This is a genomic window from Oceanospirillum sediminis, assembly GCF_014164585.1.
In the GTDB taxonomy this organism is placed as follows: Bacteria; Pseudomonadota; Gammaproteobacteria; order Pseudomonadales; family Halomonadaceae; genus Oceanospirillum; species Oceanospirillum sediminis.
In genome coordinates this window covers 1-57,671 of record NZ_JACJFM010000019.1, presented here as the reverse complement: position 1 = coordinate 57,671, position 57,671 = coordinate 1, and the positions used below count along the sequence as shown (strand labels likewise).

The following is a 57,671-nucleotide window of genomic DNA, read 5'->3' as shown; positions in this document are numbered from 1 at the left end:
GCTTTATCGTTTATGGCCAGGGCGAATCACAACTTTCTATCAGAAAATGCTTTTTTATCAGACGAATACCGTTAGTTCTATTCTGTTTGCCATCAGAATAATACTACCAGGCGATGACTACATCGCCCTGTTGAATACCAATTTTATCCGGCTCGGTAGCAATCACTCCCCGGGCAAAGAATGGCTGCACTTTCTTCAGCGTCATCACCAGTTTGACATTTTCCAGCTCCGTATAGGCGTTTTGCTGATTATCGTAGAAAGTACTCAGACGATAGACATTCAGAGTATCGCCCGGACGTAATCCAGCATCAGCTCCAGAGTCAATATACAGATTCCGCCCATCAGTCCTGGTAATCTTTGCCATAAATGGCTGACATCCCAGTGCAGTCTGCAAATCTTCAGCCGCCTGAGCCATCACCTTATTCACTTCGGTGCCATAATCGCTTTCCCAGAAAGATACCGCACCATAGCCAGGCTTTTCTGAAGGAGGCAGAGGCCATAAGCCACGGGTGTCATAACGCTGGCTATACACCATGGAACCGCTGAAGCCATCATGTACAAAAATATCCATTTGGAACCGACGCTCAAAACGAGCATCTTTATACTGGTACTCATCTTTCATATTCTCGAAGAAAGATTTCGTCCGCAACAGATCCGGACGTACCATAGACATATCCCTGATGATGCCACTGATCACATACTGCACACCCATCTTATTGGCGGTCTTAATGGCATTCGTCAGATTGCCCTGAGTCGTAATAGTGGTAGGGATAGTCTCTGGCCGGTCATACAGCAGAATATCAGATGCATCCATCACTTTAAGACGCTGCATACTGGATAAACGCTGACTCATATCTGATGGCAAACGCTGGCCTATGCGATAAAAACCACCATAAGCCGCAGACTGAGGGTCTGCCAGATAGAAGGAACTGACTGCTGCACTACGAAGATAATTATTACTCATCTCCGTACCACAGGTATTATTCTCAGTAATGACATCTGCACTGATAGTCAGGTACATAACGCCATTTCTGACTTCCTCTTTCAGGATATTAATATCCTGAACGGTGCCATTCGAGCTGACTCTGACATTATCAGCAGTAATAGCACCATCAGTCATCTGCTGAAAACTGCTGACATCCGCACCAGCCTGCAAACTGACCTGACGAACCGCATCACGTATGGCCGCTCTGCGAGCGCTGACCAGATCCTGATGCTGAATCGAGGCCTGGCCGGTTGCCTCAAGCCATTTAGCTTCTGCCTGTACACTGCCCAGAGCCAGAGTAAAGCCCAGGGCTTTCAGGACATTGTGACGGATCTTTTTAGTGAACAACCGACCGCTCCTTGTATTACCTCAGATGATTAATCTACATAATACTGCCCAGGCTGTACTTTCACCAGAGGACGGGTGACCGCACGAGTATCAGGTGACTCACCATGAACTGTCGGAGCAGTACAGTTTGGCGTCTGTAGTGCGTTAACTGAAGACATACAATCATAGAACGTTGGTTCCAGAACCAGTTCCAGAGTAGTTTCGTAGTTTTTGTGTGCCAGCTCGTAAGTAGAGATAACTTTAGCACCACGAATCACGCTATCGACGTAGGTACGGAAACGATCATCACGCAGCACCATCGCTTCTACATTCGAGCTACCGCTTACACGAGTACCGTATACTCGCTCAGCCAGCGCACGATACGCATCCAGTTTCGAAGCACGCATCGCCATCAGCTGATTCTGTCCTTTAGACATACGCGGGTTGTCCAAAAAAGCACCATAGCCCGTCACACGAACCACAATAGGCTCAACTTTTGGTGTATAAACGTGCTCAACCTGCTGATAAATAACCTGAGAGTTACTCAGAGCAGGCATAGATGCACCTGCCAGAACCGCACTTGCCAGAGTAAGAGTAGCCAGTTTAAATTTCATGTCATCTCTCCGGATGTCCGTCACAAAAAAGGTGTTTAGCTGTAAGTAACACATTTCGTCAATGAAATGATTTATTCCTATCGGTGCACACGACGATAATGGATGACATCCGGCTGCATACGACAGCACGGTTCATAAATTACCTGGGGTGTTAACACCCGATGGGTTTCCGTCCGCACAATAACTCTGCGGGGCTGAGCAGGGGCTGGTGGTAATTTCAGCACATAACCCGGTGGAGCCTGATCATGACGTTGCTGGTGTCCGCAACCGACCAGACCAGCAATGAAAAGAATACCTGTTATGACTTTTACGACCTTGCTCATTAAACTGTCCTGCTCATTATTTACCGGAAACACTTGAGCCAATTAATGTAACGGATATTATCGGCTCTGTTGAAAAAAAGTTTAGAAATTAAAAGGTAAACTAACAATGTTGTGTCCGGGAAAAGTTTTTCTGGTCGGCGGACCTGTCAGAGATCGGTTATTAGGCGTTCAGGCTCACGACAATGACTGGGTGGTAACCGGTGCAACACCAGAGCAGATGCTGGCAGCCGGTTTTACTCAGGTTGGCAAGGACTTCCCAGTTTTTCTCCATCCGGAAACACGGGAAGAATATGCCCTGGCCAGGACAGAGCGTAAACAGGGACATGGCTATCAGGGCTTTATCTGTCATACCAACCCGGATGTCAGTCTGGAAGAGGACCTTCAACGCCGGGATTTTACGATCAATGCAATGGCATTAGGTCCGGATAATCAGCTAACGGACCCTTACCAGGGGCAAACCGATTTACAGAATCGTTTGCTACGCCATGTATCTCCGGCATTTTCAGAAGATCCGCTAAGGGTATTACGCGGCGCTCGCTTTCTGGCCCGCTTTTATCATCTGGGATTTCGCGTAGCAGAAGAAACACTGACTCTGATGTCCGAACTCGCCATTCAGGGTGAACTACAACACTTATCCGCAGAGCGGGTCTGGAAAGAAACAGAACGGGCACTGGAAGAAGCCGATCCGGAGCAGTATTTTCAGTTACTGCAACAAACCCATGCATTAGAAGTGTGGTGGCCTGAACTGCAAACCCTCTGCCTACAGCCTGATGCTCTGACGATACCTGATGAGCTGAAAGGCTCAGGACAATCGATGCAGGTATGGGCCTGGCTATTAAAAACACTGAGCTCTGAACAGATTCAGACACTTAATATCCGCTTGAAAAGCCCCAGACGCTATCTTGATTTTGCACTGCTTTACGAGGCATTCCGACATACCCTGTACACACCGGAGAACACAGAACAAGTATTGATGCTGCTTGAAAAAAGCGGAGCATTAAAACAAGGCGGGTTATTCGCCGCCTTATTATCTATGCTGCCTGCAGACGACAGGCTTCTTAAGCAGCAATGGCAATCTCTGGCAGATAACATTCGGCAAATCAGCGCACGCCAGTTCAGTGAGCAAGGGTTGAAGGGACCAGAACTGGGACAAGCCATCCGGCAACAGCGTATTCAGGAGGTATCACACTGGCTGCACAGGCTCTGACCCTTCAGCACCAGGAGAAGACAGGTTCAGGTTACTCCTGAACCTCTGAAATATTACGTCCTTGCCAGAACAACTCTCTCAACCAGAGTTGCTGCTCGGTATGAGGAAAAACCTGCCACAATTGCCGTGCTGTTTTTTCCTGTCCGGGCGGTACCAGGTCCGGCTCCATCAACGACGTCGGATACAGCATATAACCATGTTCAAACAAATCACGGCGCGGCAACCGGATACCATCATGCTCACCACACAGATCATCAATCATGACAATATCAATATCCAGTGTACGCCCACTGAACTTCACCACATGCTCTTCACGCCCATGATCATACTCAATCTGGCGTAGCTGGCGACTCAGTTCTGCCAGCGGCAGATCGGTTTCAATCACCGCCATCAGATTAATAAAGTTATCCCCCTGAAAACCAACAGGCTCACTTTCCACGGCCGGCGACAACTGCAGATCACCATAAGCCTGATAAAGCGCATCCAGACCTTTCAGAATATACTTCTCTGCTTCTATATTACTGCCAAGACTCAGATAGACGCGGGCCATCAGTCATTACCCCGTTCAATCTGTACGGCAACATTCGCAGCTTCAGGCACAGCGCCAGGTTTGCTGACTTTAATTTTCAGCCAGCTCACGCCAAAATCATTCATAATCAAAGCGGCGATCGCTTCAGCCAGGCTTTCAATCAGCTCAAATGATGATTGTGCCACATATTTTAATACCGCCTGACTGATGGCGTAATAATCCAGTGTCAGATTCAGATCATCCTGCTCGGCTGCCGGACGAATATCCGTTGCCATTTCAATATCAAACACCAGAGGCTGAGTAATTTCCCTTTCCCAGTCATATACTCCGATCAGTGCATCAGCCTTGAGGCCTTCAATAAACACCCGATCCAATTTCATCACCTTAAATGCTATCCGTTTACAGTAGACTCTGGCTTACAAACGCCAGAAAGCTGTAAACCATATTATTAAAAAGACGCGCCGCCTGATCCACTCCAGGCGACAACTTCAGATCAGTTCTGCCCTTTAATATCCGGCAACTCTGTCAATGGCCAGCGTGGGCGGACGCTGATTTGCAGATCATTGCGCTGCCCGGCAAGTAAACGCTGGCAGCCAGCATAAGCAATCATGGCACCATTATCAGTACAGAATTCATTTCTGGCATAAAAAACATCTCCTCCCATACCCGTCAGTGTTTTTTCCAGCCTTTCCCTCAGCGCTTTATTCGCACTGACACCACCAGCTATTACCAGCTTTTTTAGCCCGGTCTGCTGTAAAGCCCGCTTACACTTAATCACCAGGGTATCGACAACCGCATCCTGAAACGCCAGCGCAATATCTGCAATATTCTGTTCGCTCAACGCCCCATCCGGATTGTTCGCTTTTTCTGCATCAATCGTATTGAGAGTGAAGGTTTTCAGCCCACTGAAACTGAAATCCAGTCCGGGACGATTGGTCATCGGACGAGGGAATTTATATTGATCAGCAATACCCATTTCGGCCATTCGGGCAATATGCGGGCCTCCCGGATAGGGTAAGCCCATCATTTTGGCAGACTTATCAAATGCTTCACCGGCTGCATCATCAATACTTTCTCCCAGCATCTGATACTCACCAATTCCCTGAACCTCGATCAGCTGGGTATGCCCCCCCGATACCAGCAACGCCACAAACGGAAACGCTGGAGGAGTCTCTTCCAGCATAGGAGCCAGCAGATGGCCTTCCATATGATGAACTCCCAGGCTCGGTTTCCCCCAGGCCAGTGCTAACGCCTGAGCCACAGATGCTCCAACCATCAGAGCACCAATAAGCCCTGGACCTGCGGTATACGCGATAGCATCAATATCATCTGCTTCACAGCCCGCTTCATCCATGACCTGCCGCGTCAGAGGCAAAAGCTTACGTACATGATCTCTGGAGGCCAGTTCCGGGACAACGCCACCATAAGGAATGTGCAGGTCGATCTGGCTGTACAGAGCATGAGACAGTAGCCCCTGCTCCGAATCATAGATCGCCAGGCCGGTTTCATCACAGGAGGTTTCTATTCCGAGTACACGCATGGGATTCACTAACTACTTGAAAGGTTGGCGCATTCTACCTTTATAGCAGATAAATGGCACTAAAAGTCACAGAATACGGGCAGATCCGGTTTGCAAGGGGCTGGTAAACCCTATAGAATTATGCTCCCCCTAAGGCATGCTGCCTGTGTGCAGCATATCTCAATTTTTTTAATCCTATTATTTTTAAGGTGGTGAGTCTTTCATGCCTGCTGTTAAAGTTAAAGACAACGAGCCGTTTGACGTTGCTCTGCGTCGCTTCAAGCGTTCTTGTGAAAAAGCTGGTATCTTAGCCGAAGTACGTCGTCGTGAATTCTACGAGAAGCCGACATGGGTTCGTAAGCGCAAAGCTGCCGCTGCAGTTAAGCGTCACGCTAAGAAAGTTCAGCGCGAGCAGAAGCGTTTCGAGCGTCTGTACTAAGACTAGCGCAGTTCTAAAAGCAACAGCACGGGTATTCTGTCTTTTAAGATAGTGACCTGTACGGTTGTCTTTTTAGGGGTTTAAAGCGGCTGCCTTTTATATAAGGTGGCCGTTTTTCGTTTCTATCGATTCCATAAGACCCGGAAACACCGGGACCCTTATTGCCTGTCAGATGATAATTCGCTATGGCCGGACGTATTCCTGAATACTTTATTGACGATCTTGTATCCCGCACCGATATTGTCGATGTGGTGTCCTCTGTCGTCAAACTGAAAAAAAGCGGTCAGAACTGGCACGGCCTGTGCCCGTTCCATAACGAAAAAACACCGTCTTTTACCGTCAGTCAGGATAAACAGTTCTATCACTGTTTCGGTTGCGGAGCTCATGGTAATGCCGTCGGTTTTCTGATGGAGCATGATCAACTGACATTCGTAGAAGCAATAGAGGAGCTGGCCAAACAACAGGGTATGGATGTTCCCAGAGAGGAAAATGCCCGACAGGCACAGCAACGTAAGATTCAGCAAAAATCCCTGGAGGTTATGGAACTGGCCAGCCAGTTCTATATCCGCCACCTTCAGGACCCGGCCAATGCATCAGCGGCTCAAAACTACATTCACCACCGGGGACTGAATCCGGATACCGTCCAGAAATTCGGTATAGGTTATGCTCCCGATGCCTGGGATGGGCTGAAAAATTATCTGAACAGCAAATCAGTCAATGAGCAGGAACAGATCAACTTCGGTCTACTGGTAAAAAAAGAAGATAGCGGACGAAGCTATGACCGTTTTCGTGACCGCATTATGTTTCCGATCAGAGACTGGCGTGGCAAAGTGATCGCTTTTGGAGGCCGGGTATTAGGTGATGCCAAACCCAAATATCTGAACTCCCCGGAAACAGCGCTGTTCCAGAAAGGCAAAGAACTCTACGGCCTTTATGAAGCCCGTACGTCGGGCTCCCTGGAACGCTTACTGGTCGTAGAAGGATACATGGACGTGGTAGCCCTGGCTCAGGCCGGTATTCACTATGCTGTGGCCACCCTGGGTACTTCAGCCACCTCAGATCATATGGAACGATTGTTTAAACTGGTTCCGGAAGTTGTTTTCTGTTTTGATGGTGACTCAGCAGGTATTAAAGCTGCCGAGCGGGCACTGGATAATGTACTGCCCTATATGACCGATGGCCGGCAGGCTCGCTTTTTATTTCTGCCCCAGGGAGAAGATCCGGATTCTCTGATCGGGAAAGTGGGCAAAAATTTGTTTGAGCAACGCATTGTCAGGGCGGCACCTCTATCAGAATACCTGTTCTGGCATCTGGGCCAGGGCCTCGATCTGCAGCAGCCAGAAGCACGCGCGCAACTGAAACAGAAAGCAATTCCTCTATTGCAGCGTATACCGGCTGGTTTGCTACGCTCACTGCTTATCCAGAAGCTTGCAGAAACGGTAGGCATCAGTACCGAACACCTGATGCCGATGCTGGATCAGACGGCGCATTCGCCGACTGTGGACTATCACTATCATGAGTCCATAGCCCCTGAAGACGACTACCGTCACCAGACAGACTATACTGACCAGTCAGGGACCAGCCATACCGCACAGTATGTACACAAACTGCTGGTCTGGCTGATTCGAAAACCCGATATACTTTCACAATTGGAAAGCCGTGAGCAGGAGACCCTGAATACCCTGATTGAGGAAAATCTGGCAGACTCACACGCTTTTCTGCTGAAAAAAGTGGCCGAATACTTGAATTCTGTCCCGGAAGCCTCCACTCAGAGTATCCTGGCCCACTGGTATGGCACTCCGGAAGGAGAGCAACTAGGCCGATTGGCAACAGAAGATATTCTGATTCCTGCCGATACACTGGCATCAGAATTCACAGCATGGCTCCATGCCCTGGAGCATAAGCGGGCAGAACACAATAATGCCCGTCGTCTTGATGAACTAATGAGCAAAAGTCGCTCCGGTCAGACTCTGACCAGATCCGAGAAAGAAGAGCTGGTGATGCTGCTGCAGGCCAGACACCCTGCCAAAGGGGAATAAAGCCGGGCAGCAGCTAACTGAATGATCTTTATGTTAGAACAAAGTGGAAGTCAAGTGCTTTTTAATGCTATAATTTAAAGCTTAGCATTTTTCTCACCTCGTTCTATGCACTATTTTGAGATAGGGTATCTATGGCTGGAAATGAGCAGCAACAGTCGCGCTTAAAGGAACTGATTGCCCGCGGTAAGGAGCAGGGCTACCTCACCTACGCAGAAGTAAATGATCACCTGCCGGAAGATATATCTGATCCAGATCAGGTTGAAGATATCATTCGCATGATCAACGACATGGGGATTTCAGTTTCTGAAGAAGCGCCCGATGCCGAAACTCTGCTAATGACCGATGGCGATTCATCAACAGATGAAGCCGATGCAGAAGAAGCTGTAGCCGCTCTGGCCGCTGTAGAATCTGACGTTGGTCGTACCACTGACCCTGTCCGCATGTATATGCGTGAAATGGGTACCGTAGAACTTCTGACCCGTGAAGGCGAGATTGTTATCGCCAAGCGCATTGAGGAAGGTCTGCGTCAGGTTATGCACTCCCTGTCCTATCTGCCTGGCCAGATTGATGACATTCTGGCAGCATACGATGAAAGTCAGACAGAAGAAGGTCGCTTGAGTGATCTGCTGATTGGTTATATTGATGCGGACGGGGATGAGGAAGATATCCCGGAAGCAGAAATTGACGCCAGCGATCTGGCTGACGACGATGACGACGATGATGACGACGATGACGAAGGCGACGGTGGACCTGATCCTGAAGAAGCCCGTATTCGTTTCGAGCGTCTGAGAGAATTGAATAATGCAGTATATGCTGCAGCGGAACAGCACGGTAAAGAAAGCGCTCAGTATCGCGCAGCACAATCTGCTCTGGCAGAGCACTTCGCTCCGATCAAGCTGACACCAAAATACTTTGAGATGATGGTTTATCGGGTTCGCAGCAGCATGGAAGGCATCCGTGCTCAGGAACGCCGTATCATGCAGCTGTGTGTGCGTAAAGCCAGAATGAGCCGTAAGGAATTCATTGCCTCCTTCCCGGGCAATGAGACCAACCAGGAATGGCTGGATAATATTCTGTCTGATAAACCAGAATATTCCCGCGCTCTGGAAAGGCAGCGCATTGATATTCTGCGTGCTCAGCGTAAAATCGCTACCGTTGAACAGGACCTTCAGCTGACGCTTAACGAGATCAAAGAAGTTAATCGTCGTATGTCTATCGGTGAGGCAAAAGCTCGTCGCGCCAAAAAAGAGATGGTTGAAGCGAACCTGCGTCTGGTAATTTCTATCGCTAAGAAATATACCAACCGCGGACTGCAGTTCCTGGATCTGATTCAGGAAGGCAATATCGGCCTGATGAAAGCGGTTGATAAATTCGAATACCGCCGGGGTTATAAGTTCTCGACTTATGCAACCTGGTGGATTCGTCAGGCAATTACCCGTTCTATTGCCGATCAGGCTCGCACCATTCGTATTCCGGTTCATATGATTGAAACAATCAATAAACTGAACCGCGTATCACGCCAGATGCTGCAGGAAATGGGCCGCGAGCCTACACCTGAAGAGCTGGGTGAACGCATGGAAATGCCTGAAGATAAGGTTCGCAAGGTTCTGAAAATTGCGAAAGAGCCTATTTCGATGGAAACGCCAATTGGTGATGATGAAGATTCCCATCTGGGTGATTTTATCGAAGATACCGCAATGGAGTCTCCGGTGGATTCAGCCACTGGAGAAGGCTTGGTTGAAGCCACTCGCTCTGTACTTGGCGGCCTGACAGGACGTGAAGCTAAAGTACTGCGTATGCGCTTTGGTATTGATATGAATACCGACCATACTCTGGAAGAGGTAGGCAAACAGTTTGATGTGACTCGCGAGCGTATTCGTCAGATTGAGGCTAAAGCGTTACGCAAACTTCGCCACCCGACCCGCTCTGAGCATCTGAGAAGCTTTATCGACGAATAAAGCCGACAGATGAGCCTGAACCAGGTGTAAAAAACCCCGCAATATGCGGGGTTTTTTATTCAGATTCATTCAACTTTTTCGAAGAAACCAGCTCAGAACAATTCTATGCTATCACTCTCTTTTTCTGGTTTACCCACCTGATTACGCCCACTCTCTTTAGCCCGATACAAACACTGATCTGCAATCCTGAATAATTCATCAGCCTCTGGTACTGCAAAGCCATCATACGGATGGGTATACACACCAACAGAGGTTGTTACACAACCGAACTCCGCATTATTAATATGCTCAATATTTAATGCCTCAATCTCAGCCCTGACTTTCTCAGCAAGAGCAACAGCAGCATCCTCATCAAGTAAAGCAACAATAGCAAACTCTTCTCCGCCAAGACGAAAGCAGGCAGCATCACCTTCATGAGTGCAATACTGCAGCGCTGCAGCAGTCTCTTTCAGTACATCATCCCCTTTCTGATGGCCATAGGTATCGTTATATTTCTTGAAGTTATCGACATCAAAAATCATCAGACTGATTGCCTGTTCATTATCATGAGCATCCTGCAGTAGCTGATCAAAACAATGATTGAAGTGTCTTCGGTTATACAATCCTGTCAGAGCATCTCGGATCGACAGCTCTATCACCATTTTATGATCAGTAATATCCTGATGCACCGCAATATAGCCAATCTTATTACCATACAGATCATAATCAGCCGTGATCGATGCCTGAACCCAGTACGTACTGCCATCTTTACGCTGATTACACATCTCGCCCTGCCAGTCTTTACCACTGGCAATAGAATCCCAAAGCGAAGCATAGGTTTTATTCGCGGTATCCGGGTGACGAACAACAGCATGGCTCTTACCTAACAGTTCATGCCGGTGAAACCCGGATGCCTGACAGAATGCATCACTGACATCCGTAATGATGCCATCCAGGTCAGTTCTGGAAGTAATCACATATTGATTAATAATACCCAGATAAGCCTTAGCCACATGGGTCGTCTCCTCCCTGGTCTGGCTCAGGCGGGATAACCGACGACTGCCATATAGCAGAATTATTAACAAAATGGTTAGTAAACTCAGGTAAATAGGGTCCATATGAACTAGCGATATTTCTTGTTTAAATTATCATCTATTCCGCTCTCAGTTCATTTTTCATCCGGCAATTCATACCCTGTGCCGATATAACATCCTTCTGAAAACAGAATCACTTTTTTTGATTAAGCATAAGTCATACCAAAGAGTCCTCTGGCAGGCATACTTAATACCAGCAGACCTGACATTATCTCACGAAGCCAGCCGCTGAATATGGGACAAATCAATAATTAATTCATAAATAAGGAAAAGTCATTTTAAATTATGACAGATCAGCGTCGTCGTCGCTGAGCTGAAGAGAGTAAACCAGAAGAGGGAAGAGATGCCGCAGGAGCCACATCGGATAACTGAACGCCATGCCGCACCGGATATAAAGGATATAAACGGAAAAAATCTGCCAGCTCAAAGTGCTTCATCAGCTGTTCGCTGTACCGGATTCTCCGGTTTCTGTTCAGGCTGAAGCCTTTGTAACCAAGCAACTCCAGACATACCGGACATACTGATAAACTACGCCGTGTTTTATCTGCCAATACAGGAAAAGGAGAGCTCTGGCAGGTCGTAGCGATCAGAGCGTTATCAGACAATGCTTCCAGCTCAGGGCATAGTGCGAGATGAAAAAAAGCCTTCTTTCCAACAGGCTTTTCCTTTTCAAAGACAACCACCCGGCCATTTTTAATCGCCAGTGTCATATCCGGAAGAAGACGCAGAGTGTCCAGCTTTACAGAGACCCCTCGATTTTCCAGTCTGGACCTTTCTTCACCCGTCAGATGCCTGTCCGGATCAAACAGTTCAAAATGACCTGTCTTAGTTGCGGCCATCTGACGACGCAGATCCAGCACAGGCTCAAACCGATTAAAATCAGGAAGCTTCATTGTTCAGCCACACCTCTGTCATCATCCAGAAACTCCTGCAAAATTTCCCGAATCCTGGAATCCGCGTCTGTCACCAGCCTGAATTCCACTCGCCTTGATCGCTCACCATTTTCTGAGCGATCATCATTAAGCACCAACCGGGAAGAGGATAAACCATTGGCTGTCAGTTGAGCTTTCAGCCACTCTTTCTCATACTCCACCTCAGGCAAGGCCAGCAAATACCCCAGAGTAGAGCGCGTCCGGGCCTGAGACAGGCGCATATTATTGATATAAGCCTGATCAGGTGTTCTGGCATTAGTCCAGTCACTGGATGTATGCCCTTCTATACGCACTTCCGAAATATCATCCCGATATTTTTCTGAAGTAATAATCCGGGTATAACGGGGGAAAAAATCTGCCAGAATCTCTTTAAACTCAGGCTGTAAAGACGATTTACCCAGGTCAAACATGACGTCAGTATTATAGAATTGCAGACTCAGATCTTCAGCTTTAAGCTCAGCCCCCCAGCGTGGCAGATCATCTTTAAATTCCTGATACAGATCCTGGTACAGCTGTTCCCTAAGATTCTGATACAGCAGGGCCACCTGCTTAATTTTCTCAGTCTCCCGTTCCAGAATGACCATATAAGCCACAGCAACCAGCAGAAAAACCATCATCAGCCCGGCCATAAGGTCACTGACCGCAACCCAATGAGCCCCTTCTTCAGCATTCAGGTTATCATCCTCACTCTGAGGCTGATCCAGACGATTCACGACTTACCCTTCCGCTCAGCCTGATCCGGCAAACGACCAGCCATTTCAACCACTTTTTTCAGCTTTTCAGTCAGTGGCAGATAATCACTGACAAACTTCTCAGACAGCGCAGTCAATTGACAACCAAACGTCTGTAAAGCATGAGTCAGTTCTTTCTCCATCGCACTATCCATACGCACCAGCTGTTGTTCATTTCTGTCCAGCATTCTGACAAGCATATCATTCTGACTGGCATTCACTTTCTGCATATCATCCACCAGCTGCTGATTCACTGTAATCACCGTCTGCTCAATAGTATCCGCGGTCTGAGTTAGCAGATGATTCATCTGACGATGGCTTTCACTGATGCCTGCTGCCAATTCTTCTGTCAGTGCCATAACACGCCCCTCCAGTGCTGGCAGACCATCCGATGCTTTACTGACCAGATTAGCCAGACTCTCCAGATATGCACCCAATGAATCAGATTGTTGCTGAAGACCTGACATAACATCACCCAGCTTCTCGGACACATCATTAAACGCCTGGGTATGCTGTACCATAGTTCTGTAGGCATCGGTTGCTTTATCCAGCACATCCCCATTAGCTTTCTGCTGCTCCAGCAGCTTAGCCAGCTCACCTTTATAATTGTCCTGCCACTGTACCATCAGACCAACGGCTTCATTCAACTGACGAAAATTATCACCATACTGCACCGTAATCTTATCGTTAAAGCTATTCATGAGATCAGAAATAGCAGACGTCAGAGCATGACTGTTAGCATCCACCATTTCCTGCTGATACTGACCGATAACCTGTTCAAGTCTGCCCAGATGCCGCTCCAGCCCTTGCGTTGAGGACTCCATTCGCGCCCCGATATCTGCCAGCCCTGAGTTATTAAGAATCAGGCGAATATCTCCCAGCAGAGTCGCCAGGTCATCTACTGTCGCTCCGGTATATTTTGTTTCTGTCTCATAGTTACGTACATGATTCAGAACATGACGTAACTTAATTGTCATCGCTGCTAACAAACCGGCAATAGAAGACCAGAACGCCGTTTTAAGACCTTCAATCAGAGGTGGAACACTGCCTTCAATATCAGTGGAATCAAAATCCATTAAACCCAGTGCAACACCAAGGAATGTACCAAAAATACCAATACTGGTCAGAATAGAAGGTGCCACATTGACCGTTCTCAGAGAGTAAACCGGCCCATGAAAATAGATGGTCAGGCTGACAATAATCAGTATCACCACCAGTGTGAGAGGAGAAAAAGTCGTTAACAGATCCATGACTATCGCTTACTCAGAATGAATGCCTATTATGGCGTTATCTTACCTGAGTGAAAATGCTTAATAGAGTGGATATTCAGGTGTTTTTACAAATCAGACACATAAATAGCAACAGCTATAAACGCAGAAGGCCTCGGAGTTTTCACTCCAAGGCCTTCCTGAGGTTCAGATGATCAGGGTGTTAAATTACCCACCCAGATACTTGATCATCACACCTGCAGCAACGGCGGAACCGATAACACCCGCAACGTTCGGGCCCATAGCGTGCATGAGCAGGAAGTTGTGGGGATTGTATTCCAGCCCCAGTTTGTTGGATACACGTGCTGCCATAGGCACAGCCGATACACCTGCAGAGCCAATCAGCGGGTTCACCGGAGTCGCAACCACGCGATTCATCAGCTTCGCCATGATCACACCACAAGCAGTACCAATACCGAATGCTACGATACCCAGAGCCAGAATACCCAGAGTTTCTACAGCCAGGAATTTCTCGGCCATCAGCTTAGAGCCGACCGACAGCCCCAGAAAAATCGTTGTGATGTTAATCAGTGCGTTCTGAGCCGTATCACTCAGACGATCAACAACACCCGTTTCTTTCATCAGGTTACCGAAGCAGAACATACCCAGTAGTGGCGCTGCATCTGGCAGCAACAAAGCGACCAGTATCAGCAGAACCAGAGGGAATACAATCTTCTCAGTCTTAGATACAGTACGCAGCTGAACCATCTCAATCTTACGTTCTTCCGGCGTCGTCAGCGCGCGCATGATAGGCGGCTGAATCAGAGGCACCAGAGCCATGTAAGAGTAAGATGCTACTGCAATAGCACCCAGCAATTCAGGTGCCAGCAGGCTTGCTACATAAATAGACGTAGGGCCATCCGCACCACCGATAATACCGATTGCCGCAGCCTGCTGCACAGAGAAGTCCATCAGCCCCAGAGCAGACAGACCTACCGCACCCAGTACAGTTGCGAAGATACCGAACTGAGCAGCAGCCCCCAGGAACAGAGTCTTAGGGTTGGCCAGCAAAGGACCAAAGTCAGTCATAGCACCCACGCCCATAAAGATAACCAGAGGTGCAATACCACTGGCAATCGCTACGGAATAGAAGCTGTACAGCATACCATTCGAGTAACCCGCATCCTGGGCTGCCAGCTGAGCCGCCGCATAAGCGCTGGGCTTAGCGTCGTGCACCAGATGCAGCAAAACCTCAGGATCTGTACTATTGGCACCCAGTACCTGAGCAATTGACGCCAGTACTTCTGGCTGGGCCATATGCACAGCCTGCTCTGCAGCAGACAAAGCCAGCCCGGCTTCAGGAATGTTAGCCAGCAGGCCACCAAAACCGATTGGAACCAGCAACAGAGGTTCGAAGTTCTTTACAATTGCCAGATACAGCAGGACCAGACAGATGAGGATCATCGACAGCTGTCCAAAACCCATATTGTAAAGACCCGAGCCCTGCCATAAGCTCAAAAGTTGTTCCATTTAAGTCAACCTCGTTATTTACAGCAGGACTTACAGAGTCAGCAGCGTGTCGCCAACAGCAACCGCATCGCCTTCACGAACATCTACAGAACCAACAGTACCAGCGCGTGGCGCACGTACTTCAGTTTCCATCTTCATCGCTTCCAGAATGATGACAACATCACCTTCCTGAACAGCCTGACCCGGATTAACCAGTACTTTAAAGATGTTACCCGCCAGAGGCGCGGCTACAGGAGCACCACCACTTGCTGGCGCCGCAGGAGCCGGTGCTGCCGCAGAAGCTGCTGCCGGTGCGATATTAGTGATATCACCACCTTCAGTTACCTGAACTACGTAGTTCTGGCCATTAACGGTGATGGTGTAAACTTCAGGACCAGTATTCTTGCTCACAGCTTTAGTACCTTCTTCTTCGGTTGGAACAGGTTCGAATGCATCAGGGTTGCCACGGTTTTCCAGGAATTTCAAACCGATTTGCGGGAACAGGGCATAAGTCAGAACGTCATCAATAGACTCAGAAGCCAGGTTAAAACCCTTCTCTTTTGCCAGATCGTTCAGCTCAGCAGTCAGTTTATCCACTTCGGCTTCCAGCAGATCTGCCGGACGACAGGTGATTGGCTCAGCACCATTCAGTACTTTAGCCTGCAGCTCTGCATTGTAAGCAGAAGGTGCGGCACCGTATTCACCTTTCAGGATACCCTGAGTCTCTTTGGAGATGCTCTTATAACGCTCACCGGTTAGTACATTCAGTACTGCCTGAGTACCTACAATCTGAGAGGTTGGCGTTACCAGAGGGATGTGCCCCAGATCTTCACGTACACGCGGGATCTCAGCCAGCACCTCATCGAACTTGTCTCCTGCACCCTGTTCACGCAGCTGGCTTTCCATATTGGTCAGCATGCCGCCAGGTACCTGTGCCACAAGAATACGGGAGTCAGTACCACGCAGGGCACCTTCAAACTTCGCGTATTTCTTACGCACTTTACGGAAGTAAGCCGCAATTTCTTCCAGCAGCAGCAGATCGATACCGGTGTCGCGGTCAGTGCCTTGCAGGGCAGCAACAACGGATTCAGTCGCTGTGTGACCATAGGTCATGGACATGGAAGAGATCGCCGTATCAACACGGTCAATACCGGCTTCTACCGCTTTCAGGATGGTCATATCGGACAGACCAGAAGTCGCATGCGCATGCAGCTGAACCTCCAGATCTGTTTCCGCTTTCAGGCGAGATACCAGTTCATAAGCATCGTATGGCGTCATAATGCCCGCCATATCTTTGATCGCGATAGAGTCTGCACCCATATCTTCGATCTGCTTCGCCAGGCTAACCCAGGCTTCCTGGTTATGAACCGGACTTGTAGTGTAAGACAACGTACCTTGCGCGTGCTTACCTACTTTCTTAACGGCTTCGAGTGCACGCTGCAGGTTACGTGGATCGTTCATCGCGTCAAAAACACGGAACACATCCACACCGTTAGTCGCAGCACGCTCAACAAACTTATCAACCACATCGTCAGCATAATGACGGTAGCCCAGCAGGTTCTGGCCACGCAGCAACATTTGATGACGGGTATTAGGCATCGCCTTTTTCAGTTCGCGAATGCGGTCCCACGGATCTTCTCCCAGGTAGCGAATGCAGGAGTCAAAAGTCGCTCCTCCCCAGGATTCTAATGACCAGAAACCTACTTTATCCAGCTTCTCTGCAATAGGAAGCATATCGTCAAGACGCAGGCGGGTCGCAAACAAAGACTGATGTGCGTCACGGAGCACAACATCAGTAATGCCTAGTGGTTTTTTGGACTCGGTCATGGGTATTGGCCTTTCCATTAATCATGAGTTTTTATTGGCTAAAAAAGCGTCTGCTCTTATTTGCCTGATCGGAACTTATGAACCGCTGCAGTCATTACAGCAATCAGCTCATCGTTACTGCCAGCAGCAGATGCGCTTGCAGGAGCCGGTTTACTTTTTGTCTCTGCCGGAGCCGGTTTTGCGTATTTCTGGACAACGTTTGACATTGCCTGTGTTGCATAAACCAGCAGGGTCAGGAACAAAAAAACAAACCCCATACCGAAAAGCATCAGACTGATGCCTTCGGAGATCAGCTCAGAAGGTTGCATTAAGCCATTCCTCGTTTAGTTTTCAGATGGGTCAGACTTTGACTAAGAGTCTGCCTTCTCTTTTATTGTGCCTCTTGCAGCGAACCCTGATGAACCTGTGCTCTCGCCCACCACACAGACACCAGGGCGCTGCTAATTTACCCTGATTCCGGGAACCTGGCAATAAAATACCGGGAAACTGCAGACAATTAGCAGGACTAACAGGTCAACTTCGGCAAAACAAACAGAAAAATGCAGACTAAAAGTTACCAGGACTCATTCAGATGATTCCCTTATCCTGAAGACGTTATATCATTGCATCTCCTGAGCAGGCATGACTTCTATCAACATCAGCCTATCTCTTTTACTTAACGACTACAGTGATTTTCAGATGCCCCTTGTTTCCAAAGAGTCCACGGACTCTCATACCAGACAACCGCCTGCAATACCATATACAGACCGTATAGCCCTGGCCCCAATGGAAGGTACCGTCGATTTCCATGTCCGACAGATTATCAGCGCAATAGGTGGCATCAGCTTCTGTGTGACGGAATTTCTCAGAGTCACCAATCAGCTTCAGCCCGCCAGAGCCTTTAAAAAAATCTGCCCGGAGCTACTACAACACAGCAGAACAAATAGTCAGACACCGGTACACCTGCAGCTACTGGGAAACAATATTCCACTGATTGCCCGCCACGCCTCCAAGGCGGTAGCACTTCTGGGAGCTGAAGTGATCGACCTTAATTTTGGCTGTCCGGCCAAAACTGTCAATCGTCATAAAGGAGGAGCAGTATTACTACAAACGCCGGATGACGTTCATCGGATAGTATCGGCTTCAGCTCAGGCTCTGGCAGATACTCACGGACGACTGACGGCCAAGATGCGCCTGGGCTATGAAGATAAAAGCCTGGTGTTTGAAAATCTGGCGGCAATAGAAGATGGCGGCGCATCCGAACTGACCGTCCACGCCAGAACCAAAATCGAAGGTTACAAACCACCCGCACACTGGGAATGGCTGGCACGTATCAGAGAAAAAGCCCGCATCCCTATTATTGCCAACGGCGAGGTCTGGAGCATTGAGGATTACCACAGGTGCCGGGAAGTCAGTGGTTGTCAGGATGTCATGATTGGACGCGGATTACTGGCCGATCCTTATCTGGCCTACAGAATTCGCCATGATATCAATGAAAAGCCCACTGAAGCAGATCTCGCCGCAGTAATCTTGCTCTATTTATGGCAAATTGAGCAGAATCACTGCCCTGAAAAATATCTGATATCCAGAGGCAAACAATGGCTGGCTATGATGAAGAAACAGGACCCCAGGATGGATACTCTGTTTAATCAGGCCAAAACCTGCATCAAAGCAGAACCCATGCTTGAACTGATTGAATCAACAGCCAGAGGGGACAGACTATTTGCCAGTCGCTTGCCAGCTGACTTCAACCAAAGACTAAGCAACTGAATGAGACTTTTCCGTAAAAGCCTCCCCCGATCTCAGATTGGGGAATATCAGACACAAAAAAGCCGGAATCAACAATGATTCCGGCTTTTCAATAATGGCCCGCTCGGGAGGATTCGAACCTCCGACCGCCTGGTTCGTAGCCAGGTACTCTATCCAGCTGAGCTACGAGCGGACAAAACAAACAGATAAAAGTAAATAGCATAAATATAATGCTTTACTTTTATTTCTGATAGTCAGGAATAAATGGCCCGCTCGGGAGGATTCGAACCTCCGACCGCCTGGTTCGTAGCCAGGTACTCTATCCAGCTGAGCTACGAGCGGGCAAATGATGTGGCGGAGAAGGAGGGATTCGAACCCTCGATAGAGCTACAAACTCTATACTCCCTTAGCAGGGGAGCGCCTTCAGCCTCTCGGCCACCTCTCCACAACAAAAACGATGTTCCGTAACAACGGAAAAAAAGCCAGAGTATAAACTCTGGCTTTTCTAAGAATGGCCCGCTCGGGAGGATTCGAACCTCCGACCGCCTGGTTCGTAGCCAGGTACTCTATCCAGCTGAGCTACGAGCGGGCAAAACTTTAAAACTCTGGCACAAGATGCCTGACTTTATTGAAAGTCGTAAACACTACCACATCTGATAAATGGCCCGCTCGGGAGGATTCGAACCTCCGACCGCCTGGTTCGTAGCCAGGTACTCTATCCAGCTGAGCTACGAGCGGGCAAATGATGTGGCGGAGAAGGAGGGATTCGAACCCTCGATAGAGCTACAAACTCTATACTCCCTTAGCAGGGGAGCGCCTTCAGCCTCTCGGCCACCTCTCCGAAACACGGCGCAAACTATACCATAGTTTTCCGGGATGTCTATAACTTTGTTAAAGTTTTTTAGTTATTTTATCGTAACTTATGAATCACCCTGCTCTGAGCCTTCTTTCTCACGCTGAATGCGCTGATAAATCTCTTCACGGTGAACAGCCACTTCTTTCGGTGCATTTACACCAATGCGTACCTGGTTACCTTTAACACCCAGCACAGTTACAGTAACTTCATCACCAATCATCAGGGTTTCGCCAACGCGGCGGGTTAAAATCAACATGGTTGAATCTCCTTATCTCCTCGGGGTACTGCTACCATTCTGAGGCAGCAGCATAAAAAGATGGATGTAGAGGCCATCTTGTCAGATCAAGCGCATATTATGCGTTAAAACACACCTGGCTCAACTGTTTCCTGCATTATGTATCATTAATTTACCCTGATTTCACAGAAAAAATATACTGCTTTGTACAGAATTTACACATAATCAGCAAAGAACAGGGGCTGGCTCAAAAAACAGGGCCTGACTTAATTAAAGTAGACCCTGGATGAAAGTTCAAAAGCTGTTTCAGTCTTCTTCCTTATCCAGACCAAACGCAGTGTGCAATGCACGTACCGCAAGCTCCATAAACTTCTCATCAATCACAACAGAAATCTTAATTTCTGAAGTGGATACCATGCGGATGTTAATCCCCTCATCCGACAGCACCTTAAACATCTTACTGGCAACGCCAGCGTGAGAGCGCATCCCCACACCGACCAGAGACACTTTAGCGATTCCATTATCACCGGAAATTTCACCGGAGCCCATCTCTTCAACAACACCTTCCAGTACACCCATAGCTTTTTTATAATCACCACGGGCAACCGTGAAAGTAAAGTCAGTGGTTTTTCCGTCCGGAGCCACGTTCTGAACAATCATGTCCACTTCAATATTAGCATCGCCTACAGGTCCCAGGATTCGGGAAGCAACACCCGGCATATCTGGCGCATTCAGCACCGTCAGTTTAGCTTCATTCGCCGTAAAGGCGATACCAGAGATCAGAGGTTCTTCCATTGCGTCGACTTCCTCAGCAACAATCAGAGTACCCGGGCCATCCTGAAAACTGGACAGAACCCGAAGTGGAACATTGTATTTACCCGCAAACTCAACAGATCGAATTTGCAGCACTTTGGAGCCCAGACTGGCAAGCTCCAGCATCTCTTCAACCGTAACCGTTTCCAGGCGCTTCGCTTTTGAGCAAACCCTCGGATCCGTGGTGTAGACACCATCAACATCGGTGAAAATCTGGCACTCATCGGCTTTCAGGGCAGCGGCCAGAGCCACACCAGTGGTATCAGAACCGCCACGACCCAGTGTTGTGATATTGCCTTCTTCATCCGCACCCTGGAAGCCTGCCACAACCACGACACGCCCCAGATTCAGGTCATTACGAATCTTATCGTCATCAATTTTCTTAATACGAGCTTTGGTATGGGAGCTGTCAGTCACAATACTGACCTGGGAGCCGGTATAGGAAATAGCCGGACACCCCATATGATTCAGCGTCATCGACAACAGAGCAATAGTGACCTGCTCCCCGGTCGAAACCAGCATATCCATCTCACGGGGAGTCGGATCATCATTAATTTCATTAGCCAGTGCGATCAGACGGTTGGTTTCACCGCTCATAGCCGAGACCACAACAACAACATCATGGCCTTCGTCACGGTAACCTTTTACCTTCTCAGCAACAGCTTTGATACGCTCGATGGAGCCTACAGAGGTACCACCAAACTTCTGAACGTAAAGAGCCATTGTTACACTTTTCCCTTTTCGGGTGATTCAAAAAGCCCGGCATAAAGCCGGGCCCCTGTTGTGATCTTACAGCGAGACCACTCTCCTGTGTCAGAAAACTGCTTTTAAGACAGTTTTTCTTCAACCCAGGCCTGAACGGATTCCAGTGCGCCAGGCAGTGCCGCAGGGTTATTACCGCCCGCTTGCGCCATATCCGGGCGACCACCGCCTTTACCGCCAATTTGTGTCGCAACGTGATTAACCAGCTCACCCGCTTTCACTTTGCCAGTCAGGTCTTTACTGACGCCAGCGATCAGAGCAACCTTGTCGCCATTTACAGCAGCCAGTACCAGAGCACAGCTGCCCAGTTTGTTTTTCAGCTGATCCATCATATCACGCAGAGACTTACCATCTGCACCTTCAACGTTCACCGCCAGCACCTTAGCGCCGGCAATCTCAACCGCTTGAGAGGCCATATCAGAACCTGCCGCACTGGCCAGTTTAGCTTTCAGCTGCTCCAGCTCTTTTTCCAGTGCACGGCTACGATCCAGGCTAGCCGACAGACGCTCAACCAGTTGATCCGGTTTAGACTTCAGCAGACCCGCTGCTTCGCTCAGCTGAGCTTCACGGCTCTGGGTGTAAGCAATGGCTTCAGCACCGGATACCGCTTCAACACGACGTACGCCAGACGCGATACCACCTTCAGACACAATACGTACCAGACCGATATCACCGGTGCGCTTAGCGTGAGTACCACCACACAGCTCAACGGAGAACTCACCCATGCTCAGTACTCGTACTTCACCGGCGTACTTCTCGCCAAACAGCGCCATAGCACCTTTAGCTTTTGCGGCTTCCAGATCCATCAGTTCCGTGGTTACTTCCAGATTTGCCTGGATCTGAGCGTTAACAATCTCTTCAACCTGCTTCAGCTGCTCTGGGGTTACCGCTTCAAAGTGGCTGAAGTCAAAACGCAGACGCTGGCTGTCGCACAGAGAACCTTTCTGCAGTACGTGATCGCCCAGCACCAGACGCAGTGCTTCATGAACCAGGTGAGTTGCCGAGTGGTTATGAGCGGTACGCAGACGCAGATCTGCTTCAACCACAGCATTGATGCTATCGCCTTTGCTGACAGAACCTTCCGCTACCAGACCATGATGCAGAAAAGCACCGCTGGCTTTTTGCGTATCACGTACGTCAAAACGCGCACCGTCTTTAGTCAGGATACCGCAATCACCCACCTGACCACCGGATTCTCCATAGAAAGGCGTTTGATCCAGTACGATCACACCCTCTTCACCGGCATTCAGTGTGTCAACTTCTTTACCGTCACGGAACAACGCAACAACAGAGCCTGTGCCTTCGGTACCGTCGTAACCGGTAAATACCGTTTCAGAATCCACTTTGATCAGAGCATTGTAGTCCAGGCCGAAACTGCTACTGGAACGAGCACGCTCACGCTGAGCTTCCATCGCTACTTCAAAGCCGGCTTCGTCCACTTCCAGATCACGTTCACGGGCGATATCAGCCGTCAGATCCATTGGAAAACCATAGGTGTCGTACAGTTTAAATACCACGTCACCCGGGATCACTTTACCTTCCAGATCGGCCAGATCCTGCTCCAGAATCTTCAGACCCTGCTCCAGCGTCTTAGCAAACTGCTCTTCTTCCGATTTCAGCAGACGCACAATCGTTTCCTGCTGAGCACGCAGCTCTGGGAAAGCATCACCCATTTCGTCAGCCAATGCAGATACCAGCTGGTGGAAGAACAGACCGGTGGCACCCAGCTTGTTACCGTGACGACAAGCACGACGGATAATACGACGCAGTACGTAACCACGACCTTCATTAGAAGGAATCACACCATCGGCAATCAGGAAGCTACAAGAACGGATATGATCCGCGATCACTTTCAGTGATGGGTTACCATCGTTGGCACAACCCACTGCATCCGCTACCGCTTTCAGCAGGTTCTGGAACAGATCGATATCGTAGTTGCCATGAACGCCCTGCATTACTGCACTGATACGCTCCAGACCCATACCGGTATCCACAGACGGTGCAGGCAGAGGCTGCATCTCACCATCGGCAGTACGGTTGAACTGCATAAATACCACGTTCCAGATTTCGATATAACGGTCGCCATCTTCTTCCGGCGTACCTGGCAGGCCACCTTCAATCTCAGGGCCGTGATCGTAGAAAATCTCAGTACAAGGACCACAAGGACCGGTATCACCCATCGCCCAGAAGTTATCTGATGCGTATGGTGCGCCCTTGTTATCACCGATGCGAATCATGTGATCTTCAGGTACACCGACTTCTTTGGTCCAGATATCATAGGCTTCATCATCCGACGCATATACGGTCACGTACAGCTTTTCGGTTGGCAGGCCCATGTAGGCTTTAGAGGTCAGGAATTCCCACGCGAAGTTAATCGCATCCTGTTTGAAATAATCACCAAAGCTGAAGTTACCCAGCATCTCAAAGAAAGTATGGTGACGGGCGGTATAACCCACATTTTCCAGGTCATTGTGCTTACCACCGGCACGCACACACTTCTGGGAAGTCGTTGCACGGGTATAGTCACGTTTCTCCATACCCAGGAAACAATCTTTAAACTGGTTCATACCTGCGTTAGTAAACAGCAGGGTAGGATCATCAGCAGGCACCAGTGAACTACTGGTCTCAATTTTATGGCCTTTAGATTCAAAGAATTTCAGGAAGGCCTGGCGAATATCTGCGCTTTTCATACAACAGGTCCGTTGGCGAATGCATGATCGAAGGCCCGGATGACGGGCATGACAATCACTCTGACAATGAGCGAGATAACTGCCCTAATCTGTACGTAGTCCGGGGGTAAAGGGCAAACATTATAAGACCTGTGCTCAGGAAAGGTAGTATTACTTTGATCTTAGAGCGGATTTTTGTCGGAAGATGGCAACTTATACCGGAACGTTCAGCTCATTAGCTGACATATTTTTGAGAATCATTCTCGAAAAAGCTCATCAAAACGGGATAAAGCCCATCGAATCTGATCACTGCTGAAACCCCGCTGATATAAATGACGTTGCTGCTTCTGACGCATCTTAAAATCATCACTGGGTTGTCGGAATTTTTTCTCCAGCTGGCGACAGGCATACTCATTCCACTGCTTATCACGGCTGTCGATATATTCCTCAATCAACTGACTGTCCAGACGGTACTGATTCAGATACTGAGCAATATACTGAGGGCCATACCCTCGCTCTTTACGAGCTCTGACCAGCATTTCAATATAGCGCTCATCACTCTGATACCCACTATCCTGCAAACGCTGTATCACCTGATCTACCTGCTGAGAAGCTGATAAACCCTTCTCTTCAGTATCATTTATCTCAGAGTGATATTGTCGATCCGTCTCCACCTTTGCCAGCAGCTTCTGCTTCAGCTCTACTGCAGCATAGTCTCTGCGAGACAACAGATCGATAGCCGCCTGATAGATTTCAGATTCAGAGGTCAGTTTTCGGCCAGACATAATGACAGCGATTCCGGTAATTGGAGGACAGGATAATAAAGAGCCAGAAAGTCTGTCAGATTATCTGAAAAACTTTCTGGCTAAGCAGAGCAAAGGAAAATATCTGTTATATTCTGATTCGACTATTTAAGGAAGGTTCCTCAGATCAACCATCTTTTTATTTAAATAGCCAGACCTGTAAATCAGCTTATAACAATTTATCGTCCTGAGGTTCAGCCTTATCCGCTTCAGCCTCTTTAGCATCAGCTTCTTCTTTAGTCGGGATTGATGTCAGCAACAGCTCACGCAGCTTGCCATCAATTTCACTCATAATATTCGGATTATCCAGCAGGTACTGAGCCGCATTCGCTTTACCCTGGCCAATCTTAGTACCGTTATAGCTATACCAGGCACCGGCTTTATCTACCAGCTTATTCTGGACACCCAAATCAATCACTTCACCGGCATGGTAGATGCCCTGGCCATAAAGAATCTGGAATTCAGCCTGTTTAAATGGTGGCGATACCTTATTCTTCACTACCTTCACACGGGTTTCATTACCGATGACTTCATCACCCTGTTTCACAGAGCCGGTACGACGAATATCCAGACGTACAGATGCATAGAATTTCAGTGCATTACCGCCGGTTGTGGTTTCCGGGTTACCGAACATCACACCAATCTTCATACGGATCTGGTTAATAAAGATCACCAGACAGTTGGCATTTTTGATATTGCCGGTAATTTTACGCAGTGCCTGAGACATCAGGCGCGCCTGCAGCCCCATGTGAGAATCACCCATCTCACCTTCAATTTCTGCACGAGGCGTCAGAGCAGCTACCGAGTCAACAATCACCACGTCAACCGCATTCGAACGCACCAGCATATCCGTGATTTCCAGTGCCTGTTCACCGGTATCCGGCTGAGACACCAGCATTTCATCCAGGTTGACGCCCAGCTTTTCAGCATAAATAGGGTCCAGAGCGTGTTCCGCATCGACGAAAGCACAGGTTTTTCCCAGTTTCTGAGCTTCTGCAATGACCTGCAGTGTCAGTGTCGTTTTACCAGAAGATTCAGGGCCAAAGATTTCAACAATACGACCAAATGGCAGACCGCCGATACCCAGTGCCACATCAAGACCCAGAGAGCCGGTGGAGACCGAAGGAATCGCTTCACGAGGCTGCTCGCCCATACGCATAATGGCGCCTTTACCGAACTGACGCTCAATCTGAGTCAATGCGGCGCCCAGCGCCTTCTGACGGTTTTCCTGATCTGACATAACGCACCTTTAAGTAAACTCTTCAACTGGACAAATACTGTATATGAAAACAGTATCCGTGTACAGTATAGCCCTGAAGGGTAAAATGATTTTATCGGCCTGATTCAGACCGTGTTACTGGTGCTTATTATAAAACGATCCGTGCCTTCATCCGATAAAAAATAGCCCATCCGGATTATTCATATTCAGTCTGCTAACGCTTTCTGCCTGAGAGCAACCAGAGCCATAATCTGTGCATCTCGCTATGATTCTGATAAATCAACAGGTTAGCAGGACTGATATCGGTTACTGTATACGACATTATGAAACTCTATATCGCTGAAAAACCCAGCCTGGGACGCGCCATTGCTGCGGTTCTGCCTAAGCCTCATAAAAAACATGACGGTTATATCGAGACCGGTCAGGGAGACTGCGTCAGCTGGTGTATTGGCCACTTACTGGAACAGGCTGATCCCGAAGCCTACGATCCGGCATTAAAAAAGTGGCAACTGGATAAACTGCCTATTATCCCGGATGAATGGCAACTGGAGCCGAAAAAGCAAACCCGTAAGCAGCTGACCGTTCTGCGTAAACTGGTGAAACAAGCCTCAGTGCTGGTCAACGCTGGCGACCCGGACCGGGAAGGACAATTACTGGTCGATGAAGTCATCAGTTACCTGAAAGTCCCTGTCAGTAAACGCCAGAATACCCGCCGTGTGCTGATCAGTGACCTCAACCCGGGTGCTGTCCGTAAGGCGCTGAATAATGAGCGCAGTAATCTGGAATTTGTACCTCTGGCAACGTCTGCTCTGGCCCGCAGCCGCGCCGACTGGTTGTATGGTATCAACCTGACCCGCGCCTATACTCTGAAAGGCCAGCAAGCCGGATATAAAGGCGTGTTATCTGTCGGACGGGTACAGACCCCTGTACTGGGTCTGGTGGTACGACGGGATGAAGAGATCAGACAGTTTCAGCCCAAAAATTATTATGAAGTACTGGCACATCTGCAGTTTCAGCTTTCGGCGGCAGATAAGACAGCATCAGATGAACACCATTTTACCGCTCAGTGGCAACCCAGCGAAGCCTGTTTGCCCCATATGGACGAAGAAGGGCGGGTGCTGAATAAAAAGCTGGCTGAGCATGTGGTGACTCGTATTCACGATCAGCCTGCGCTGGTGACCGATGTTGAACAACAGAGTAAGAAAGAATCACCGCCAATGCCTTTTAACCTGTCACAATTGCAGATTGCGGCCAATAAACGTTTTGGCTTTTCTGCCCAGCAGGTACTGGATCTGTGTCAGGCCCTGTATGAAAAGCATAATCTGATTACCTATCCCAGGTCCGACAGCCGTCACCTGCCAAAAGAACAGCTTAAGGATGTATCATCGGTGATTCAGGCCATTGGCCGGACTGCTCATAATCTGGGAAATGGTGCAGAACAGGCTGATCAGGCATTGGTCAGTAAAGCCTGGAATGACAGCAAGGTAGATGCCCACCACGCCATCATTCCAACCACTAAAAGCATGGATGCATCACGCTTATCGGCCCAGGAACTTAAATTGTACGAACTGGTAGCCCGACAGTATCTGGCACAGTTTTATCCGGCTTATCGATATAATACTCAGCAGATCAGCTTTGATATTGCCGGAGGCCTGTTTATTGCCAAAGCCCGGCAGAATATTGATCTGGGCTGGAAAAAGCTGTTTGAGCAGGAGCCGGATGAACAGCACCTGCCCGCCATGAAGAAAGGCGATACCCTGCACTGCAGTCATGGAGAACTACTGGAAAAACAGACTCAGCCGCCAAAACACTTTACCGATGCAACCCTGTTGTCAGCCATGACGGGAATCGGCCGTTTCGTCAAAGATAAAGCCATTAAAAAAATCCTGAAAGATACCGACGGTCTGGGCACCGAGGCGACCCGAGCCGGTATTATTGAGCTACTGTTCAAACGGGGCTTTCTGCAACGACAGAATAAACTGATTCTGTCGACACCTGCCGGACAGGCACTGATTAACAACCTGCCAGAATCTGCAACGCTGCCGGATATGACTGCGCACTGGGAATCTATGCTGGAGCAAATCAGTCAGAAAGCGCTGAAATACGATGGTTTTATGACTCCCATGCAGCAGCAACTGAACAGCATGGTTGAGCAGGCTAAAACCACTCAGATGTCTGGCCTGGCCGGATTGGAAAATAGCAACGGCTTTAAAAAGAAAGGCCGCCGGTCATCTGGCTATAGCCGCTCAGGTTCTGGTGCAGGCAAATCATCCGGCTCAAAAAGCCGACAAAAAACCGGGAGCAACAGAAACGCCTGAATCGGAGCAACCGTTGAAATATGACAGAATCCGGGGATCAGAGTAACTCTGATGCCCGGATTATGCTCTGTTCCTGCACCTCAATATCTCTCAGGCTTTGTGCCACATAACGAACATGTGCCCGGGCAGCTCTCTGGGCTTTTACAGGCTGCCTGCGGGTGATTGCCTGCCAGATCTGCTGATGATGCTTGTCCATCTGAGGCTTAAAGGCATCCCTGTGACTCAGGTTATAAACGGATGCTGCGACCGAGTGCTGCACCAGACCTTTCAGGCTGCTCAGAATATGTACCAGAACACCATTGTGTGAGGCCTCTACGATAGCCTGATGAAATGCATGATCCCGTTCAGCCAGGCGTTGCGGGTCCTTTTCATCCTTCATGGCGTTAAACGCTTTGGTTATCCAGTAAAAATCCTGCTCTGATCCTCGCTCAGCAGCCAGAGCTGCAGCCTGTCCTTCCAGTTGTTCTCTGACCTCATACACATCATACAAGGTCCGGTTATGCCCCAGAAAAAGCTGCATCAAAGGTTCATTATCTTCAGGCTTAGCCAGAGTATCGCAGACAAAGGAACCCTGACCGTGCCGGGTTTCGATGACCCCCTGCCCCTGCAGAGATTTCAGCGCCTCCCGCACCATCGCCCGGGATACGCCTAAACGAGCCATCAACTGACGCTCAGAGGGCAGCTTATCGCCCGGAGCCAGTGCCGCATCCAGAATCAACGCTTCTATCGAACGAGCTACAGCCTGAGCAGTCGTTAAAGAAGTTGACGGTGCACCGGATAACGAGGACATAAGAGGACATTACCTTAGAAGAAACATTAAACAAAACTGGTCTGACCAGTTGAAAAATAATAGACGACAAGAGAACTCTCTCGCCATCATTAAATATTGTCACACTATTCAATGGCAAATAAAGAGACTGGAGTCCACAAAGATGAATCCCCCTGTACTGGCGTTTGACGTATATGGCACCTTAATTAATACCCATGGCGTAGTGGAATTACTGGAGACTCTGGTTGGTGATCAGGCCAGATTATTCTCGCAAACCTGGCGGGACAAACAGCTGGAATATGCTTTTCGCAGAGGTCTGATGCAAAATTATGCTGATTTTGCAGTCTGTACCCGGGATGCCCTTGAATACACCTGTCTGTGGCTTAAACACGATCTGTCAGATGAACAAAAACAGCAACTGATGGCTGCTTATCGTACCCTGCCTGCGTTTGATGATGTCGCTCCGGCGCTGACAGCCTTACAGGCCGCAGATGTACGCATGTACGCTTTCTCTAATGGCCGGGCAGAAGCGGTAGAAACCCTGCTGCAATCGGCAGGTATCCGGGAGCATTTTACCGGGGTTGTCAGTGTGGATGATATGAAATCCTTTAAACCCAATCCGGGAGTGTACAGTCACTTTCTGCGTCAGGCCCAGGCGACCGGAGAGAATGCCTGGCTGATCTCCAGCAATCCCTTTGATGTGCTTGGCTCTATCTCTGCAGGGATGCGTTCCGCCTGGGTTCAACGCTCCCCTGATGCCGTGTTTGATCCCTGGGGTACAGAGCCCAGCCTGGTGATTCGTCAGCTGACAGAGCTGAAAGACGCACTGGGGGCCTGATAGCTCCCTGGCAAAGCGCCAGAGACATAATCGCAACAGATAATAAAAATAAAACAACAGGATGTGATGATGAGTCAATCAGGTAAACCAGACCGGCAGACGCTGGCCCGGCTGTTTTCCGAATTTATCGATCCGGAATATGTTATTGCGGATGAAGAAACCCAAAAGCCATATGAATGTGATGGGTTATCAATGTACTGCGAGATGCCGCTGATCGTAGTCCTGCCGGAAACCCTGAAACAGGTACAGCAGGTGATGAAAATCTGCCACCAGTATCAGATTCCGGTAGTGGCCCGTGGTGCCGGCACGGGCTTATGCGCCGGTGCCATGCCCCATAAAGAGGGCGTGGTACTGTCTCTCGCTAAATTTAACCAGATACTGGATATTGATCCTCTGGCCCGGACCGCACGCCTTCAACCGGGTGTGCGTAATCTGGCAATCAGTGAAGCGGCTGCAGAATATGGCCTGTACTACGGCCCTGACCCGTCATCTCAGATCGCCTGTACCATCGGTGGAAATATTGCAGAAAACTCGGGGGGAGTGCATTGCCTGAAATATGGCCTGACAGTACATAACGCTCTGAGTGTCGAAATGATCACCGTAGAAGGCGAACGGGTTATTCTTGGCAGTGAGGGTCTGGACAGTGCCGGGCTGGATCTGATGGCACTGATTACCGGCTCTGAAGGATTACTGGGGGTTGTCACCGAAATCACTGTTCGTCTGCTGCCGGTGCCGGAAAAAGCCCAGGTTGTCATGGCAGGCTTTCATACAGTACAGGCTGCCGGTGATGCTGTCGGTGCTGTCATCGCCGCTGGCATTATCCCCGCAGGCCTGGAAATGATGGATACCCACGCGATTCATGCTGCAGAAGCCTTCGCTAATGCCGGTTACCCACTGGATGCTGAAGCACTGCTGCTATGTGAGCTGGATGGCACCACTGAAGAAGTGGATCAGTATATTGAACGTGTTGAGCAGTTTTTTCTGCAACAGGGTGCCAGTTCCGTCCAGGTGTCCGGTAGCGAAGCCGAACGAGCCGCCATGTGGAAAGGTCGTAAATCCGCCTTCCCGGCTGTAGGACGTATCTCACCGGATTATTACTGCATGGATGGCACGATTCCCCGCAGTCAACTGGCACGGGTACTGACAGAAATGCAGAAAATGTCTGCAGAATACGGGCTCAGAGTGGCTAATGTTTTCCATGCCGGAGATGGCAACCTGCACCCTCTGATTCTGTTCGATGCCAACGTTCCCGGTGAATTTGAGAAGACAGAAGCCTTTGGTGGCCGCATTCTGGAATTGTGTGTTGAGGTCGGTGGCTGTATTACCGGCGAACACGGTGTTGGTATGGAAAAAATACGCCAGATGTCTGCCCAGTTCAATGAACAGGAGATTGCTCAGTTCCATCGCCTGAAGCAGGCTTTTGATCCTGCCGGAACTCTGAATCCCGGAAAGGGCATACCGGTACTGAAGCATTGTCAGGAATACCGCTCATTACCCTCCAGCGATACCTCTGTGATGCCTCTGACCCACCACCATTCAGCAGGAGATCATTCATGAAAGACCTGACACTTCAGCTGATTGACCAGGTCTGCCAGGCTTATCAGCAACGTACCCCCCTGATGATTCAGGGCAATAACAGCAAGGCCTTTGCTGGCAGAACACCTCATAAAAATAAGGCCAAAGATAATGTGAGTACGCTCTCCACAGCCGCCCATACCGGCATTATCAGTTATCAGCCGGTGGAGTTAGTCATGACCGCCAGAGCAGGCACAACTCTGGCAGAACTCCGGGCGGCTCTGGATGAGCATCAGCAGATACTGGCTTTCGAAGCGCCGGACTTTGATGGCCAGGCAACGATAGCCGGTACACTGGCAACAAACCTGTCAGGCCCGGCCAGACCCTGGACCGGCTCGGTACGGGATATGGTGCTGGGTACACGACTGATCAATGGCACAGGTGAATACCTGAGGTTTGGTGGTCAGGTGATGAAGAATGTTGCAGGCTATGATGTCTCCAGAATGCAGGCTGGTGCTCTGGGCACACTGGGTGTCATCACAGAGATAAGCTTTAAAGTATTGCCTCGTCCGGAGTACAGCACAGGACTGACTCTTGAACTGCCAGCCAGTGAAGCGATTGTTCTGATGAACCAGCTGGCCGGACAGGCTAACCCGATAACCGGTGCCTGCTGGTATCGGGATCAGCTGCATATTCGTTTATCCGGCGCAGCCCGGGCTGTGGATAAAACAGTCACGTCATGGTCACAGAAGTATGGCTTCCAACAGGCAACCCAGGATAATTTCTGGCAGCAACTGCAGCACCAGCAACTGCCGGTGTTTACAGAAACCGGTGCACTATGGCGTTTCTCAGTAAACAGCACGGCTGATGATCTGGCTCCGGCGGTTCACCAGACAGGCATTGAGGTCTCAGATAGCCTGATCGACTGGTGTGGATCACAACGCTGGTTGCGCACACCAGAAACCTTAGCCGAACAACAGAACACCCAGTTGCAGAGCCTGCAAAGGCTGGCTGAAAACGCCAGAGGCTCCGTCACTCTGTGGCAGGGTGGTGACCGGTCGCAGGAGATCAATCAGACACTGAATCCTGTTCTGGAACGCCTGCATAAAAATGTTAAACAGGCCATGGACCCAGCCGGTATTCTGAATCCGGGCCGACTGTACAGCTGGATGTAAGGAGATCTGTTATGCAAACCCGAATCCATCCGCCTCTGCAGACGATCGATGTGGTCAACGAAGCTGAAAGTATTCTGCGTGCCTGTGTCCATTGTGGCTTTTGTACCGCCACCTGCCCCACATATCAGGTGTTATGCGATGAAAGAGACGGCCCACGAGGGCGCATCTATCTGATCAAACAATTTCTGGAAACCGGTACTCTGACCGAAGCCTCACGCAAGCATCTGGATCGCTGCCTGAGCTGCCGTAGCTGTGAAACCACCTGCCCATCCGGTGTTCAGTACGCCCGCTTGCTGGATATTGGCCGCAGTCTGGCTGAACAGAAACTTCCCAGAAGTCCGGGACAACGTTTGCTACGCTGGGGGCTGCGTCAGGTTCTGCCTCACCCGGCACGCTTTAAAGCATTACTGGCTGCCGGACGGACCTTTAAACCTTTACTGCCTGAAAATCTGCAGAAAAAAATTCCACCCGTACGCCCATCATCCCCCTGGCCCGCCAACAGCCATAAACGCATCATGCTGACACTGGCCGGATGTGTGCAATCAACTACAGCTCCCACAACCAACGCGGCGGCTGCCAGAGTGCTGGATCGCTTAGGTATCACCTTGCTTGAAATGCCCAAAGCCGGTTGCTGTGGCGCTGTCAGCCAGCATCTGTCGGCAGATGATGAAGCCCTGAACTTTATGCGCAACAATATTGATGCCTGGTGGCCAGCCATTGAGCAAGGTGTTGATGCCATTGTCACGACCGCTTCTGGTTGCGGTGTCACCATTCAGGAATACGGCCACCTGCTAAAAGATGACCCGGACTATGCAGACAAAGCCCGTCTGGTCAGTGAACTCTGTAAAGACCTGAGTGAAATCCTGTCAGAAGAAGATCTGAGCAAACTGAATCTGACCAGGTCTGATGCAGCGGACTCATCAGAAAATGAAGCAATCAGAACAGCAGTACACTGCCCCTGCTCTTTGCAACATGGCATGAAACAGAGCGATAACCTGGAGAGCATTCTGCAACAGGCAGGCTTTGAACTGGCAAAAACCCGGGATAAACATCTGTGTTGTGGCTCAGCCGGAACCTACTCCATTCTGCAACCTGAATTAAGTCAGACATTACTGAACAACAAACTGGCTGCTCTGACATCGGATCAGCCGGATCAGATTGTTACAGCGAACATTGGCTGTCAGTTACACCTGGAAAGCCAGTCAGATATTCCGGTCCGGCACTGGATCGAATTGCTGGATGAAAAACTGGATTAAAACCAGATAAAACGGGATAAAACTTAAGGAGAAAAAAGCGAGCCTGGCACGCAGGCTCGCAACAAAGGGTCTGTACCTTTATCGGAACTGATGAGGCCTCCGACGCCGATACAAACAACGATTTACTCCAACGGCAGAAGCAAAATCGGAGCGACATAACAGAAACGTAAGTCTGGTTATGCCCATAGCAGATATGATCAATTACTGAGTGACTGCAGCATACGCCACGACTTCACACAGCATCTCTTCACGGGCCAGACCGGCAACAATCATCGCGGCACGGTTTGGGTAAGGCGCCTGGAAATATTCGGCATATACCTTGTTAAACACAGGTAGCTGGTCACGATCAGTGACATAGATAAGTACCTGAGTGACGTGATCCATTGTCAGGTTTGCGGCCTCAATAGTGTGCTGCAGGTTATCCATGGTTTGACGCGCCTGAGCTTCAATACCACCGCCAACCACTTTACCGTCCTGGTCGATGGGAATCTGAGCCGTGGACAGTTGACCGTTAGCAATAACAGCCCATTCCAGCGGTGCTTTAGAGGCATAAAGTTCAGTTTCAACAGCTTGTTTCATTTTGACTATTTTCAACCCGTAGGAAAGAAACAGGCCACTCTTTCCCTGTATCAGGATAGTTGTGGCCCGTATATTGAGTAATCTTTAGAAGAATTACAGACCTTGTTCATCCGCCATTTTCCTGGCGATCTGAGGGGCATTCCACAGTGATGGCAGCAGTACCAGAGATACAGGTACAGCGGTGATCACAATAAAGGACTGCAGGGCAGAGATACCACCTGAGCCGATAGAGATCAGCAGCGCCGCAACCAGACCCATCATCACACCCCAGAACACACGGATACCCGCTTGAGGACTGTCTGTACCTGTCATTACCATAGAAACCGCATAGGTCATGGAGTCACCGGTAGTGGCTACGAAAATTGTAGTCAGTACCAGGAACAACACAGAGATCAAAAAGCCCATTGGCAGCTGTTCAGTAATTGCCAGCAGCGCAGCAGGTAGATTAAAACCAGTGAAAGGTTCTGAAATCACGCCAGGGTTTGCCAGTTCAAAGGCCAGACCACTACCACCGACAATGGTGAACCAGAAGCAGGTGATCACAGGTGCTACCACAGAGATCAACAGGATCATTTCACGGATGGTGCGACCACGGGAGATACGCGCCACAAACATCGCCATCAGCGGGCCATAACCCAGGAACCAACCCCAGAAAAATACGGTCCACCAGTCCAGCCAACCTGGGTTAGCACGGAAGGTTGCCATAGGGATAAACTGATCCAGGTAGATACCAAACGAGTGCAGGTAGCTATCAAAGATAAAGGCAGTAGGGCCAAACAGCAGGATAAAGGCCATCAGTACCACAGCCAGAATCACGTTAGCACTGCTCAGAAGCTGAATGCCTTTTGTCACACCACTTACCGCCGACAGGGTGTAGATGGCAATCAGGCCCATCAGAATGGTCACCTGAGTGGCATATACATCAGGAATACCAAACAGTTTTTCCAGTCCGAAGCTCACCTGCAGCCCCAGGAAACCGATAGGACCAACCGTACCTGCCACTACTGCCAGTACACAGGAGGCATCAACGATGGCACCCAGAGGGCCTTTCATCACTTTGTCGCCGAACACTGGGTAGAGCAGCGTACGCGGCTTCAGTGGCAGACCTTTTTCGTAGTGCAGGTACATAAAGACTACACCGGTCAGGCTGCCCAGAATCGCCCACGCCAGGAAACCCCAGTGCATAAAGCTCTGTGCCAGTGCGTTATAAGCCGCTTGTACCGTACCGGTTTCGCCGCCCCCAAGACCTACAAACAGAGGCGGAGGAGAAGTGAAGTGCGCCATAGGCTCAGCTGCAGCCCAGAACACACCACCACCGGCCAGCAGAGTACACATGATCACGGAGATCCATTTAAAAGTACTCATCTCAGGGGTTTTCAGGCCACCCAGTACTACAGAACCGGTACGACCAATCGCCAGGAACAAGCCGATAATAAAGGTCAGCAGCAACAGTACCTGCCAGTAGGCACCGAAGAATTTAGTGGAGGTGGCAAAGCCGGTATTCACCCAGCCGGATACCAGCTTGATGTCATACAGCGCAAACGCAGCAAACAGTACCAGTACGCCACCGCTGATCAGAAAGACGGGAATATCGACACCGTCAAAAAACTTGCCTTTAATCATAACTGCCTCGTCTGCTTGTGCAGAGGCCAGGGTTGTATCGTTCATTATAAGTCTCCTGATGTCTTTTATTTTTGTACGCTATCAGGGCTCTTAAACCAGATTTTCATAGACTGAAAAACGGTGATTTCAGGATCAAAATCACTATTTTTCGGCCAATTTTCCGGTTTACAGGCACAATTTACCCGTAAACCGGACACAGCGGGTCTCAAATCGCGGCTCGATCAAATGGGATTTGAACAAGCGTGATCAGAAAATTACCGTGGGTTTATTCTGGTTTCAGAGCATCATCAAGGAAGTTCAGCCAGTTCAAGCCCATCACTTTGGCCACTTCTTCAGGGCTGAAGCCCCGCGCCAGCAGACCGTTGGTGATATTCGGAAAGTCGCGGCTGTCCCGGAACCAGGACAATGGACGTGGCCAGTCCGCATTGGACTTAGAACCTTCACCATAATCCATCTCTTTTGACCAGCGACCGTTACGCATCCATTCCAGAACAGAGAGCGGTTGATCCTGACACAGATCGGTACCGATACCGATACGATCAATGCCCATCAGATCAGCGGTGCTGGCCACCATGTCGCAAAACTCATCCAGTGTGCAATCCGGGCCATTTTTCAGGTGGAACGGATACAGGCTGAAGCCCAGTAAACCGCCGGATTCGCCCAGCGCCTTTAGCACCGTATCGGACTTATTGCGCTTAGCCGCGTGGAAGCTGGTCGGGTTGGCGTGCGAGATCACAATAGGACGCTCAGAAATATCAATGGCATCCAGTGTGCTGCGCTCACCGCTGTGGCTCATATCCACCACCATACCGACCCGGTTCATCTCTTTGATCACCTGGCGACCAAAGCGAGTGACACCACTGTCCTCAGCTTCGTAACAACCACATGCCAGCAGGCTCTGGTTGTTATAGGTCAGCTGCATAATCATCAGGTTCAGCTCGCGCATCACCTCGATCATGCCGATATCATCTTCTATCGGCGAACAGTTCTGGGCACCAAACATGATGCCCACTTTGCCCAATTCTTTAGCGCGACGGATATCCGCCGCACTTCTGACCGGCATAATCAGATCGCTGTTATGCTCAAAGTGACGGTTCCACTCTGAGATACGCAGCAGGGTTTCACGAATCTGTTCGTGGTAGACGATGGTGACATGCACCATGGTCACACCACCCTCGCGCAGCTGTTCAAAGATGGTGCGATTCCAGTTGGAATACTGCAGACCATCAATCACTATCAGATCGTTATGCAGCGCGTTATTGTTTGAATTCTGCTGTGTCGTCATAAGACCTGCTCCCGGTTATGGGCGGATGTAAGTCGTTTTTACAACGGTGTAGAATTCCCTGGCATAGGAGCCTTGTTCACGTGGACCGAAGCTGGAATCTTTACGGCCACCGAATGGAACGTGGTAGTCGGTACCCGCCGTTGGCAGATTCACCATCACACAACCGGTCTTCGCATTACGCTTAAAGTCAGAGGCGTACTTCAGAGATTCTGTGCAGATACCACCAGTCAGACCGAAGTTAGTGTCATTCAGAGTCGCCAGTGCTTCGTCGTAATCTTTTACCTTGATCACACAGGCGATCGGAGCAAAGGCTTCCTCACGGTTGATGGTCATCTGATTCGTAGTTTCAGTGAACAGCGCAGGCTGCATGTAGTAGCCTTCGGTATCTTCGTTCAGTACTTCACCACCGTATACCAGCTTGCCACCTTCTTTCTTAGCCAGTTCCAGGTAGGCCAGGTTCTGTTCCATCTGACGGGCGTCAGCCACAGCACCAATATGAACGCCTTCTTTCAGCGGGTGACCAATCACCAGTTTCTTCATGCGCTCAACAACCGCTTCAACAAAACGATCATGGATGCCTTCGGTCACAATCAGACGGGAAGACGCAGTACATTTCTGACCAGTACCACCAAAGGCACCGTTTACCGCACACTCAACGGCGTTATCCAGATCCGCATCGTCCAGTACCACCAGAGCGTTCTTAGAACCCATCTCCAACTGGCATTTCACCAGATTTACCGCAGTAGCAGCCGCCACTTTACGACCGGTTTCCAGAGAACCGGTGAAGGTCAGTGCATTGATGCCGCGAGAGTTGATCATCACATCACCCACTTCAGCACCCGGCCCCATCACCAGGTTCAGCGTGCCTGCAGGCAAGTTTTGACGAGAGATAATTTCAGTTAGCGCCCATGCAGAAGCAGGTACCTGGTTCGCAGGTTTCCAAACCACAGCGTTACCAAACGCCAGTGCCGGAGCAATTTTCCAGGCACCTGTGGCTGTCGGGAAGTTCCAGGGGGTGATGATACCCACAACACCTACTGGCTCACGGCGGGTTTCAATTTCGATACCAGGGCGTACCGATTCAGCGGTTTCACCCATCTGACGCAGTACTTCTGCCGCGTAGTAGTGGAAGAACTGACCGGAGCGATACGTTTCACCAATACCTTCCGCCAGTGTTTTACCTTCTTCACGGGCCAGAATCTCACCCAGCTCATCTTTACGGGCGATCAGTTCATCACCGATGGCCATCAGAACAGAGTAGCGCTGTTCCAGACCGCTCTTTGCCCATTCAATCTGACCTTGTTCAGCAGCGGCGATAGCAGCTTCAGTTTGCGCTTTATCTGCCTGAGCGTAATGACCAATCACATCGCTGGTATCTGCAGGGCTGATGTTGGCAACACTACCTTTATTGCCTTCTACCCACTCACCACCAATATAGTTACGGAAAACCTGATCAGACCCGGTGTTTGTATTTGTTGTCATAACGCTACCTCTCTTAAATCGTTGTTTGCATCTTAGGCCCAGGCATCTAATAATAAAAATTAATAAATAATATTCGTTGATAAGTTTTCCTTACCAAAGAAAATCGCTCAAACAGCAGACCATAAAAAAGGTGAGGATAATCAAGCATCAAACGTACTCAGGCCCTTTATTCATTGGCTTATGACGGTACTTTGACTAAGCCTGAACAGGGCTTTTGATAAGAGAAAACAGAGGAAAAAGCGATGCTACCAGAGCTGAAAATCACCCAACTCCGTCATTTCGTCTGGGTTGCAGAGCTGAAAGGTTTCCATGCAGCAGCTGAAAAAGCCCATCGCACTCAACCAGCCATATCGCTGTCTATTCGGGATCTGGAAAATAAACTGGGTGAAAGCCTGTTTGAAAAGCGTAATGCCAAAACAGCAAAAACAGAGCTTACACCTTTTGGCCGTTACTTTCTGCCTAAGGCAAAAGAGCTGATCGCACACCACGACCGTGTAGCCGAAGATATGACACTACTGGCGGAACATAAAACCGGTCACCTGCGTATCGCTTCTGTCCCTTCTATTGCCACTCGTATTCTGCCAGAGCTGTTGCTGCAGTTTGTTGCTGATGCACCGGATCTGCATATTAGTTTTTTTGATGGTAACTCTGATGCCGTCATAAAAATGGTTGAAAGTCAGGAAGTGGATTTTGGCCTCGCCAGTCTGTTCCATGAAGAGGAACACACCGATAAAAGCTTCACTCCGATCTGGGATGATCAGATCGGGGTAGTGTGCCCCCTTGATCACCCCATTGCAGATCAGAAGGAGATTCATTGGGAAGAATTAAGGCAACACCGCTTAATCGGTAATGGCACATCCCGCATATTAGAAGGCACTGAAGCCAGTCCTCTGTTAGGGCTGTCTCAGTTCTATATCTCAAATATGATTTCGCTGATTGCGATGCTGGAAGCAGGATTTGGTATCACCACCCTGCCCTGGTATGCAGTACCAAAAGATAACCAGAAGCTGACTTTTGTGCCTTTAAGCAGCCCCAAGGTGATCCGTCATATCGGTATAGTGCAGATGAATAACAAATCCCTGTCACCACCGGCCGAGGCTTTGGTGGAGTTTATTAAGCAGCACAGCCAAGACCATCGAGACTAAACACACGGGCAAAGGAGAGCATTTATTGCTCTCCATCAATATTTTGTCGCTCTTTTCCAGCACCCTGTTTTTCAGGGCTCTATCCCACTAAAACCACTAAACTGAATAAAAGCCCCCATTTTTCAATGGGTTTTGCCCATCCCTACCTTAGTAAAAATAATTACAGACAAGGTTTTGATAAATTTTACTTATCACCCGATATAACCTTCTGATTTGTCGGCGCAGGCAGATTTGACTCAAGATTGGCTCATCAACTGACGACGTTTTACAAGCTAACATTACTGATAAAAATCCTGTTGCGAATCCTGATTAAAACAATGCAGGCAGACATAAGAAGAGGACAATAATAATGACAACCCTAGCCGCCATTAATGCTTCTCTAAGAGGGGACAACGCGCTGGCCTTACGACCAGCTGACCAGGTGATGAATCTGGAACGTTTAGGTGCGCTGCACCAGAGCCGTTTAAGCTTTATGCGCGCCCTGGTTCGTCGCATCATGCGCGAACGCTGGCAGATCGAAACCCGTCGCTTTGATCTGGATGAGCAAGGCTACGGCACCGTAATCTATCAGGTTCAGGCACCTCACGGCTTATTTAACTTTGTCATCTTCTCCGATTATCTGTCTGACGAAGAGCGTAATGACAGGGTCATCGCAACCAAATGGGATCTGACCATGGCCCTGGTTGATGGTGAAGTGGATGATATCTACCTGGAAAAGCTACGTCAGAACGTACCTAAACAGGAAGCCGGTCGCGTTGATTCCCGCGTATTTGTACTGTCCCGTGCCAACCGTAGCGCCCGTAACTTTAACTATGTGGTGGATCAACTGGCTCAGGGTGAACAGCCGGATATCAGCAAAATTGCTGAAGTGGGCTACCTGTACCGCACCACTGCGGTATACGGCAGCGGTAAGCTGGGTATGGCGGACTGGGATAAGGTACAAAGTCGTTACACCGACTTTGCCCGTCCTTTTGCCGCAGAGATGTTTGTCTGTCTAATGCTGCGTAACTTCAGCCTGACTCAGGCTGAGCATATTGCTAAACACAAATCCCCTGAGTCCTATCAGCCGATGCAGGACGAGATCAAACGCTACTTTGGTATCGGAAACTCCACTGGTCTGGGTATGGCACCTTATCTGGTGAATCACCCACACCTGATCAATCAGTGGGTTGAGATGCGTGAACTGGCGCTGGCCCGGGTGCGTGCTCTGGGACAGATTGATATGCGTATCCGTATCCGCTTCCAGCAACTGATTGACCGTTGCAGCCAGCACACTGAGCAAACCGTCACTGAAGATGCGTGGCAGACTGACAATAACCAGCTGGTACTGAATGATCTGAAAGCTCTGCAGCAGCAGGTTGAGGAAAACTTCAGCGACTGGAACGAACTGATCCAGTGGAGCGAAGCCAACTGCTCGGTACAGGGTCAGGAAATGCTGGTCTCTATCATGCTGGAACTGTATCCAGAGCTGGTCGAAGACCTGGATGATTACCAGGCTGCAGAAGAGTTTCTGGATCTTGACCCTCTGATGCCGGTTCAGGCGCTGAAAGCCGTGATCGAAGATCGCTACCGCTGGGCACTGGATATCGATTTTGGAGCTGAAGGCTCCCGTGAAATCTTCTGGTACCGTTCAGAAGAGAAGATGGAACCCCGTCTGGGTCACTCCGCTTGTGACCATGGTAAAGAGAAGCAGATGGCACTGGGCGTAGGTTATGCGGTACGCAAGTGTTACGACCAGCTGAGCGAATATGTCCAACTGCACCCGGAGCACACCACCGCTCGCTTTATGGTGGCACGTCCTAAATTGCGTGGCATTGTACGTCGTATTCAGAGCATGAACCGCTGCATCTATGGCGATATTCAGGCCAACCTGCTGGATCGTGACATTCTGCCGATGCACCTGCTGCGCGCCAAACTGGCATTCTTCGGCGTGAGCAAATTCGATCCAAAATCCAAACTGTGGGTGCGCAATACCATGTTCCAAGGTGCGCCTCTGTTAGAAGATATCGGAAAACCATTCAATGATGACTGGTTTATGCCACTGGCACCGACCACCGAAAACAACCATTAATCAGGCAGCATAGAGGAGCGTTAACCATGAAAATTTCAATGAACGAACTAAAAGCTGCCCTGCGTCGCTGTTACGAAGCCAGCGGTTACTTTGTCGGCAACTATGAAGATGCCGCCAATATGATTCTGTGGCTGGAGAAACACGGTCTGGATGGTCTGGAAGAGCTGAAACGTGCTCTGCCTTTTATCACGGCAGATCGCGATAAGCCGCTAAGCAAGGTGGTTTACGAAGACAGCACCTCAGCCATTATCGACAGTAATGGTCGCAGTGCCTTGAACTGTATCGCTGCCTCTGTCGATCTGGCGCACGCGAAAGCGCTGGAAAGCGGTATTGCAACCGTCACGGTACACAACTGCCACAACCGTAAGTTTATCCTGAAAGCTCTGACCGACTGTGGTCGTCGCGGTATCAGTGTCGCTGCTTACTGGCGTAACGGCAGTCAATCTGTGACTGAGCATACCGCTGCGATTAAAGCCGGTGAACGCTATCCGAGCTACGCAGAAGCGATCACTAATCTGAAAGCCGGTGCTGACGACAAACAGGCACTAACCATCATCTGTAGCTCTCGTGTGGATCTGACCACCTCTTTGCAGCAATCTCCGGGCAACCACCACGTTCAGTATGTAAGTGCGCAACAGGTTGAGCAGAACAAAGAGCACAGCATCGATTCTGGTATCGAAATTGATGAAGATCTGTGGGCTGAGATTAATAGTATCGGAACCGGTGTACTGGTAGAAAACAGTGATCAATCCCGCATGGGCGCAGGCTGACCCCATGATATTCACTGTTCACTTCGGACACAGATAGCTAACACTCGGAGATTTGTCGTTAGCTTCAGCTCCGGCTTTCTTCGCATTCATCTGTTGTAAACAACGACGTAACAGTGGAATAACGGGATAATCGGGGCTTTTCTTCTGCTGTTCGCTAAGGTGCTGTGTGACCGAATCAATTGATATTCTGGCGATTATCATCGTCACCCTGGGGATAGGAGTACAAGCCTGGATTGGTCTGGGGTTTGGCCTGCTATCAGCGCCTTTGCTGTACTTTATCTCACCGGATTACGTTCCAGGCCCGATACTGCTGCTGGGTTTTGTATTATCTGCTCTGGTCGTATTGCGTAATTATCAACAGATGAACTGGCAACGTATTCTGCCTGCTTGCCTGGCACGTATTCCTGGAGCCTGGTGCGGTGCTTTATTACTGGCCAGTCTGCCTCAGAATCTGGTCAGCATTCTGTTCGGGTTATCCCTGTTACTGGCAATTCAGGTAACCCGTAGCCGGGTTAATCTTGCCCCCTCATCCGGAGTTCTTAGTATTGCAGGCTTTTTTTCCGGGCTTCTGGGTACCGCCACGTCAGTAGGAGGTCCTCCGATGGCAATGGCTTACCAGCAATCCGACAGGCTAACGACCCGAAATGATCTGGCCCTGTTTTTCCTGATAACGACACCGGTTTCACTGATCATGCTGGCCATCAATAACTACTTCAGCTGGCAGACTTTTATGCTGACCCTGCCGCTGCTGCCGGGTGTGTTTCTGGGGTATAAACTGGCAGGTTTTGTCAGCCGGCAGTTTCCCGGAACCAACGTAAAGCCTCTTATTATCGGCTTGTGTACTCTGGCCGCCACCGGCATTCTGTTAAAAGGCTTATGGTCTTCTTTCGCCTGATTTTTACGAGCGAATCTCAGCCACCTGTTGTTCTGCTAACCGTGTCAGCAACTGTCGCAAAGCAGCGATCAGAGCGTCATAGCCCGGCAGTTCAAGTTCTGTCTGCAGACTGAAACGATGACTGCTCAGTACGCCGTGCTGATCTTTCAGTTGCCAGTAACCGGTCAGTACAGCCTGCCCATCTTCCGTACCATGAAACTGGTCGACCTGAGTGCTGATCACATAATTCCAGTCTGAACTGCGATGATTAAAACTGTTTTCAACTCTGAAATCAGGCAGGCGATAATTCAACTCGCTGAACAGCACCCGGGTAATGGCATAATCCGGTTGTTCCGCCCACAGATGGTAGTTTGCCAGTTTAATCCGATTGTCTCCGGTACGAATCGCAATACCTGAGTTATTGATATAAGTGGCGGCGGTTACTTCACTAACCCCTATTACCGCACGGATATCACTTTTAGCTACCGTTGACGGGTTGCTTTCCAACAGGTAATAGTGAGTTTCAGGCATTGGCTCTGTGGCACAGGCTGTCAGTAAAAGAACCACAATACCGGCAAAGCACCGGGAAATAAGATGACTCATGGTTGACCTCCTGGAATAATATCCGGCCCTTTCGGCGCTTCAAAAACCAGTGCATTGGATTTCTTATTCAGTGTTTCCAGCACTGGCTGCAGCTTCAGCATGGTTTGCTGCAGGGTATGCATGGTCCGGTTCACTTCTGTGTATAACCGACTATCAGGAGATAACCCCCTTACAGTAAGGCGCAGTTCCTGCAGCAGGTTTTTTATCTCAGCAGGTAACGCCTGGGTATCCGGGTTATCCGCCAGCTTATCAAACTTAGCCAGCGTCTCATTTAATTGACTGATTGCCTGCTCTCCTGTGACCAGGGTTTGCCTGGCCTGGGTCATGGCTCGTTCTGCCTGCGTCAGAGTCTGTCCGGCCTGAGATAGCAGAGGCTCAATCTGAAGTTGCTCAATTTTAGTCAGCACTGACAATAGTTTGGTCTCGATCTGAGCAAAACCACCTGAAACACTCGGAATAATATTGTACCCCTTACTCTGTACAACCGTGGCTACAGGCGCATCAGGATAAAGATCCATGTCCACATACAAACTACCGGTTATCAGGCTGGCCTGTTTCAGGCTGGCCCTGAGCCCCCGAGAGATCCAGTACACCAGTTGTCTTCTTACATGAGGCAAAGAAGCTTCATCATCCGGCATGCCAAGACGCCCTGGTTCTAATTTAATAACTACCGGCACTCTGGGATCACCCTGTTTTTCATCCTCTGCCAGCTGGAAGAGAATACGGTCAACGGTGCCTATACGAACGCCACGAAACTCCACCGGGGCCCCTTTCACCAGACCACGAACTGACTGTTCAAACAGCAACAGGTACTCCATTGAGTAGTTATAGGGCCGCTCACGTACACTTTTAAAATCCGGGTGCAGCCTGAAACGATCACCATTTTCAGCTATTTTTCCCTTTCCTTCTTTATCCGGATCCAGGGTATCAAACGTAATGCCACCAGAGATCATCGTATCCAGAGAACCCGTCTGAATATTGACCCCTTCTGCCGACAGGTTGAAATGTACACCACTGACATTCCAGAAACGACTATCAGAAGTCACCAGCTGATCATAGGGTCTGCGAATGAAGACGCCGTAAATCGCTTCAACCGATTCAGGCTCAAACTGAATCCATTCAATCTGACCCACAGGAAAGCCCCGGAACAACACCTGATCTCCAACATTCAGCGAATGGGCTTCATTACTGAACAAGCGCACCCTGAGTCCGGGTTCCAGCACAGAGTTCACCGGAGGCTCTTCTAATCCGGTGTATTCATCCAGCCCCTGTCCAAGATTACCCGGCTTCATCTCAATATAAGCTCCGGACAACAGGGTATTCAGTCCACTGATGCCACTCGCACCGATGCGGGGACGCACCACCCAGAAACGGGTATCCTCGTGTAATAACTCAGCAGCCTCGGGCTCGATCCGGGCATAAACAATAACGCCCTGATCGCCATCCATCAGAGAGACTGATTCCACCTTGCCCACATCAACACTGCGTACCCGGATTCGGGTTTTTCCTACATCAATACCGTCAGCGGTCATAAAGCTGATGCTGATCAGGCTGCCACGATTAGCCCAGTCCTGCCAGGCCATCCAGCCACTGATTGCCAGAGCGATCAATGGCAACAGCCAGATAGCCGAGACAGAGCGTTTGCGGCTTATCACAGGTATATGGGGAATATTGTTTCCGTTGCCTGAATCAGGCGATAAACCGGATTGTTCTGAATCTGTTTTTGACATACCGGGTCAGCTTCTTCCAGAAGATCAGTTAAGGCTTTCCTGTCCACAGTTCACAGCATGTTGCTCCTGTTGGCTCAGGCTGTCCCAGATCAGTCTGGGATCAAAATTCATTGCAGATAACATCGTCAGTACCACCACTCCGGCAAAGGCCAGCGTTGCAATTCCGGGCTGAATACTGATCAGACCACCCAGCTGTACCAGAGCAACCAGTACTGCGACCACAAACACATCAATCATTGACCAACGACCAATAAACTCGGTCAGTCGATACATACGGGTCCGGACCTCTGGCTGGTGCGGGTATCCCAGATGGACACCCAGTAACAACCAGATAATCGCCATCATTTTGGCAACAGGAATAACGATGCTGGCTACAAATACCACAATAGCAATCGGATAAGAGCCATGTTGCCAGAGCGCGACTACACCGCCAAGAATAGTACTCGGGTCATCACTGCCAAATAACCGGGTATGCATAATAGGATAAAGATTCGCAGGCAGATAGAGTACACAGGCCGTTAGCAGATAAGCCCAGGTCTTTTGCAGACCAGAACGTACTCTGGGATGCAACCGCCCCTGACATCTGCGGCAGTGGTGATCGTGGACAGAGTGCAATAAGCCACAATGATGGCAACTTTGCAGCCCCTGAGCCAGCGCACTGCCTGCACTGGCTTTTACCGGAATACGACAAATACCTGATGTGCGATCCAGCTCCATCCAGAGCTGCTGTTGATGCACTGAAGTAATCGTCAGGATCAGAAAAATCGAAAAAAGCACATAAGCCCAGAATGACAAACCGATCACCAGATCAGCCATACCGGCAATTTTAACCAGGCTGACCAGCACACCGATCAGAAATACTTCGGCCATCCCCCATGGGTGCAGGGAAAACAGAAAACGAACAACAGGATACATCCATCGCCCGACAAAACCTCTGCCGAGCGGCAACAGAACAACCAGGTAAGTTCCCAGCAACAACGCAGGAATAAAAAGGATAAACAGAAATAATAACAGGGCCAGCTCCGGAAAGCCCAGATGAATCAGATCAGCACCGCTCTGAATCAGAGAAACCTGTTGTTCACGCCCCTGAGATTGAAACGCCAGAAAAGGAAAAGGGAGTGACAAAAGCAGAAACCAGAGACCACATACGGCAAACACAGCCGCCTTCTGGTAACCATTTTTTGTGGAGTACATCACAAGATGCCCACAACGCGGACAGTGCGCCCGACTACCAGCGTCAGGTTCCGGTAATTCCATTACCAGGTCACAGCAATGGCAGGCAATCTGTTCTACAACCATAAAGATCGGGTCATCAGTATCAAATGAAGGCGCAACAGTACCACAGCCAGTCCTTACTTCGTATGTCTGAAATCACACAAGCCTTCAATTCAGGGCATTGAAGGCTTGTTCAGATCAGAAGAGCACTCTGCCACATCTTATGTTTTATCCGAAACCCGATCACCACTATCTTTGGTTAACGCCTCTCAGAATGAGATCATTACTGCTTTTCCCGATTCTCTGCCCTGAGTACCCATAAATAATCAACAATTTTTCTGGCTTGCGCATAATCCACCTGCTCAATAACTGGCATATGGGGCTTCGCCGGACTGCCTTTTCTGATCAGGTTAACCACATCCGGTTTCGACATTGTTGTCAGGCTATTAGCCGGAATGCGCTGCAATAATTTACCTGTACCCGACTTCTGATGGCACTTTGCACAATAATAATTAAACAACTCTTCCCCGGAGGCAGTTGCATCCGGTTTCTGGCTACACCCGGCTAACAACACAAACGCCGTCAGAATAGAAACACAGCAGAAATACAAACGAGCCACTCTGAAAGTATTCATACATGCACCTTGATTATGGCAAGTCAAAAATAAAGCCCGTGCTTAAATATCCTTCTTACTGACGATAGTATAGCGTTTCCCCGTACCGGTTACGCCAATCCCGGACATAATCCTGCGCCAGCTCAAACAAGGCACATTTTATTACGACCCATCAGTCATAGTTTATGGCTTGCTCCATAACACCGGACTCACGGGAGATCACCACCTGATTACACAGAGACACATCAGAAAATATAGCAGGATATTGTAGTCTGCAGAATTCCACATAATACCAGAATATTTACAGCACTATACAATTACATATAATAATTTTACCCGGTTGGCAGAAAGAACTGCCATAAAAGCAGAAAATGCTGTAGTTAAATATTATAAAAGCAGCAGAACATATACTTTGTTTTCTAAAATAAATCTTATAAATCGTCAGACTTAGCTTCAGGAAACCTTAATATGAAAAAAACAATACTGACTCTCGCAATGTCATGCTTTATCACTTCTTATGCTCAGGCAGAGTGCGGTGAAGTGTCTATTGCAGATATGAACTGGATGTCCGCATCATTATTGGCCAACGTTGACAAATTTATTCTGGAAGAAGGTTACGGCTGTGAAGCTTCTCTGGTTCCGGGTGATACTGTACCCACCAGTACGTCTATGGTTGAAAAAGGTCAGCCGGATATAGCCCCTGAAATGTGGACCAATGCCGTCAAAGAACTGATGGATAATGCAGTAAAAGATGGCAAGCTGGCATATGCAGGACAGTCTTTGTCTGATGGCGGAGAGGAAGGTTTCTGGGTACCTGAATACATGGTGGAACAATACCCGGAACTAAGTACCATTGAAGGAGTGAAAAAACACGCGGCTCTGTTTAAACACCCGGAAGACCCTGAAAAGTCCATGTTTATGGGTTGTCCTGCAGGCTGGGCCTGTCAGATCTCCTCAGAGAACCTGTTCCATGCTATGAATCTTTCTGATGCGGGTTTCACCCTGGTTGATCCGGGTTCCAGTGCCGGATTGTCCGGCGCCATTGCTCGTGCTTATGAGAGAAAAGCGCCCTGGTTTGGCTATTACTGGTCTCCAACAGCGATCATGGGACGCTATCCTATGGTGAAAGTTGATTTTGGCTCTGGTGTGGATAAAGACCACTACATCAACTGCCTGACTCAGAAAGACTGTCAGAACCCACGTGTGACGATGTTCCCGGTTGCGCCGGTCTGGACAGTCACTACAGCGTCTTTGAAACAGAAATCTCCGGAAGCCTTTGATTATCTGAGTAAACGTTCCGTTAATAATAGCCAGATGAATGAGTTACTGGCCTGGATTGAAGATAATCAGGCTGATGGCGAATACGCCGCTTTTCATTTCCTGAGCGAATATGAAGCGATCTGGACAAACTGGGTTCCGGCTGACGTTGCAGAAAAGATTAAAAAAGCGCTCTGATGTACCCATAAAAGCCCCGACCACCCTGGTAGTCGGGGCTTTTTGGTTTATCTGATATACACCATTGCTTATCCAATATTCTAAAGCTGTACGCTAAGGAAACGATTATGTCGTGGCTGACAGAATTTCCCGAACTGAGCAGAAGAGACCTGATGGGCCTTCGTAAAACACTGGATGGAGCCTACAGGGATTTTTCCAGAGAATACGGAGATACCATTGAGGCCTTCTTTGACCCTCTGCTCAGCTTTCTGATCTGGTTTGAAAAACTACTGATCGCAACCCCCTGGTGGTTAATGATTGCCATCCTGATGCTGATTACTCATCTTGCTGCACGCTCTTTGAAGCTCACCATAGGGGTTGGTATTGCCCTGTTTATGGTAGGTTATCTGGGAATGTGGGAAGACACCATGAGCACCCTGAGTATCATCACGGTCTGTACCATAATCGCCATTATTGTTGGTGTGCCCATAGGTATTCTGATGGCCCGTTCAGGCCGGACCCAGGCCATTGTTACTCCCATCCTGGATATCATGCAAACCATGCCTGCCTTCGTCTATCTGATTCCGGTGGTTATGCTACTGGGCATCGGAAAAATTCCTGGCTTAATTGCGGTAGTGATTTACGCGATTCCTCCAGTGATTCGCCTGACCAATCTGGGCATACGCCTGGTGGATAAAGAGGTACTGGAAGCTGCAGATGCCTATGGCGCTTCGCCCTGGCAACGTCTGATAAATGTACAGCTACCACTGGCGATGCCTAACATCATGGCAGGCATTAACCAGACTATTATGATGTCTCTGGCGATGGTCGTAATCGCTTCTATGATTGGTGTTGCCGGGCTAGGCCAGCCAGTACTGAAATCCATTACCAACCAGTACTTCACGCTGGGTCTGCTTAATGGCGGAGCCATTGTGGTCCTGGCCATTATATTTGATCGTGTTTCTCAGGCATGGGCACATCGTTCGCAGCAACATATGGGAGATAACCGTTCATGACTCAGCCACTGATCAGTATTCAGGGGTTATATAAACTGTTTGGCCCCAATCCGAAAAAACATATGCCCCTGGTGCACGATGGGAAAAATAAAGACGAAATTCTTGCTGAAACAGCCCACACCCTGGGACTGAAAGATATTAATCTGGATATCTATCCCGGTGAGATTTTTGTCATTATGGGGCTGTCCGGCTCCGGAAAATCAACCCTGATTCGCCACTTTAACCGTCTGATTGATCCGACAGAAGGTAACGTTATCGTCGAAGGCGAAGACATCATGCATTACGACGAAAAGCGCCTGCGGGAGTTTCGTCGGAAAAAAATGTCTATGGTGTTCCAGCGTTTTGGTCTGCTACCGCACTACACTGTACTTGATAATGTGGCGTATGGCCTGAAAAATCAGAAAGTTCCTAAAGCCGAACGCGAAGAAAAAGCAAAAAAATGGCTGGAAGATGTCGGACTGGCGGGTTATGAAAAACAGTACCCGGCTCAGCTATCCGGCGGGCAACAACAGAGGGTTGGTCTGGCACGGGCTTTATGTACCGATGCCGACATTCTGTTAATGGATGAGGCATTCTCCGCTCTGGACCCTCTGATTCGCAGTGAAATGCAGGATCAGCTGATCCATCTGCAGGAGCGGCTGCATAAAACCATTGTCTTTATCACCCATGACCTGGATGAAGCGCTGCGTATTGGCGACCGGATTGCCATTCTCAGGGATGGCGAACTGATTCAACTTGGCAAGCCTGCTGAAATTCTGTTACACCCGGCAGATGACTATGTCGAAAAATTTGTCAGGGACGTTAACCGGGCAAGAGCACTGACCGTAGAAACAGTGATGCAACCTGCGGTTTGTCGTATATCATCTGACAATATTGATGAAGCGCTGGCCCAAATGAAGCAACAGAACGCCGATTATGCCTTTTATGTGGAAGGAGAGCGCTATAAAGGCCTGTTGGCGATGGAACAACTGGCAGCAGCCAGTGCTCCTGAATCAATACAGGAACTGCTGGAAGAAAGCTGTCAGGCCGTATCGCCGGATAGCCCTCTGGAAGAAGTTATCCCTCAGACTCTGAATCACTCCGGTCCATTACCTGTCGTTAATCAGCAAGGAGACCTGACCGGACAACTGCCCAGAGATGTTCTGATGGAAGTCCTGACAGGACACCCTACTGAAGATCAGAAAGCATAATCCACAAGACATCCCTGTTTGTCAGGGATGTCCCGCTCTGCTTCCAGGCCTGGAGGCTGTACGCTGTTTCAAAATAATCTGAGAGCCTGAAACACGGAAGGGAATTATCCGAATCAGGCTGCACTCTTACCAGAATCAGAGATATCGAACATCAGAGGGCAATTATTTACCCCAGTTCGCTATTGGCCCCCAGAGTTGCCAGCCATTACTGTCGACGTTGTACCAGAGGCCACCATCCCATTCCAGCATATAGGTTTGTTGTCCATCATCCAGCGTGTATTGGCGATAATAGTACTCACCTTCAGTCAGGCTGCCATTACGGGTGCTGACCGGGAAGAACTGACTGTATATTTCTTCGATATCATCAAATACCAGATCTATAGCCGCTTTTGAGTCGGTATCGGTATCAGTTTCTGTACCGACATCAGTTCCATCACCATTATCTTCAGTGACCTGTTTGAAGGTGTGGAAACGATAGACCAGAGATTTAGTCGTAGCACTGCTATTACGAAGTACCAGAGCATAATCTCCGGCAGGCAGATCGATGGTCATAGCCCCCGGCTGTTCACCGTTAGCAAAGTTAGAGGAATAGCTGGTATAGAAGTTAAAGTCTTCGTTATTTCTGAATTTTTCAATCTCACTGGCCGGAATAACATAACTTTTCACACCAGTATTCAGGCCATCGATATGATATTTATAGCCATCGGTGATAGTAAATGGCTGAATCAGGCCAGCACCGGCTTCCATTGAACGGGCCTCAGCAACAGGAGTAGAGTCATATTCGTAGCCTGCCAGCTGAAGATTGGCATAATCCAGTTCAAGGGAAAAAGTATTTTCACTGTTGGTCGTATTGCGCACAGCGATAACATATTCTCCGGCCTCCAGAGTGGCACTTTTAATGCCATAATCACCATCAAATCCAACAAAATAACTGACCGAAGAACCGTTAATAAAGTTTGCCAGATCAGATTTAGCAATAATTACCGCCTGAGTGGCATAGTCTGCTGCATACAGAAAATCAAAACCTGTCTGACTGGTCACCGTAAACGCCTGATAAAGATAATTCCCCTGTCCATTTAATGGCTGCATCGGTACTGACAGAAACTCAGTATCTGTTGTTGTCGTAGCACCAATGGCAACAGAGCTGAAAGAAGAAACAAACAGGGCTGCACTCATCGCCAGTGCCAGCCGGGCCTTTCTGAAATATCTGCCCGATGAAAACAAAGAGGTACTACGGGTACGCATACGGGAGTCCTTTTTTACAGGGTTATAAAATGTGCTTTCGCCATCATAATACCTGCAGCCGAAAACTCAATTTGCTTATTGTCATTCGTTTGAATTCAGAGAAAGAATAAGGCCTGAGTGATCACAGCTGACCCAGGAAAAGGAAAAGGAAAAGGAAAAGGAAAAGGAAAAGGAAAAGGAAAAGATGAGAGTTTCTGAAAGGGCGTCAGAAGCAGCAACCCGGCCAGACGGGTTGCTGCTGATAAGCTTTATTTCTCAGCTGTTTCACGCACAGATTCAAACAGAACCGATGTATCCATACGTCCCAGGCCTTTATCCTGTAAAGAGGCATAGCGTTTGTCCACTTCCTGCGTCAACTTCAGATCCAGATTGTGCTTAGCCGCTTCCTGCAGACAAATACCCAGATCCTTACGCATCCAGTCAATGGCAAAACCGAAATCATATTTACGCTCAGCCATCGTCGGAGCCCGGTTAACCATCTGCCAGGAACCAGCGGCCCCCGGAGCCAGAGTTTCGGCCACCTGTGTGATATCCAGCCCGGACTTTTCCGCCAGTAAAAATGCTTCACTCAGGCCCTGCAGTACACCGGCAATACAGATCTGGTTAATCATCTTACAACGCTGGCCCTGACCGTTTTCTCCCAGCAGTTCCATACGTGCGGCATAGCTATCCATCACCGGGCGAACTTTTTCAAACACCTCAGCATCACCGCCACACATGATCGTCAGGCAACCATTCTCTGCACCAGCCTGTCCACCGGAAACAGGGGCATCAATAAAAGATATCCCCTTCTCATTGCAGGCCTCAGCCAGCTCTTCTGCCAGCTCAGCTGATGTAGTGGTGTGATCAACCAGTACAGAACCCGCTTTCATCGTAGCCAGTACACCGGTACCACCATAAACTACACTGCGAACATCGTCGTCATTACCCACACAGACGAATACGATATCAGCATTATCTGCAGCTTCTGCCGGTGTTTCAGCCCAGTTCCCCTGGTGCTCCTGCTGCCAGGCCTGAGCCTTAGCGCTGGTTCTGTTATATACCGTCGTCGGGTAACTTTTCTGCAGATGGCCAGCCATAGGAAAACCCATTACACCCAGGCCAATAAATGCTGTCTGATAATTACTCATATCCGTATTCATCCTGTTACTTGTGTCGTCAGTGTTTGCATACTAAGCCTCCGAAATGACATATGTCAATTTTAATTTTAACCAGAAAAAGAACTATGTCATTGGTCAAACCAATGAGATATGCCATAATTCAGCCTCTGTTAACGATAGAATAGTTCTCTGACTGATGACCACTGCAAAATATCAGACCATTGCTGCCAGTATCCGACGTATGATTGATTCGGGGAAGTATCCGGCCGGTAGTAAACTGCCTCCCCACAGAACTCTGGCCAGAGAACTGAGTACAACCCCCGCCACCATTGCTAAAGCCTATAACCTGCTGGCAGATCAGGAAATTATTGAGTCCTTTATCGGACGAGGTAGCTTTGTCTGCCAGAACAAAACACTGGATCAGGTGATCCACTCAGGCCATGAAGAACAGGAGCTGAATTTTTCTATCCTGCAACCCTGCCTGGATGATGTTCACCTGAAGACGCTTAACCAGCATTTGCACCACGCACTGCACAATACATTACCACTGGATCTGCACTGTTATGCCGAAGCCAGTGGCCTGACGGCACATAAAGAAGCCGGTGAAATATGGTTACAGCACTATGGCCTGCAAACCGATCAGATCGAAAATATCCTGCTGACCAACGGTGCCCAGCATGCTCTGTCGGCTCTGATTCAGTTCAGCACCCAACCCGGCGATGCCATTGCCGTTGAAGCCCAGACTTATCCGGGGCTACTGTCTATCATTCGGTTACTGGGGCGCCGGGCCATCGCCATTGAAATGGATGAGCAGGGCATGTTGCCAGAAGCACTGCAATCTGCCTGCCAGACTCAGCATATTGCTATGGCCGTACTGATTCCTTCCCATCAGAATCCGACAGGGATCACCATGCCTCTGAGTCGCCGGGAAGCGATTGCCGGTATTATTGAACAGTATAAAATCTGGCTGCTGGAAGATGATATTTATAGCTTTTTGAACCCAGATATCATTCCACCGATCACCAACCTGATTCCTCAGCAGAGCTTCTATGTCAGTAGTTTATCGAAAGCATTAAGCCCCGGACTGCGTTGCGCCTATATCAAAGCACCAGACTCCCAGAGTAAAGCGCTGGCTCAGTTTATCCGGGCTTCGGTCTGGCTACCGCCACCGACCGTTTTTGCAGCCGCCGCGTCTTTGATACACAGCGGCGAGGCTTTCCAGCTGGCCAACAGGCAAAGAGATATTGCACAACAGCGCCAGTCTGTCGCCGAAGCCCTGTTGCCGGGTAATGCCCACTTCACCAATACCGGCAGTTATCATATCTGGTTATCGCTGCCAGCTGACTGGAGCTCAGAAGCCTTTACCCGGATAGCCCGAGAGCATCACATTCTGGTCAGTAGTGCAGAGTTTTTTAACAGTAGCGCTAACAATACAGGGCATACAGATAAAGCCAGTCTGCCTCGGCATAACAGTGATTCAGAATGTCCGGCTCAGACACCGAATGCCATTCGTTTATCTCTGATGGCAGAATCACAGCAGTGCCGTTTCGAGCAGGGAATAAAGGAACTGGCTGCACTGCTGAAGCAGCAACCAATGGATTATGTGTCTTTCTGAAGCAAAAAACCGCTACAAAACAGTGTTGTCACCCGGGGCCAGAAACACGTGACATCACGTATGGCTGCCTGGCAAAGAAGCAGAAAACATGGGGATATCCAAATTTAAATTTACTGCTTAGATCCACCAGATGTAAATTATCACTATTGCAACCTGGACACAGGGTTTTCAGCATCGTGCCATCCGTTTAAACTTCTGCCACTGGGAATAAGCTACTGTAGTCATCTGTTCTGCACAGGCCTTTTCACATCTGAAAACACCTTTGCCCATTGACTGTTACACAGTATCAGGGCAGATATGAAATCACGTTTTATCCGTTCAGGTTCATTATGATTAATTACGCTCCGTTGTATCAGAAATTTGCAGAGGAAGGATTAACCCGCTGGCTGGCCCGAATTCCGGAACAGCTGGAACATGGCCTGGACAGCAAACGTTATTCTGATCTGCCGGGCTGGCAAAGGGTTGTGGATAAGTTTTCTTCTGCTGAAGAACTGACAGAACAGGGCTATCAGGTTACAACCGATCTGGATCGCAGCGCGGTACTGATCAAGGCTTCCCCGGCTCTACCTGAGTCAGAACAGGCTAAATACCGCAACCTGATGAAAAAGCTGATGCCCTGGCGTAAAGGTCCGTTCGAAATACACGGCACCCACATCGATACTGAGTGGCGCTCAGACTGGAAATGGGATCGCCTGGCTGAATTCGTCGCCCCGCTGCACAACCGTCGCGTGCTGGACGTAGGCTGTGGCAGTGGTTATCACTGCTGGCGTATGGCGGGTGCCGGAGCCCGTTTTGTGGTGGGAATAGACCCATCCCCGCGTTTCCATATCCAGTTCCAGCTGGTGCGCAAACTGATGGGACAGGCAGATGGTAACAAGGTCTTTCATCTGCCGGTAGGGATTGAAGATGTGCCACCTGAACTGGATTATTTTGATACGGTATTTTCGATGGGCGTGCTGTATCACCGCCGCAGCCCGATTGATCATCTGTATCAGCTGAAAGAAGCCCTGCGCCCAGGCGGTGAACTGGTACTGGAAACGCTGGTGGTTGATGGTGATGCACAGCAGGTTCTGGTGCCAACAGATCGCTATGCCATGATGAATAATGTCTGGTATCTGCCCAGTCCGGATGCTCTGGTACTCTGGCTGGAAAAATGTGGTTTTGTGAATGTCCGGGTTGTGGATATATCAGTAACGTCTCTGGAAGAACAGCGTAGTACAGAATGGATGAGCTACCAGTCCCTGAAAGACTTTCTTGACCCGCAAGACCCGACAAAAACAGTCGAGGGCTATCCGGCTCCCAAGCGTGCCGTAGTACTGGCAGAACGGCCTTACTGAATCAGTAAGGCTCCATCTAATGGCTAATATCCTCATATCAGCAGCATCTTATAACTCAATTGCATAAGCAAATATCACTAATAGCTAAAGAGTATTTTTATTATTAGAAAAAACTAATAATATAACGATCAACATATAGTCTGCCTCAGCTGGCAGGCTATTCGTTTCTGATCAGGCCCTATGCCCGAGGATGTTATGAATATTGATCGTCTGATGTTTGTATTTGCAGGTTGTATGATTCTGCTGAGTCTGATTCTGACTCAGTTTGTGCACGCTAATTTTATCTGGTTCACCGTATTTATCGGCCTGAACATGATTCAGGCAGCCTTTACCGGTTTTTGCCCGGCCGCAAAAATCTTCAGTAAACTGGGCATTCAGACCGGTTGTGCCTTTAAGTAGTCAGCCCTGAAAAAGTCAGGTTTCTACCTAACTGAGTATCCGTTGGCTTTATTGCTTCAAGAAATAAAGCCAACCGACTTTCTGCTCCCCACCTGCAGTTTGTACGATAACCAAAGCCTGAATGACACCCTTGTATTCAAACAAAAAGAAAAGGCTCATCCATTTCCTC

The 57,671-nt window shown here is 49.2% G+C and carries 49 protein-coding genes and 6 tRNA genes; 20 read left to right on the top strand and 35 right to left on the bottom strand.

The features are described 5' to 3' along the window. Positions 1 to 103 precede the first annotated feature (103 nt). From H4O21_RS14545 to H4O21_RS14535, 3 genes are all read right to left on the bottom strand, one after another. The gene (locus H4O21_RS14545) at positions 104 to 1,333 is read right to left on the bottom strand and encodes a flagellar assembly protein T N-terminal domain-containing protein (RefSeq protein ID WP_182809597.1); all 1,230 of its coding nucleotides are present in this window, start codon (positions 1,331 to 1,333) and stop codon (positions 104 to 106) included. Between the two features lie 29 nt (positions 1,334 to 1,362). Next, entirely contained in the window at positions 1,363 to 1,926 is a 564-nt protein-coding gene (locus H4O21_RS14540; protein WP_182809596.1) for an LPP20 family lipoprotein, read from the bottom strand. A gap of 77 nt (positions 1,927 to 2,003) precedes the next feature. Next, complete coding sequence (locus H4O21_RS14535; protein ID WP_182809595.1) at positions 2,004 to 2,249, bottom strand: hypothetical protein; 246 nt, start codon at positions 2,247 to 2,249, stop codon at positions 2,004 to 2,006. A 106-nt stretch (positions 2,250 to 2,355) separates the two neighbouring features. Here H4O21_RS14535 and H4O21_RS26130 point away from each other — a divergent pair, with 106 nt between their 5' ends. Further along, positions 2,356 to 3,456, top strand: coding sequence for a tRNA nucleotidyltransferase/poly(A) polymerase-related protein (locus H4O21_RS26130; RefSeq protein ID WP_182809594.1), 1,101 nt, complete (start codon positions 2,356 to 2,358; stop codon positions 3,454 to 3,456). Positions 3,457 to 3,487: 31 nt separating this feature from the next. Here H4O21_RS26130 and folK read toward each other — a convergent pair whose 3' ends face one another. From folK to tsaD, 3 genes are all read right to left on the bottom strand, one after another. Then, entirely contained in the window at positions 3,488 to 4,006 is a 519-nt protein-coding gene (gene folK, locus H4O21_RS14525; protein WP_182809593.1) for a 2-amino-4-hydroxy-6-hydroxymethyldihydropteridine diphosphokinase, read from the bottom strand. Then, positions 4,006 to 4,365: a dihydroneopterin aldolase gene (gene folB, locus H4O21_RS14520; RefSeq protein ID WP_182809630.1), complete on the bottom strand. Its 360-nt coding sequence runs from the start codon at positions 4,363 to 4,365 to the stop codon at positions 4,006 to 4,008. Before folB ends, folK begins: the two co-directional genes overlap by 1 nt. Before the next feature lie 113 nt (positions 4,366 to 4,478). Next, positions 4,479 to 5,525 carry a tRNA (adenosine(37)-N6)-threonylcarbamoyltransferase complex transferase subunit TsaD gene (gene tsaD / locus H4O21_RS14515; protein WP_182809592.1) on the bottom strand — a complete coding sequence of 349 codons (1,047 nt, stop codon included), beginning with the start codon at positions 5,523 to 5,525 and terminating at the stop codon, positions 4,479 to 4,481. Between the two features lie 202 nt (positions 5,526 to 5,727). Between tsaD and rpsU the strand changes: the two genes are divergently transcribed. From rpsU to rpoD, 3 genes are all read left to right on the top strand, one after another. After that, positions 5,728 to 5,943, top strand: a complete 216-nt coding sequence (rpsU, locus tag H4O21_RS14510; protein ID WP_028304873.1) for a 30S ribosomal protein S21 — start codon at positions 5,728 to 5,730, stop codon at positions 5,941 to 5,943. Positions 5,944 to 6,128: 185 nt separating this feature from the next. After that, positions 6,129 to 7,982 carry a DNA primase gene (dnaG, locus tag H4O21_RS14505; protein ID WP_182809591.1) on the top strand — a complete coding sequence of 618 codons (1,854 nt, stop codon included), beginning with the start codon at positions 6,129 to 6,131 and terminating at the stop codon, positions 7,980 to 7,982. A gap of 131 nt (positions 7,983 to 8,113) precedes the next feature. Then, entirely contained in the window at positions 8,114 to 9,940 is a 1,827-nt protein-coding gene (rpoD, locus tag H4O21_RS14500) for an RNA polymerase sigma factor RpoD (protein ID WP_182809590.1), read from the top strand. A gap of 92 nt (positions 9,941 to 10,032) precedes the next feature. Here the strand turns inward: rpoD and H4O21_RS14495 are convergent, their stop codons facing one another. The 7 genes from H4O21_RS14495 to H4O21_RS14465 form a co-directional block, all read right to left on the bottom strand. Beyond that, complete coding sequence (locus H4O21_RS14495; protein WP_182809589.1) at positions 10,033 to 11,037, bottom strand: sensor domain-containing diguanylate cyclase; 1,005 nt, start codon at positions 11,035 to 11,037, stop codon at positions 10,033 to 10,035. A 269-nt stretch (positions 11,038 to 11,306) separates the two neighbouring features. Continuing rightward, positions 11,307 to 11,906: a hypothetical protein gene (locus H4O21_RS14490; protein WP_182809588.1), complete on the bottom strand. Its 600-nt coding sequence runs from the start codon at positions 11,904 to 11,906 to the stop codon at positions 11,307 to 11,309. Continuing rightward, positions 11,903 to 12,658: an OmpA/MotB family protein gene (locus H4O21_RS14485; protein ID WP_368737557.1), complete on the bottom strand. Its 756-nt coding sequence runs from the start codon at positions 12,656 to 12,658 to the stop codon at positions 11,903 to 11,905. The genes H4O21_RS14490 and H4O21_RS14485 overlap by 4 nt, the downstream gene beginning before the upstream one ends. After that, positions 12,655 to 13,926 carry a hypothetical protein gene (locus H4O21_RS14480; RefSeq protein ID WP_182809587.1) on the bottom strand — a complete coding sequence of 424 codons (1,272 nt, stop codon included), beginning with the start codon at positions 13,924 to 13,926 and terminating at the stop codon, positions 12,655 to 12,657. Before H4O21_RS14480 ends, H4O21_RS14485 begins: the two co-directional genes overlap by 4 nt. A 186-nt stretch (positions 13,927 to 14,112) precedes the next feature. Then, positions 14,113 to 15,414, bottom strand: coding sequence for a sodium ion-translocating decarboxylase subunit beta (locus H4O21_RS14475; RefSeq protein WP_182809586.1), 1,302 nt, complete (start codon positions 15,412 to 15,414; stop codon positions 14,113 to 14,115). A 30-nt stretch (positions 15,415 to 15,444) separates the two neighbouring features. Then, positions 15,445 to 17,220, bottom strand: coding sequence for a sodium-extruding oxaloacetate decarboxylase subunit alpha (oadA, locus tag H4O21_RS14470; protein WP_182809585.1), 1,776 nt, complete (start codon positions 17,218 to 17,220; stop codon positions 15,445 to 15,447). Positions 17,221 to 17,276: 56 nt separating this feature from the next. After that, positions 17,277 to 17,528, bottom strand: a complete 252-nt coding sequence (locus H4O21_RS14465; RefSeq protein ID WP_182809584.1) for an OadG family protein — start codon at positions 17,526 to 17,528, stop codon at positions 17,277 to 17,279. A 313-nt stretch (positions 17,529 to 17,841) separates the two neighbouring features. Between H4O21_RS14465 and H4O21_RS14460 the strand changes: the two genes are divergently transcribed. Then, positions 17,842 to 18,969 carry a tRNA dihydrouridine synthase gene (locus tag H4O21_RS14460; protein WP_255487311.1) on the top strand — a complete coding sequence of 376 codons (1,128 nt, stop codon included), beginning with the start codon at positions 17,842 to 17,844 and terminating at the stop codon, positions 18,967 to 18,969. A 95-nt stretch (positions 18,970 to 19,064) separates the two neighbouring features. On the opposite strand, the gene H4O21_RS14455 is transcribed toward H4O21_RS14460, so the two are convergent. The 11 genes from H4O21_RS14455 to recA all read right to left on the bottom strand — a co-directional run bounded on the left by H4O21_RS14455 (position 19,065) and on the right by recA (position 26,326). Continuing rightward, positions 19,065 to 19,141, bottom strand: a tRNA-Arg gene (locus tag H4O21_RS14455). Between the two features lie 72 nt (positions 19,142 to 19,213). Next, positions 19,214 to 19,290, bottom strand: a tRNA-Arg gene (locus H4O21_RS14450). Positions 19,291 to 19,300: 10 nt separating this feature from the next. Beyond that, a tRNA-Ser gene (locus H4O21_RS14445) sits at positions 19,301 to 19,393 on the bottom strand. A gap of 67 nt (positions 19,394 to 19,460) precedes the next feature. After that, positions 19,461 to 19,537, bottom strand: a tRNA-Arg gene (locus tag H4O21_RS14440). A 72-nt stretch (positions 19,538 to 19,609) separates the two neighbouring features. Beyond that, positions 19,610 to 19,686 (bottom strand) — tRNA-Arg (locus H4O21_RS14435). A 10-nt stretch (positions 19,687 to 19,696) separates the two neighbouring features. Next, positions 19,697 to 19,789, bottom strand: a tRNA-Ser gene (locus tag H4O21_RS14430). A gap of 79 nt (positions 19,790 to 19,868) precedes the next feature. Continuing rightward, a complete protein-coding gene (csrA, locus tag H4O21_RS14425) occupies positions 19,869 to 20,060 on the bottom strand; it encodes a carbon storage regulator CsrA (RefSeq protein ID WP_182809583.1) in 192 nt (63 codons plus the stop codon). Between the two features lie 285 nt (positions 20,061 to 20,345). Beyond that, positions 20,346 to 21,575 carry an aspartate kinase gene (locus tag H4O21_RS14420; RefSeq protein ID WP_182809582.1) on the bottom strand — a complete coding sequence of 410 codons (1,230 nt, stop codon included), beginning with the start codon at positions 21,573 to 21,575 and terminating at the stop codon, positions 20,346 to 20,348. A gap of 104 nt (positions 21,576 to 21,679) precedes the next feature. Beyond that, a complete protein-coding gene (alaS, locus tag H4O21_RS14415; protein ID WP_182809581.1) occupies positions 21,680 to 24,304 on the bottom strand; it encodes an alanine--tRNA ligase in 2,625 nt (874 codons plus the stop codon). 236 nt (positions 24,305 to 24,540) lie between these two features. Further along, a complete protein-coding gene (locus H4O21_RS14410) occupies positions 24,541 to 25,068 on the bottom strand; it encodes a regulatory protein RecX (protein WP_182809580.1) in 528 nt (175 codons plus the stop codon). A 187-nt stretch (positions 25,069 to 25,255) separates the two neighbouring features. Beyond that, a complete protein-coding gene (gene recA / locus H4O21_RS14405; RefSeq protein WP_182809579.1) occupies positions 25,256 to 26,326 on the bottom strand; it encodes a recombinase RecA in 1,071 nt (356 codons plus the stop codon). A 302-nt stretch (positions 26,327 to 26,628) separates the two neighbouring features. Between recA and H4O21_RS14400 the strand changes: the two genes are divergently transcribed. Then, complete coding sequence (locus H4O21_RS14400) at positions 26,629 to 28,623, top strand: DNA topoisomerase III (RefSeq protein ID WP_182809578.1); 1,995 nt, start codon at positions 26,629 to 26,631, stop codon at positions 28,621 to 28,623. A gap of 37 nt (positions 28,624 to 28,660) precedes the next feature. Here H4O21_RS14400 and H4O21_RS14395 read toward each other — a convergent pair whose 3' ends face one another. Further along, the gene (locus H4O21_RS14395) at positions 28,661 to 29,413 is read right to left on the bottom strand and encodes an FCD domain-containing protein (RefSeq protein WP_182809577.1); all 753 of its coding nucleotides are present in this window, start codon (positions 29,411 to 29,413) and stop codon (positions 28,661 to 28,663) included. Between the two features lie 142 nt (positions 29,414 to 29,555). On the opposite strand from H4O21_RS14395, the gene H4O21_RS14390 reads away from it, so the two are divergent. The 4 genes from H4O21_RS14390 (at position 29,556) to glcF (ending at position 34,176) form a co-directional block, all read left to right on the top strand. Continuing rightward, on the top strand, positions 29,556 to 30,230 hold the full coding sequence (locus tag H4O21_RS14390; protein WP_182809576.1) for a haloacid dehalogenase type II: 675 nt from the start codon (positions 29,556 to 29,558) through the stop codon (positions 30,228 to 30,230). A 66-nt stretch (positions 30,231 to 30,296) separates the two neighbouring features. Then, the gene (locus H4O21_RS14385; RefSeq protein WP_255487310.1) at positions 30,297 to 31,787 is read left to right on the top strand and encodes an FAD-linked oxidase C-terminal domain-containing protein; all 1,491 of its coding nucleotides are present in this window, start codon (positions 30,297 to 30,299) and stop codon (positions 31,785 to 31,787) included. Then, positions 31,784 to 32,920 (top strand): glycolate oxidase subunit GlcE, encoded by a 1,137-nt coding sequence (glcE, locus tag H4O21_RS14380; RefSeq protein ID WP_182809575.1) that lies wholly within the window; start codon positions 31,784 to 31,786, stop codon positions 32,918 to 32,920. The genes H4O21_RS14385 and glcE overlap by 4 nt, the downstream gene beginning before the upstream one ends. Before the next feature lie 11 nt (positions 32,921 to 32,931). Then, positions 32,932 to 34,176: a glycolate oxidase subunit GlcF gene (gene glcF, locus H4O21_RS14375; protein ID WP_182809574.1), complete on the top strand. Its 1,245-nt coding sequence runs from the start codon at positions 32,932 to 32,934 to the stop codon at positions 34,174 to 34,176. 201 nt (positions 34,177 to 34,377) lie between these two features. On the opposite strand, the gene H4O21_RS14370 is transcribed toward glcF, so the two are convergent. The 4 genes from H4O21_RS14370 to H4O21_RS14355 form a co-directional block, all read right to left on the bottom strand. Continuing rightward, positions 34,378 to 34,755, bottom strand: coding sequence for a RidA family protein (locus H4O21_RS14370; protein WP_182809573.1), 378 nt, complete (start codon positions 34,753 to 34,755; stop codon positions 34,378 to 34,380). 93 nt (positions 34,756 to 34,848) lie between these two features. Next, on the bottom strand, positions 34,849 to 36,423 hold the full coding sequence (locus H4O21_RS14365; protein WP_182809572.1) for a BCCT family transporter: 1,575 nt from the start codon (positions 36,421 to 36,423) through the stop codon (positions 34,849 to 34,851). 220 nt (positions 36,424 to 36,643) lie between these two features. Continuing rightward, positions 36,644 to 37,663, bottom strand: a complete 1,020-nt coding sequence (locus H4O21_RS14360) for a dipeptidase (RefSeq protein WP_370463931.1) — start codon at positions 37,661 to 37,663, stop codon at positions 36,644 to 36,646. Positions 37,664 to 37,678: 15 nt separating this feature from the next. Beyond that, entirely contained in the window at positions 37,679 to 39,145 is a 1,467-nt protein-coding gene (locus H4O21_RS14355) for an aldehyde dehydrogenase family protein (RefSeq protein WP_182809571.1), read from the bottom strand. A 242-nt stretch (positions 39,146 to 39,387) separates the two neighbouring features. Here H4O21_RS14355 and H4O21_RS14350 point away from each other — a divergent pair, with 242 nt between their 5' ends. The 4 genes from H4O21_RS14350 (at position 39,388) to H4O21_RS14335 (ending at position 44,026) form a co-directional block, all read left to right on the top strand. Further along, a complete protein-coding gene (locus tag H4O21_RS14350) occupies positions 39,388 to 40,290 on the top strand; it encodes a LysR family transcriptional regulator (protein WP_182809570.1) in 903 nt (300 codons plus the stop codon). A gap of 349 nt (positions 40,291 to 40,639) precedes the next feature. Next, positions 40,640 to 42,361 (top strand): hypothetical protein, encoded by a 1,722-nt coding sequence (locus H4O21_RS14345; RefSeq protein ID WP_182809569.1) that lies wholly within the window; start codon positions 40,640 to 40,642, stop codon positions 42,359 to 42,361. 26 nt (positions 42,362 to 42,387) lie between these two features. After that, on the top strand, positions 42,388 to 43,131 hold the full coding sequence (locus H4O21_RS14340) for a DUF3726 domain-containing protein (protein WP_182809568.1): 744 nt from the start codon (positions 42,388 to 42,390) through the stop codon (positions 43,129 to 43,131). A gap of 166 nt (positions 43,132 to 43,297) precedes the next feature. Then, positions 43,298 to 44,026 carry a sulfite exporter TauE/SafE family protein gene (locus tag H4O21_RS14335; protein ID WP_182809567.1) on the top strand — a complete coding sequence of 243 codons (729 nt, stop codon included), beginning with the start codon at positions 43,298 to 43,300 and terminating at the stop codon, positions 44,024 to 44,026. A gap of 3 nt (positions 44,027 to 44,029) precedes the next feature. On the opposite strand, the gene H4O21_RS14330 is transcribed toward H4O21_RS14335, so the two are convergent. The 4 genes from H4O21_RS14330 to H4O21_RS14315 all read right to left on the bottom strand — a co-directional run bounded on the left by H4O21_RS14330 (position 44,030) and on the right by H4O21_RS14315 (position 48,187). Next, entirely contained in the window at positions 44,030 to 44,608 is a 579-nt protein-coding gene (locus H4O21_RS14330; RefSeq protein ID WP_182809566.1) for a PqiC family protein, read from the bottom strand. Next, positions 44,605 to 46,338: an intermembrane transport protein PqiB gene (gene pqiB / locus H4O21_RS14325; RefSeq protein ID WP_182809565.1), complete on the bottom strand. Its 1,734-nt coding sequence runs from the start codon at positions 46,336 to 46,338 to the stop codon at positions 44,605 to 44,607. Before pqiB ends, H4O21_RS14330 begins: the two co-directional genes overlap by 4 nt. Before the next feature lie 24 nt (positions 46,339 to 46,362). Further along, the gene (locus H4O21_RS14320; RefSeq protein ID WP_182809564.1) at positions 46,363 to 47,637 is read right to left on the bottom strand and encodes a PqiA/YebS family transporter subunit; all 1,275 of its coding nucleotides are present in this window, start codon (positions 47,635 to 47,637) and stop codon (positions 46,363 to 46,365) included. Between the two features lie 199 nt (positions 47,638 to 47,836). Continuing rightward, positions 47,837 to 48,187 (bottom strand): c-type cytochrome, encoded by a 351-nt coding sequence (locus H4O21_RS14315; RefSeq protein WP_182809563.1) that lies wholly within the window; start codon positions 48,185 to 48,187, stop codon positions 47,837 to 47,839. 447 nt (positions 48,188 to 48,634) lie between these two features. Here H4O21_RS14315 and H4O21_RS14310 point away from each other — a divergent pair, with 447 nt between their 5' ends. The 3 genes from H4O21_RS14310 to H4O21_RS14300 all read left to right on the top strand — a co-directional run bounded on the left by H4O21_RS14310 (position 48,635) and on the right by H4O21_RS14300 (position 51,806). Next, positions 48,635 to 49,621 carry an ABC transporter substrate-binding protein gene (locus H4O21_RS14310; RefSeq protein ID WP_182809562.1) on the top strand — a complete coding sequence of 329 codons (987 nt, stop codon included), beginning with the start codon at positions 48,635 to 48,637 and terminating at the stop codon, positions 49,619 to 49,621. A 107-nt stretch (positions 49,622 to 49,728) separates the two neighbouring features. Then, a complete protein-coding gene (locus tag H4O21_RS14305) occupies positions 49,729 to 50,616 on the top strand; it encodes an ABC transporter permease (protein ID WP_182809561.1) in 888 nt (295 codons plus the stop codon). Then, positions 50,613 to 51,806, top strand: coding sequence for a quaternary amine ABC transporter ATP-binding protein (locus H4O21_RS14300; protein WP_182809560.1), 1,194 nt, complete (start codon positions 50,613 to 50,615; stop codon positions 51,804 to 51,806). The genes H4O21_RS14305 and H4O21_RS14300 overlap by 4 nt, the downstream gene beginning before the upstream one ends. Positions 51,807 to 51,968: 162 nt before the next feature. On the opposite strand, the gene H4O21_RS14295 is transcribed toward H4O21_RS14300, so the two are convergent. Then, positions 51,969 to 53,051 (bottom strand): hypothetical protein, encoded by a 1,083-nt coding sequence (locus H4O21_RS14295; protein ID WP_182809559.1) that lies wholly within the window; start codon positions 53,049 to 53,051, stop codon positions 51,969 to 51,971. Between the two features lie 248 nt (positions 53,052 to 53,299). Beyond that, positions 53,300 to 54,181: an NAD(P)-dependent oxidoreductase gene (locus H4O21_RS14290; RefSeq protein WP_182809558.1), complete on the bottom strand. Its 882-nt coding sequence runs from the start codon at positions 54,179 to 54,181 to the stop codon at positions 53,300 to 53,302. Between the two features lie 166 nt (positions 54,182 to 54,347). Between H4O21_RS14290 and H4O21_RS14285 the strand changes: the two genes are divergently transcribed. The 3 genes from H4O21_RS14285 to H4O21_RS14275 all read left to right on the top strand — a co-directional run bounded on the left by H4O21_RS14285 (position 54,348) and on the right by H4O21_RS14275 (position 57,502). Next, a complete protein-coding gene (locus H4O21_RS14285) occupies positions 54,348 to 55,766 on the top strand; it encodes an aminotransferase-like domain-containing protein (protein ID WP_182809557.1) in 1,419 nt (472 codons plus the stop codon). 329 nt (positions 55,767 to 56,095) lie between these two features. Further along, positions 56,096 to 57,103 carry a tRNA 5-methoxyuridine(34)/uridine 5-oxyacetic acid(34) synthase CmoB gene (gene cmoB / locus H4O21_RS14280; protein ID WP_182809556.1) on the top strand — a complete coding sequence of 336 codons (1,008 nt, stop codon included), beginning with the start codon at positions 56,096 to 56,098 and terminating at the stop codon, positions 57,101 to 57,103. 195 nt (positions 57,104 to 57,298) lie between these two features. Beyond that, on the top strand, positions 57,299 to 57,502 hold the full coding sequence (locus H4O21_RS14275) for a YgaP family membrane protein (protein WP_182809555.1): 204 nt from the start codon (positions 57,299 to 57,301) through the stop codon (positions 57,500 to 57,502). The last annotated feature ends 169 nt before the right edge of the window (positions 57,503 to 57,671 follow it).

Coding starts and splice junctions, on each gene's coding strand:
- H4O21_RS14540 (WP_182809596.1), bottom strand. CDS start 1,926: ATGAAATTTAAACTGGCTACTCTTACTCTGGCAAGTGCGGTTCTGGCA.
- H4O21_RS14535 (WP_182809595.1), bottom strand. CDS start 2,249: ATGAGCAAGGTCGTAAAAGTCATAACAGGTATTCTTTTCATTGCTGGT.
- H4O21_RS26130 (WP_182809594.1), top strand. CDS start 2,356: ATGTTGTGTCCGGGAAAAGTTTTTCTGGTCGGCGGACCTGTCAGAGAT.
- folK (WP_182809593.1), bottom strand. CDS start 4,006: ATGGCCCGCGTCTATCTGAGTCTTGGCAGTAATATAGAAGCAGAGAAG.
- folB (WP_182809630.1), bottom strand. CDS start 4,365: ATGAAATTGGATCGGGTGTTTATTGAAGGCCTCAAGGCTGATGCACTG.
- tsaD (WP_182809592.1), bottom strand. CDS start 5,525: ATGCGTGTACTCGGAATAGAAACCTCCTGTGATGAAACCGGCCTGGCG.
- rpsU (WP_028304873.1), top strand. CDS start 5,728: ATGCCTGCTGTTAAAGTTAAAGACAACGAGCCGTTTGACGTTGCTCTG.
- dnaG (WP_182809591.1), top strand. CDS start 6,129: ATGGCCGGACGTATTCCTGAATACTTTATTGACGATCTTGTATCCCGC.
- rpoD (WP_182809590.1), top strand. CDS start 8,114: ATGGCTGGAAATGAGCAGCAACAGTCGCGCTTAAAGGAACTGATTGCC.
- H4O21_RS14495 (WP_182809589.1), bottom strand. CDS start 11,037: ATGGACCCTATTTACCTGAGTTTACTAACCATTTTGTTAATAATTCTG.
- H4O21_RS14490 (WP_182809588.1), bottom strand. CDS start 11,906: ATGAAGCTTCCTGATTTTAATCGGTTTGAGCCTGTGCTGGATCTGCGT.
- H4O21_RS14480 (WP_182809587.1), bottom strand. CDS start 13,926: ATGGATCTGTTAACGACTTTTTCTCCTCTCACACTGGTGGTGATACTG.
- H4O21_RS14475 (WP_182809586.1), bottom strand. CDS start 15,414: ATGGAACAACTTTTGAGCTTATGGCAGGGCTCGGGTCTTTACAATATG.
- oadA (WP_182809585.1), bottom strand. CDS start 17,220: ATGACCGAGTCCAAAAAACCACTAGGCATTACTGATGTTGTGCTCCGT.
- H4O21_RS14465 (WP_182809584.1), bottom strand. CDS start 17,528: ATGCAACCTTCTGAGCTGATCTCCGAAGGCATCAGTCTGATGCTTTTC.
- H4O21_RS14460 (WP_255487311.1), top strand. CDS start 17,842: ATGACTTCTATCAACATCAGCCTATCTCTTTTACTTAACGACTACAGT.
- csrA (WP_182809583.1), bottom strand. CDS start 20,060: ATGTTGATTTTAACCCGCCGCGTTGGCGAAACCCTGATGATTGGTGAT.
- H4O21_RS14420 (WP_182809582.1), bottom strand. CDS start 21,575: ATGGCTCTTTACGTTCAGAAGTTTGGTGGTACCTCTGTAGGCTCCATC.
- alaS (WP_182809581.1), bottom strand. CDS start 24,304: ATGAAAAGCGCAGATATTCGCCAGGCCTTCCTGAAATTCTTTGAATCT.
- H4O21_RS14410 (WP_182809580.1), bottom strand. CDS start 25,068: ATGTCTGGCCGAAAACTGACCTCTGAATCTGAAATCTATCAGGCGGCT.
- recA (WP_182809579.1), bottom strand. CDS start 26,326: ATGTCAGATCAGGAAAACCGTCAGAAGGCGCTGGGCGCCGCATTGACT.
- H4O21_RS14400 (WP_182809578.1), top strand. CDS start 26,629: ATGAAACTCTATATCGCTGAAAAACCCAGCCTGGGACGCGCCATTGCT.
- H4O21_RS14395 (WP_182809577.1), bottom strand. CDS start 29,413: ATGTCCTCGTTATCCGGTGCACCGTCAACTTCTTTAACGACTGCTCAG.
- H4O21_RS14390 (WP_182809576.1), top strand. CDS start 29,556: ATGAATCCCCCTGTACTGGCGTTTGACGTATATGGCACCTTAATTAAT.
- H4O21_RS14385 (WP_255487310.1), top strand. CDS start 30,297: ATGATGAGTCAATCAGGTAAACCAGACCGGCAGACGCTGGCCCGGCTG.
- glcE (WP_182809575.1), top strand. CDS start 31,784: ATGAAAGACCTGACACTTCAGCTGATTGACCAGGTCTGCCAGGCTTAT.
- glcF (WP_182809574.1), top strand. CDS start 32,932: ATGCAAACCCGAATCCATCCGCCTCTGCAGACGATCGATGTGGTCAAC.
- H4O21_RS14370 (WP_182809573.1), bottom strand. CDS start 34,755: ATGAAACAAGCTGTTGAAACTGAACTTTATGCCTCTAAAGCACCGCTG.
- H4O21_RS14365 (WP_182809572.1), bottom strand. CDS start 36,423: ATGAACGATACAACCCTGGCCTCTGCACAAGCAGACGAGGCAGTTATG.
- H4O21_RS14360 (WP_370463931.1), bottom strand. CDS start 37,663: ATGACGACACAGCAGAATTCAAACAATAACGCGCTGCATAACGATCTG.
- H4O21_RS14355 (WP_182809571.1), bottom strand. CDS start 39,145: ATGACAACAAATACAAACACCGGGTCTGATCAGGTTTTCCGTAACTAT.
- H4O21_RS14350 (WP_182809570.1), top strand. CDS start 39,388: ATGCTACCAGAGCTGAAAATCACCCAACTCCGTCATTTCGTCTGGGTT.
- H4O21_RS14345 (WP_182809569.1), top strand. CDS start 40,640: ATGACAACCCTAGCCGCCATTAATGCTTCTCTAAGAGGGGACAACGCG.
- H4O21_RS14340 (WP_182809568.1), top strand. CDS start 42,388: ATGAAAATTTCAATGAACGAACTAAAAGCTGCCCTGCGTCGCTGTTAC.
- H4O21_RS14330 (WP_182809566.1), bottom strand. CDS start 44,608: ATGAGTCATCTTATTTCCCGGTGCTTTGCCGGTATTGTGGTTCTTTTA.
- pqiB (WP_182809565.1), bottom strand. CDS start 46,338: ATGTCAAAAACAGATTCAGAACAATCCGGTTTATCGCCTGATTCAGGC.
- H4O21_RS14320 (WP_182809564.1), bottom strand. CDS start 47,637: ATGGTTGTAGAACAGATTGCCTGCCATTGCTGTGACCTGGTAATGGAA.
- H4O21_RS14315 (WP_182809563.1), bottom strand. CDS start 48,187: ATGAATACTTTCAGAGTGGCTCGTTTGTATTTCTGCTGTGTTTCTATT.
- H4O21_RS14310 (WP_182809562.1), top strand. CDS start 48,635: ATGAAAAAAACAATACTGACTCTCGCAATGTCATGCTTTATCACTTCT.
- H4O21_RS14305 (WP_182809561.1), top strand. CDS start 49,729: ATGTCGTGGCTGACAGAATTTCCCGAACTGAGCAGAAGAGACCTGATG.
- H4O21_RS14300 (WP_182809560.1), top strand. CDS start 50,613: ATGACTCAGCCACTGATCAGTATTCAGGGGTTATATAAACTGTTTGGC.
- H4O21_RS14295 (WP_182809559.1), bottom strand. CDS start 53,051: ATGCGTACCCGTAGTACCTCTTTGTTTTCATCGGGCAGATATTTCAGA.
- H4O21_RS14290 (WP_182809558.1), bottom strand. CDS start 54,181: ATGAGTAATTATCAGACAGCATTTATTGGCCTGGGTGTAATGGGTTTT.
- H4O21_RS14285 (WP_182809557.1), top strand. CDS start 54,348: ATGACCACTGCAAAATATCAGACCATTGCTGCCAGTATCCGACGTATG.
- cmoB (WP_182809556.1), top strand. CDS start 56,096: ATGATTAATTACGCTCCGTTGTATCAGAAATTTGCAGAGGAAGGATTA.
- H4O21_RS14275 (WP_182809555.1), top strand. CDS start 57,299: ATGAATATTGATCGTCTGATGTTTGTATTTGCAGGTTGTATGATTCTG.